General features: G+C 68.8%; 60 protein-coding genes (2 of these 60 running past the window's edge). 34 read left to right on the forward strand and 26 right to left on the reverse strand.

Annotated elements, in window-relative coordinates:
* Nucleotides 1-156 carry the 5' end (the start) of an ABC transporter substrate-binding protein gene (locus NC7_RS18975; protein WP_067984962.1) on the reverse strand. Its footprint begins 1,428 nt before the window's first position, so the window shows 156 of its 1,584 coding nt (coding positions 1-156); its start codon is at nt 154-156; its stop codon lies off the left edge, out of view.
* 81 nt (nt 157-237) lie between these two features.
* On the opposite strand from NC7_RS18975, the gene NC7_RS18980 reads away from it, so the two are divergent.
* Together NC7_RS18980 and NC7_RS18985 are read left to right on the forward strand one after the other, a co-directional pair.
* Nucleotides 238-573, forward strand: a complete 336-nt coding sequence (locus NC7_RS18980) for an ArsR/SmtB family transcription factor (protein WP_067491441.1) — start codon at nt 238-240, stop codon at nt 571-573.
* 26 nt (nt 574-599) lie between these two features.
* Nucleotides 600-1,301 (forward strand): type 1 glutamine amidotransferase domain-containing protein, encoded by a 702-nt coding sequence (locus NC7_RS18985; RefSeq protein WP_307613601.1) that lies wholly within the window; start codon nt 600-602, stop codon nt 1,299-1,301.
* Here the strand turns inward: NC7_RS18985 and NC7_RS18990 are convergent.
* The 3 genes from NC7_RS18990 to NC7_RS19000 form a co-directional block, all read right to left on the reverse strand.
* Nucleotides 1,276-1,713: a hypothetical protein gene (locus tag NC7_RS18990; protein ID WP_067984964.1), complete on the reverse strand. Its 438-nt coding sequence runs from the start codon at nt 1,711-1,713 to the stop codon at nt 1,276-1,278. The two genes, NC7_RS18985 and NC7_RS18990, sit on opposite strands and share 26 nt — an antisense overlap.
* A gap of 62 nt (nt 1,714-1,775) precedes the next feature.
* A complete protein-coding gene (locus NC7_RS18995; RefSeq protein WP_067985135.1) occupies nt 1,776-2,216 on the reverse strand; it encodes a MarR family winged helix-turn-helix transcriptional regulator in 441 nt (146 codons plus the stop codon).
* Between the two features lie 69 nt (nt 2,217-2,285).
* Entirely contained in the window at nt 2,286-2,873 is a 588-nt protein-coding gene (locus tag NC7_RS19000) for a DUF4352 domain-containing protein (protein ID WP_167352439.1), read from the reverse strand.
* A gap of 323 nt (nt 2,874-3,196) precedes the next feature.
* Here NC7_RS19000 and NC7_RS19005 point away from each other — a divergent pair, with 323 nt between their 5' ends.
* The 3 genes from NC7_RS19005 (at nt 3,197) to NC7_RS19015 (ending at nt 7,851) form a co-directional block, all read left to right on the forward strand.
* Nucleotides 3,197-5,131: an N-6 DNA methylase gene (locus tag NC7_RS19005; protein ID WP_067984966.1), complete on the forward strand. Its 1,935-nt coding sequence runs from the start codon at nt 3,197-3,199 to the stop codon at nt 5,129-5,131.
* On the forward strand, nt 5,128-6,705 hold the full coding sequence (locus tag NC7_RS19010) for a serine/threonine-protein kinase (protein ID WP_067984968.1): 1,578 nt from the start codon (nt 5,128-5,130) through the stop codon (nt 6,703-6,705). Before NC7_RS19005 ends, NC7_RS19010 begins: the two co-directional genes overlap by 4 nt.
* A 72-nt stretch (nt 6,706-6,777) precedes the next feature.
* Entirely contained in the window at nt 6,778-7,851 is a 1,074-nt protein-coding gene (locus NC7_RS19015) for a hypothetical protein (protein ID WP_067984970.1), read from the forward strand.
* A 44-nt stretch (nt 7,852-7,895) separates the two neighbouring features.
* Here NC7_RS19015 and NC7_RS19020 read toward each other — a convergent pair whose 3' ends face one another.
* From NC7_RS19020 to aroA, 3 genes are all read right to left on the reverse strand, one after another.
* Complete coding sequence (locus tag NC7_RS19020; protein ID WP_236573484.1) at nt 7,896-8,213, reverse strand: hypothetical protein; 318 nt, start codon at nt 8,211-8,213, stop codon at nt 7,896-7,898.
* Nucleotides 8,214-8,314: 101 nt separating this feature from the next.
* Nucleotides 8,315-9,316 (reverse strand): ribosome small subunit-dependent GTPase A, encoded by a 1,002-nt coding sequence (gene rsgA, locus NC7_RS19025; RefSeq protein ID WP_236573514.1) that lies wholly within the window; start codon nt 9,314-9,316, stop codon nt 8,315-8,317.
* Nucleotides 9,313-10,623, reverse strand: a complete 1,311-nt coding sequence (gene aroA / locus NC7_RS19030; protein ID WP_067985139.1) for a 3-phosphoshikimate 1-carboxyvinyltransferase — start codon at nt 10,621-10,623, stop codon at nt 9,313-9,315. Before aroA ends, rsgA begins: the two co-directional genes overlap by 4 nt.
* A gap of 85 nt (nt 10,624-10,708) precedes the next feature.
* Between aroA and NC7_RS19035 the strand changes: the two genes are divergently transcribed.
* The gene (locus tag NC7_RS19035) at nt 10,709-11,482 is read left to right on the forward strand and encodes an SOS response-associated peptidase (RefSeq protein ID WP_067985141.1); all 774 of its coding nucleotides are present in this window, start codon (nt 10,709-10,711) and stop codon (nt 11,480-11,482) included.
* Between the two features lie 23 nt (nt 11,483-11,505).
* Here the strand turns inward: NC7_RS19035 and NC7_RS19040 are convergent, their stop codons facing one another.
* Together NC7_RS19040 and ybaK are read right to left on the reverse strand one after the other, a co-directional pair.
* Entirely contained in the window at nt 11,506-11,814 is a 309-nt protein-coding gene (locus NC7_RS19040; RefSeq protein ID WP_067984975.1) for a hypothetical protein, read from the reverse strand.
* Between the two features lie 88 nt (nt 11,815-11,902).
* Nucleotides 11,903-12,394 carry a Cys-tRNA(Pro) deacylase gene (gene ybaK / locus NC7_RS19045; protein WP_067984977.1) on the reverse strand — a complete coding sequence of 164 codons (492 nt, stop codon included), beginning with the start codon at nt 12,392-12,394 and terminating at the stop codon, nt 11,903-11,905.
* Between the two features lie 96 nt (nt 12,395-12,490).
* Between ybaK and NC7_RS19050 the strand changes: the two genes are divergently transcribed.
* Both NC7_RS19050 and rsrA read left to right on the forward strand, forming a co-directional pair.
* A complete protein-coding gene (locus tag NC7_RS19050) occupies nt 12,491-13,234 on the forward strand; it encodes a sigma-70 family RNA polymerase sigma factor (RefSeq protein ID WP_084458601.1) in 744 nt (247 codons plus the stop codon).
* Nucleotides 13,235-13,245: 11 nt separating this feature from the next.
* Complete coding sequence (gene rsrA, locus NC7_RS19055) at nt 13,246-13,509, forward strand: mycothiol system anti-sigma-R factor (protein WP_067637392.1); 264 nt, start codon at nt 13,246-13,248, stop codon at nt 13,507-13,509.
* A gap of 56 nt (nt 13,510-13,565) precedes the next feature.
* Here rsrA and NC7_RS30550 read toward each other — a convergent pair whose 3' ends face one another.
* Complete coding sequence (locus tag NC7_RS30550; protein WP_022597109.1) at nt 13,566-13,640, reverse strand: 50S ribosomal protein bL37; 75 nt, start codon at nt 13,638-13,640, stop codon at nt 13,566-13,568.
* A 148-nt stretch (nt 13,641-13,788) separates the two neighbouring features.
* Between NC7_RS30550 and NC7_RS19060 the strand changes: the two genes are divergently transcribed.
* Both NC7_RS19060 and NC7_RS19065 read left to right on the forward strand, forming a co-directional pair.
* Nucleotides 13,789-14,004, forward strand: coding sequence for a biotin/lipoyl-binding carrier protein (locus tag NC7_RS19060; RefSeq protein WP_067984981.1), 216 nt, complete (start codon nt 13,789-13,791; stop codon nt 14,002-14,004).
* A gap of 30 nt (nt 14,005-14,034) precedes the next feature.
* Nucleotides 14,035-15,549, forward strand: coding sequence for a sensor histidine kinase (locus NC7_RS19065; protein WP_067984983.1), 1,515 nt, complete (start codon nt 14,035-14,037; stop codon nt 15,547-15,549).
* 113 nt (nt 15,550-15,662) lie between these two features.
* Here the strand turns inward: NC7_RS19065 and NC7_RS19070 are convergent, their stop codons facing one another.
* Nucleotides 15,663-15,917: a WhiB family transcriptional regulator gene (locus tag NC7_RS19070; RefSeq protein WP_022567051.1), complete on the reverse strand. Its 255-nt coding sequence runs from the start codon at nt 15,915-15,917 to the stop codon at nt 15,663-15,665.
* Between the two features lie 252 nt (nt 15,918-16,169).
* Entirely contained in the window at nt 16,170-17,114 is a 945-nt protein-coding gene (locus NC7_RS19075; RefSeq protein ID WP_067984985.1) for a diacylglycerol/lipid kinase family protein, read from the reverse strand.
* A 140-nt stretch (nt 17,115-17,254) separates the two neighbouring features.
* Between NC7_RS19075 and NC7_RS19080 the strand changes: the two genes are divergently transcribed.
* Complete coding sequence (locus NC7_RS19080) at nt 17,255-17,698, forward strand: hypothetical protein (protein WP_067985143.1); 444 nt, start codon at nt 17,255-17,257, stop codon at nt 17,696-17,698.
* Here NC7_RS19080 and NC7_RS19085 read toward each other — a convergent pair.
* The 5 genes from NC7_RS19085 to NC7_RS19105 form a co-directional block, all read right to left on the reverse strand.
* Complete coding sequence (locus tag NC7_RS19085; RefSeq protein ID WP_067984987.1) at nt 17,695-18,372, reverse strand: endonuclease V; 678 nt, start codon at nt 18,370-18,372, stop codon at nt 17,695-17,697. The genes NC7_RS19080 and NC7_RS19085 overlap by 4 nt on opposite strands.
* A 6-nt stretch (nt 18,373-18,378) precedes the next feature.
* On the reverse strand, nt 18,379-18,819 hold the full coding sequence (locus NC7_RS19090) for a GNAT family N-acetyltransferase (RefSeq protein WP_067985144.1): 441 nt from the start codon (nt 18,817-18,819) through the stop codon (nt 18,379-18,381).
* 35 nt (nt 18,820-18,854) lie between these two features.
* Complete coding sequence (locus NC7_RS19095; RefSeq protein ID WP_067984988.1) at nt 18,855-19,463, reverse strand: acid phosphatase; 609 nt, start codon at nt 19,461-19,463, stop codon at nt 18,855-18,857.
* A 26-nt stretch (nt 19,464-19,489) separates the two neighbouring features.
* Nucleotides 19,490-20,725: an Rv3212 family protein gene (locus NC7_RS19100; protein ID WP_067984990.1), complete on the reverse strand. Its 1,236-nt coding sequence runs from the start codon at nt 20,723-20,725 to the stop codon at nt 19,490-19,492.
* 368 nt (nt 20,726-21,093) lie between these two features.
* A complete protein-coding gene (locus tag NC7_RS19105; protein WP_067984992.1) occupies nt 21,094-22,815 on the reverse strand; it encodes a DEAD/DEAH box helicase in 1,722 nt (573 codons plus the stop codon).
* 432 nt (nt 22,816-23,247) lie between these two features.
* Between NC7_RS19105 and NC7_RS19110 the strand changes: the two genes are divergently transcribed.
* Together NC7_RS19110 and NC7_RS19115 are read left to right on the forward strand one after the other, a co-directional pair.
* Entirely contained in the window at nt 23,248-24,300 is a 1,053-nt protein-coding gene (locus tag NC7_RS19110) for an alpha/beta fold hydrolase (RefSeq protein WP_067984994.1), read from the forward strand.
* A gap of 28 nt (nt 24,301-24,328) precedes the next feature.
* Nucleotides 24,329-25,018: a ferritin-like fold-containing protein gene (locus NC7_RS19115; protein WP_067984996.1), complete on the forward strand. Its 690-nt coding sequence runs from the start codon at nt 24,329-24,331 to the stop codon at nt 25,016-25,018.
* A 219-nt stretch (nt 25,019-25,237) separates the two neighbouring features.
* On the opposite strand, the gene NC7_RS19120 is transcribed toward NC7_RS19115, so the two are convergent.
* On the reverse strand, nt 25,238-26,095 hold the full coding sequence (locus tag NC7_RS19120; RefSeq protein WP_067984998.1) for a helix-turn-helix transcriptional regulator: 858 nt from the start codon (nt 26,093-26,095) through the stop codon (nt 25,238-25,240).
* Nucleotides 26,096-26,195: 100 nt separating this feature from the next.
* Between NC7_RS19120 and NC7_RS19125 the strand changes: the two genes are divergently transcribed.
* Both NC7_RS19125 and NC7_RS19130 read left to right on the forward strand, forming a co-directional pair.
* The gene (locus NC7_RS19125) at nt 26,196-26,729 is read left to right on the forward strand and encodes a YceI family protein (RefSeq protein WP_067985000.1); all 534 of its coding nucleotides are present in this window, start codon (nt 26,196-26,198) and stop codon (nt 26,727-26,729) included.
* Between the two features lie 98 nt (nt 26,730-26,827).
* Nucleotides 26,828-27,055, forward strand: a complete 228-nt coding sequence (locus NC7_RS19130) for a DUF3107 domain-containing protein (protein WP_067985002.1) — start codon at nt 26,828-26,830, stop codon at nt 27,053-27,055.
* A gap of 164 nt (nt 27,056-27,219) precedes the next feature.
* Here the strand turns inward: NC7_RS19130 and fasR are convergent, their stop codons facing one another.
* The gene (gene fasR, locus NC7_RS19135) at nt 27,220-27,885 is read right to left on the reverse strand and encodes an HTH-type transcriptional activator FasR (RefSeq protein WP_067985004.1); all 666 of its coding nucleotides are present in this window, start codon (nt 27,883-27,885) and stop codon (nt 27,220-27,222) included.
* Nucleotides 27,886-28,077: 192 nt separating this feature from the next.
* Here fasR and NC7_RS19140 point away from each other — a divergent pair, with 192 nt between their 5' ends.
* The 5 genes from NC7_RS19140 (at nt 28,078) to NC7_RS19160 (ending at nt 32,972) form a co-directional block, all read left to right on the forward strand.
* Nucleotides 28,078-29,169: a DUF3152 domain-containing protein gene (locus tag NC7_RS19140; RefSeq protein ID WP_067985006.1), complete on the forward strand. Its 1,092-nt coding sequence runs from the start codon at nt 28,078-28,080 to the stop codon at nt 29,167-29,169.
* Nucleotides 29,170-29,368: 199 nt separating this feature from the next.
* The gene (gene moeZ / locus NC7_RS19145; RefSeq protein ID WP_067985008.1) at nt 29,369-30,550 is read left to right on the forward strand and encodes an adenylyltransferase/sulfurtransferase MoeZ; all 1,182 of its coding nucleotides are present in this window, start codon (nt 29,369-29,371) and stop codon (nt 30,548-30,550) included.
* Nucleotides 30,551-30,648: 98 nt separating this feature from the next.
* Nucleotides 30,649-31,500 (forward strand): TIGR02569 family protein, encoded by an 852-nt coding sequence (locus tag NC7_RS19150; RefSeq protein ID WP_067985009.1) that lies wholly within the window; start codon nt 30,649-30,651, stop codon nt 31,498-31,500.
* Nucleotides 31,501-31,600: 100 nt separating this feature from the next.
* Nucleotides 31,601-32,098 (forward strand): GNAT family N-acetyltransferase, encoded by a 498-nt coding sequence (locus NC7_RS19155; RefSeq protein WP_067985011.1) that lies wholly within the window; start codon nt 31,601-31,603, stop codon nt 32,096-32,098.
* Nucleotides 32,099-32,150: 52 nt separating this feature from the next.
* Nucleotides 32,151-32,972 (forward strand): hypothetical protein, encoded by an 822-nt coding sequence (locus NC7_RS19160; protein WP_067985013.1) that lies wholly within the window; start codon nt 32,151-32,153, stop codon nt 32,970-32,972.
* On the opposite strand, the gene NC7_RS19165 is transcribed toward NC7_RS19160, so the two are convergent.
* The 6 genes from NC7_RS19165 to NC7_RS19190 all read right to left on the reverse strand — a co-directional run bounded on the left by NC7_RS19165 (nt 32,973) and on the right by NC7_RS19190 (nt 40,179).
* On the reverse strand, nt 32,973-33,953 hold the full coding sequence (locus tag NC7_RS19165; RefSeq protein ID WP_067985015.1) for an SCO2521 family protein: 981 nt from the start codon (nt 33,951-33,953) through the stop codon (nt 32,973-32,975).
* Nucleotides 33,954-33,955: 2 nt separating this feature from the next.
* Nucleotides 33,956-34,954, reverse strand: a complete 999-nt coding sequence (locus tag NC7_RS19170; RefSeq protein WP_067985017.1) for an SCO2522 family protein — start codon at nt 34,952-34,954, stop codon at nt 33,956-33,958.
* Nucleotides 34,951-35,889 (reverse strand): SCO2523 family variant P-loop protein, encoded by a 939-nt coding sequence (locus tag NC7_RS19175; protein ID WP_236573485.1) that lies wholly within the window; start codon nt 35,887-35,889, stop codon nt 34,951-34,953. The genes NC7_RS19170 and NC7_RS19175 overlap by 4 nt, the downstream gene beginning before the upstream one ends.
* Complete coding sequence (locus NC7_RS19180; RefSeq protein ID WP_157102075.1) at nt 35,886-37,730, reverse strand: SCO2524 family protein; 1,845 nt, start codon at nt 37,728-37,730, stop codon at nt 35,886-35,888. The genes NC7_RS19175 and NC7_RS19180 overlap by 4 nt, the downstream gene beginning before the upstream one ends.
* A 146-nt stretch (nt 37,731-37,876) precedes the next feature.
* Nucleotides 37,877-39,358: an MFS transporter gene (locus tag NC7_RS19185; protein ID WP_067985022.1), complete on the reverse strand. Its 1,482-nt coding sequence runs from the start codon at nt 39,356-39,358 to the stop codon at nt 37,877-37,879.
* Nucleotides 39,359-39,507: 149 nt separating this feature from the next.
* Nucleotides 39,508-40,179 carry a FadR/GntR family transcriptional regulator gene (locus NC7_RS19190; RefSeq protein ID WP_067985023.1) on the reverse strand — a complete coding sequence of 224 codons (672 nt, stop codon included), beginning with the start codon at nt 40,177-40,179 and terminating at the stop codon, nt 39,508-39,510.
* Nucleotides 40,180-40,556: 377 nt separating this feature from the next.
* Here NC7_RS19190 and NC7_RS19195 point away from each other — a divergent pair, with 377 nt between their 5' ends.
* From NC7_RS19195 to NC7_RS19240, 10 genes are all read left to right on the forward strand, one after another.
* A complete protein-coding gene (locus NC7_RS19195; protein ID WP_236573519.1) occupies nt 40,557-41,744 on the forward strand; it encodes an MFS transporter in 1,188 nt (395 codons plus the stop codon).
* Nucleotides 41,745-42,061: 317 nt separating this feature from the next.
* Nucleotides 42,062-43,522 (forward strand): nitrate/nitrite transporter, encoded by a 1,461-nt coding sequence (locus NC7_RS19200; RefSeq protein ID WP_084458604.1) that lies wholly within the window; start codon nt 42,062-42,064, stop codon nt 43,520-43,522.
* 30 nt (nt 43,523-43,552) lie between these two features.
* Nucleotides 43,553-46,099, forward strand: coding sequence for a nitrite reductase large subunit NirB (nirB, locus tag NC7_RS19205; RefSeq protein WP_067985027.1), 2,547 nt, complete (start codon nt 43,553-43,555; stop codon nt 46,097-46,099).
* A gap of 63 nt (nt 46,100-46,162) precedes the next feature.
* A complete protein-coding gene (gene nirD / locus NC7_RS19210; RefSeq protein WP_067985029.1) occupies nt 46,163-46,540 on the forward strand; it encodes a nitrite reductase small subunit NirD in 378 nt (125 codons plus the stop codon).
* Nucleotides 46,537-47,775, forward strand: a complete 1,239-nt coding sequence (locus tag NC7_RS19215; protein ID WP_067985031.1) for a uroporphyrinogen-III synthase — start codon at nt 46,537-46,539, stop codon at nt 47,773-47,775. Before nirD ends, NC7_RS19215 begins: the two co-directional genes overlap by 4 nt.
* Nucleotides 47,772-48,515 (forward strand): sirohydrochlorin chelatase, encoded by a 744-nt coding sequence (locus tag NC7_RS19220; protein WP_444980000.1) that lies wholly within the window; start codon nt 47,772-47,774, stop codon nt 48,513-48,515. The genes NC7_RS19215 and NC7_RS19220 overlap by 4 nt, the downstream gene beginning before the upstream one ends.
* Before the next feature lie 96 nt (nt 48,516-48,611).
* A complete protein-coding gene (locus tag NC7_RS19225) occupies nt 48,612-49,364 on the forward strand; it encodes a hypothetical protein (RefSeq protein WP_067985033.1) in 753 nt (250 codons plus the stop codon).
* A gap of 24 nt (nt 49,365-49,388) precedes the next feature.
* Nucleotides 49,389-49,970 carry a TetR/AcrR family transcriptional regulator gene (locus tag NC7_RS19230; protein WP_067985035.1) on the forward strand — a complete coding sequence of 194 codons (582 nt, stop codon included), beginning with the start codon at nt 49,389-49,391 and terminating at the stop codon, nt 49,968-49,970.
* A gap of 288 nt (nt 49,971-50,258) precedes the next feature.
* Complete coding sequence (locus NC7_RS19235; RefSeq protein ID WP_067985037.1) at nt 50,259-50,534, forward strand: Rossmann-fold NAD(P)-binding domain-containing protein; 276 nt, start codon at nt 50,259-50,261, stop codon at nt 50,532-50,534.
* Nucleotides 50,535-50,612: 78 nt separating this feature from the next.
* Entirely contained in the window at nt 50,613-51,578 is a 966-nt protein-coding gene (locus NC7_RS19240; protein ID WP_067985039.1) for an alpha/beta hydrolase, read from the forward strand.
* Nucleotides 51,579-51,636: 58 nt separating this feature from the next.
* Here NC7_RS19240 and NC7_RS19245 read toward each other — a convergent pair whose 3' ends face one another.
* The gene (locus NC7_RS19245; protein WP_067985041.1) at nt 51,637-52,068 is read right to left on the reverse strand and encodes an Ig-like domain-containing protein; all 432 of its coding nucleotides are present in this window, start codon (nt 52,066-52,068) and stop codon (nt 51,637-51,639) included.
* A gap of 145 nt (nt 52,069-52,213) precedes the next feature.
* On the opposite strand from NC7_RS19245, the gene NC7_RS19250 reads away from it, so the two are divergent.
* From NC7_RS19250 to casG, 4 genes are all read left to right on the forward strand, one after another.
* Nucleotides 52,214-52,546, forward strand: coding sequence for a TfoX/Sxy family protein (locus tag NC7_RS19250; RefSeq protein WP_067985043.1), 333 nt, complete (start codon nt 52,214-52,216; stop codon nt 52,544-52,546).
* A gap of 68 nt (nt 52,547-52,614) precedes the next feature.
* Nucleotides 52,615-52,830 (forward strand): DUF8691 family protein, encoded by a 216-nt coding sequence (locus tag NC7_RS19255; protein ID WP_067491732.1) that lies wholly within the window; start codon nt 52,615-52,617, stop codon nt 52,828-52,830.
* A gap of 154 nt (nt 52,831-52,984) precedes the next feature.
* On the forward strand, nt 52,985-55,543 hold the full coding sequence (locus tag NC7_RS19260) for a winged helix-turn-helix domain-containing protein (protein ID WP_157102076.1): 2,559 nt from the start codon (nt 52,985-52,987) through the stop codon (nt 55,541-55,543).
* A gap of 151 nt (nt 55,544-55,694) precedes the next feature.
* Nucleotides 55,695-56,105: the 5' end (the start) of a steroid-24-oyl-CoA synthetase gene (gene casG, locus NC7_RS19265; protein WP_067985046.1), read on the forward strand. The gene runs 1,242 nt beyond the window's last position; only the first 411 of its 1,653 coding nucleotides appear in the window; its start codon is at nt 55,695-55,697; its stop codon lies off the right edge, out of view.

Raw genomic sequence — 56,105 nt, forward strand, 5'->3', positions numbered from 1 at the left:
CGCCTCACCCGCCGCCCCGTACCCGGCGATCGGGTTGTAGCCGCCCAGCTCGGCGGCATCGGCGAGGACGATCGAATCGGTCGTCGTCGCGGTGGGCGCTCCGCAGGCGGTGAGCACCAGCGCGAACGCGGCCCCCGCGACGGTCCGGCTTCGCATCACGATGTTCCTAGCTGTTTATCTGAACAGATGGACAGATGATAGTCCGGCCACGGCGCGGGGACTAAGCTGAGGTTCGTTATGGGAGAGCCACGGACACTGGACGGATCGCCCGTCGAACTCGGCAGGCGCGCGATCGGCGACGTCGAGATCCGCGCCTGGGCGCAACGATTCGACCTGCTCTCCGACCCCAACCGGCTCGAGATCCTGCTCTGTCTGCACCGCACTCCCGGCATCAGCGTCGGTGAGCTCGCGGCCGCGATCGGACGGACCGAGAACGCGATCTCTCAGGCGCTGCGCGTGCTGCGGCACGAGGGGTGTGTGGTGTCGAGCCGGGAGGGCCGGTCGGTCACCAATCGGCTCGCCGACCCGATCATCCACGAGATTCTGCACACCATCGGCGCCAAGCACACCTGACGTCGAGCGGCCCTGTTCGGGAGGCGATGATGGCGAAGATCCTGTTCGTGATGACCGGTGCCGACCGCTGGAGTCTCACCACCGGCGCCAAGCACTACACCGGTTACTGGGCCGCCGAATTCACCATCGCCTACCTGGCCTTCCGTGAGGCCGGGCACGAGGTGCTCGTGGCGACGCCCGGCGGGGTGGTGCCGCCCGTCGACCTGGGCAGCCTCGCCCCGAATGCCAACGGCGGCAACGACGCGGCCCAGGAGGTCGCCGAAACGATCAGGGGCGCCTCGGTGCTCGAACAACCCGTCGCGCTCGGCGAGATCACCGCCGCCGACGTCGACGCTCTCTACTATCCGGGTGGCTACGGCCCCATGGAAGACCTCGCCGGAAACGTCGACTCCGCCGCACTGCTCGTCGATGCTCGCCGAGCGGGCAAGCCCCTGGCGCTGATCAGCCACGGTCCCGCCGCCCTGCTGGCCACCGGCGACGACTTCGCGGGCTATCGCGTGACCGCCTTCAGCAATACCGAGGAGCAGCTCAACGGGCTGGCCGACCGGGCCCGCTGGCTGCTCGAGGACCGGCTCACCGAACTCGGTGTCGACTATCGCCGCGCCGAACCCTTCGCGTCCCACGTGGAATCGGATCGCGGCGTGTACACCGGTCAGAATCCCGCCTCGACCGCCGAGCTCGTCGCCGTCGTCCTCGACGCGCTCAGCCACCCGGGCGAACGATCATGAGCACGACGACCGCCGTCCACAGCAGGTTGTAGATCCCGGCGAGCATCGACAGCATCCGCAGACGTTTGCCGTCGTCGGGTTCGTCGAGCGCTTGGCGCTGCATGGGATGGATCTGCACCGCGAGCAGGCCACCGGCCACGGCCGTGGTGATCATGGCCGAGGTGATCCAGATTTCGTTCATCCGGCCCTGGATGGTGGCCAGGATGATGCCGACCACCGGCACGATGATCGCCAGTTTCGCGTAGTTGCCCGTGATGCGGTGCAGTGCGACGGCCACCGATCTGCTGCGCACCGAATCGGGTTCGGGTACGCCGACCGGGGCGTAGCGGGGGAAGAGACTCGTCGCGACCGCCGAGCCGCCGACGAAGACGATGCCCGCGAGTACGTGCACAGACAGCAGGAAATGTTCCACTACCGACCTCCAACCTTCAACATGGTTGAAGCGTAGCGCAACCTTCATGGTTGTTGAAAGTACTACGCGGCTCCCGAGAACGCCGCGAGGATCGCGGCGCCAACCCGCCGCTGGATCGGATCGGCGTCGGGCCCGAAGAGTTGGATGTCGACCTGCGACACCACTTCTCGCGCCGCTGCCAGCAGGCGCGCACCGTCCTCGGTGAGTTCGATCGTCGACGCCGAACCTGCCCGCGCTGTCCGATCGCGCACCAGCCCCGCCGCGACCAGCGCCTTCACCGAGGTGTGCACGCTCTGCACACTCGTGCCCGACATCCGGGCCAGCTCGCTGAACGAGGCGCCCGACACCCCGTTGATGTGCCCGAGCAACCCCAGTCGGGCCACGGTCAGATCCAACGGCGCCAATCCCGCCGACAGTGCCGCCTCCACCCGTCGGCACAGCGTGATCACCAGGATGCTCGGGCTCATGGTCGGCGGGCCGGGTCGCGTGTCGTCGGCGGTCATGTCCGGCATTTTCCCGCATGGACACGGCTCGGTGCCCGGCGGTATCCGCCGGGCACCGAGGGTGATCGTCTACTTCAGGGCGACCCGCGCACCGTTGGAGAAGGCCGAGTCGTGGAACTCGACGGCCGCCGCGTTGGTGCCGGTCGGCACGTCGAACACGAGGACCATCGAGATCTTGTTGCCCGGATTGATCTCGGCGACGAGCTCGTCGTTGACATTGATCTCCGCCGCCGTGTCGTTGGCGAACTCACGTCCCTGATCGTCGATCAGCTTCTGATTCGAACCGAAGTACTGCTGGGCGACATCGCCGGTGTTGGTCACGTCGATGTGGACGAGGACGAATTCGCCCTGCGCGGTCTTGCGCAGGTACGGGTTGTCGCCGACCGTGTGGACCGGCGGGTCGACCCGCGTCACCGTGAAGGCGAACTTCCCGTCGCGCACCTCGGTTCCGACCGGTGCGGCCACCGACCTGGCCTGCTCGTTCTCGGCCACCTCTTTGGCGGCGCCACCGATGAGGGCCGCGCACCCGCCGAAGAGGGCCAGGATCGCGAGGAAGAAGCCGCCGAGCACCCACGGCCAGACCTTCCGCTTCTTCGGCGGCTGCGGGTAGTAGGGCTGCTGCGGCGCGCCGGGGTTGGTGTGCTGAGGGTAGGACATGACGGGCTCCTCATCGGGAAAAGGTCAGGTGAGATCGCGCCGGGACGGACTGTCCGGCTGTGTCGTGATGCGGTTGCCGGGCTCGGTGGCGCAGCGTGAACAGGTTGGCGCGCAATGGTTTTCGCGCTGCGGAAGCGGTTCCGTTCGGTTGCCGCTCCGTTGGTGAGGACGCTACACCGGCCTCGCGCGGTTAGCAACAGAAGAACAATGTTTTCATGATTTACGACTTGAGATTGTGTACGACGGAACAGTTAAGTAACCACTCCATGTAAGGTTTGACCTTGACTACCTGGCCCGCACGGCCGGGGGCCGAGAGGAGACCCATGCCCGACTCGACGCCCACCGTGGCCGCCGCCGAGATCTCCCGGTTGGCCGGCGTCACCCGCGCCACCGTGAGCAACTGGCGGCGCCGCCATGCCGACTTCCCCGCACCCGTGCCGGGCGGATCGGAGAAACGGCCGCTGTTCGACCTCGCCGAGGTGCGGCAGTGGCTGCGCGGCCACGGCATCACCGCCGCCGATTCCCCGGTCCAGCGTCTGCGCACCCTCCTGCGCGCGGAGGTCGCGCCCGACGAGGTCGTCGCGCTGATGGCGTTCGTCGGCGATCCACGCGCGAAGGCCACCGACACCGTGCGCGTGGCCATCCGCGAGGCCGTCGACGAGGTCGGCGTCGGCCAGACGCTCGCCGTGCTGTCCGAACGCGGCCTCGACGGGCCGAGCACCGGCGTCTATCCGACCGACCAACTCGTGGCCGCCCTCATGGCCGACCTACTCGCCGCCGCGACCTCGCCCGCGCCGAACTCGGTCCTCGATCCCGCCTGCGGTGGCGGCACCCTGCTGCTCGAGGCCACCCGACTCGGCGCGACACAGCTGAGCGGGCAGGACATCCTCCCCGTGCAGGCCGCGCGTACCGCCGCCGCGCTCGGCACCCTCGCACCACGGGCGAAGGCCGATATCCGCGCCGGTGACGCGCTGCTCGCCGACGCGTTCCCCGACGCCGAATTCGACGCGGTCCTGTCGAACCCGCCGTACTCGCAACGGGATTGGGGCGCCGACGAACTCGCGCTCGATCCACGCTGGGTGTACTCGGTGCCACCGCGCGGCGAATCCGAACTCGCCTGGGCCCAGCACGCCCTCGCCCATCTGCGCCCGGGCGCGACCGCGGTACTTCTCCTACCGCCCGCTGTCGCGGCCCGCTCCTCCGGTCGGCGGATCCGCATGGAACTGTTGCGGGCCGGTGCGCTGCGCGCGGTGATCGCTCTGCCGCCGGGTGCGTCGACCCCACGTCAGGTCGGGCTGCAACTGTGGGTGCTGCGCCGACCCGGCGTCGGAAGTCCCGGCGACACCTTGCTGTTCGCCGACACCACCCGGCTGCCGAATCGCGGAGGCCAGCCGGACTGGCCACAGCTGGCGAGCACCGTGCTCGAATCCTGGCGCGAGTTCGACTCCGGCGACGCGCAGGCCGCGACCGTCCCGGACGTCACCGCCGTGGTGCGGGTGATGGATGTCCTCGACGACGACGTCGATCTGACCCCCGCCCGTCAGGTGCGTGCGGCGGTCGACCCGGGCAACGCCTCGGCGGCCGCCCACCTCGCGATCGGTGTGCTCGGCGAACGCCTCGGGGAGCTGCGATCGGTGGCCGAGACTGTGCGGGAATGGAATTCGGGCTCCGGAACGGACTGGCGCCCCGTGGCCGTCGGCAACCTGATCGCGGGAAAGGCGGTTCGGATCGTCACCGCGACCACCGACCCGGCCCCAGCCGACGAACCGCAGCGACCCGTCCTCACCGGTCACGACCTGCTCGCCGGCCGCGCTCCCTCCGGCGTCACCACCCCGGGCTCGCCGGTGGGGGAGCCGATCGAGGAGGGCGACGTCCTGGTGTCGCGTCTGCGCGACGACCACGGCGCCGCCCAGGGTGCCCGCGTCGCCGAAGGCACCGATCTCGGTGCCGTGCCCGGGCCCGGCGTGCTCGTGTTCCGCACCGATCCCGCGCGGGTCGACCCCTGGTTCTTCGCCGGATTCATCGGCAGCCCCGACAACGCGGCCGCCATGTACGGCACCACGACCATCCGCCTCGATCCCGCCCGGCTGCGCATTCCACTGCTGCCGATCGCGGAGCAACAACGCTTCGGGTCGGCGTTCCGCCGGTTGCATCAGTTGCGGGTCACCGCCCACACCGCCGCCGCCGCCGCGCGCGACGCGGCCGACCTCATCGCCACCGGTCTCACAGCGGGTGCGCTGGAGCCGCCAACCGGGTGATCCCCGTCGGTACCGGTATCGTGCTGGCGTCCGGTACCGGTATCGAGCTGGGGGTAGTGGTGGGCGAGATCGTCGACGGGCGCTACGAGATCACCGGGGTGCTCGGCGCGGGCGGCATGGGTGAGGTGCTGTCGGGCTACGACACCGTGCTCGACCGGCCCGTCGCCGTCAAGCGGATCGCGGTGCGGCAGTTCGCTTCCCGTGCCGATCTCGTCGACGAGTTCGTCGCGCGCTTCCGGCGCGAGGCCCGGGTGACCGCGCGGATCCGGCATCACGGGGTGCCGCAGGTGTTCGACGCCGTGCTCGACGCGCGCGCCGACAGTGTGTACCTGGTGATGGAGCACATCGACGGCGTGACGCTGCGCGACCACCTGGCCGAGATCGGTGAGTTGCCGCTCGGCTGGGCTGTCGCGATCGCCGCGCAGATCGCGACGGTACTGTCGTACGCCCATGTGCTGCCGGTGGTGCACCGGGACCTGAAACCGGCCAATATCGTGATCGCCCGCGACGGCACGGTGAAGGTGATCGACTTCGGGATCGCGGCGCTGCTCGACGGGAGCACCGGCCGGATCACCAGAACGGGATCGGTGCTCGGCACCGCCGCCTACATGCCACCCGAGTTGGTGAACGGGCAGGAGGCGGGCCCACGCGCCGACCTGTACGCACTGGGTTGTGTGCTCCACGAGATGCTCAGTGGGCGACGGGTTTTCGAGGCCCGCTCGGAGTTCGACACCCACAATCGGCACCTGTCCGAGCCGCCGACGCCGCTGCGCGCCCTGCGTCGTGACGTGCCCGCGCCGATCGAAGCGCTCGTCCTCGAGCTGCTGGCCAAGGATCCGACGCAGCGGCCGTCGAGCGCGCGGCTCGTCTACGAGCGGCTGCTGCCGTTCCTGCCCGCACCGGGTGCCCCCGAGGACGCCGCCGCGCGCACCCACCCCGACCCGACGCGGATCTTCCGCCGACCAAATCCGCCCGCCGACCTCCCGATGGACCCCGCTCCACGCGATCCGCCGCCGCGCGATCCGCCCGCCACCGGACTGGCCGAGGCCGCCGCACGGTATCGCGAACTGTTCGCGCTCGGCCGCACCGCGCAGGCAGCCGACGTGCTGCTCGGCATCGTGGACCAGGCCGAACAACGCTTCGGGCCCGACAGCCCGCAGCTCGGCGACCTGCACCGCGATATCGCCACCGCGCTCGAACATTCCGGTGAACAACGCCGCGCGCTGGCGCAGTGGCAGCGGGTCGAGGCGATCGAGGCGGCCACCGGCACCGGGGGCAGACGGGCACGCGTGGCCGCGATCGGCTGTCGCGCCGCCCTCGGCGAACTCACCCCCGCCGCCGCGGTCGACGAGCTGTACCGGATGCTCGGCGAAATACGGTCGGCCGACAACGAATTCGGCGACGAGGCGTTGCTGGTCCGGCTCGCCCTCGCCGAGCAGCTGCCCGCCGCCGGTGACCACGCGCGGGCGGCGCGGTTCGTCGCCCGGTTGCGCGACGACCTCGCCGTGCTGCGGCCACCCGAGGATGCGATGCGCCGCCGGATCGAGGCGCTGGCGGCCGAACTCCGTTGCTGAGGTGCGTGCGGGGTGTTCCCGGCGGAGTAAGCTGCTCGCATCGCTGACAGGGGACGGTGTCGGCCATCGGAAGTGGAGATCGCGGGCGTGCAGTGGGTCGGCAGAATCGGCTGGGTCGTCGGGCTGTTGGCCGGAGCCTTCGGGGTTCTGCTCGGCAGCGTCGGATACTTCACCGGTATCGGCAACGACAGTCCGTTCGAAATCACCCTGGCCGTGGTGTTCTTCGGCGCGGGGTGTGCGCTGGCGGGCGTCTCGATCTGGCAGCTCGTCGTCGGTGACCGCCACAAGCGGCGCACCTACTCCCGGCAGCCCCGGCACACCCCGCCCTCAGGCATCCCGTATGCGGGTGGCACGGGTTCCGCGCACATCGGCCCTCGTGCCGCGGGCCCCGCATATCTCGGGCCTCCGGTAGGTCACACACCCGATGGCACACCGCCTTGGGGTCATCCGATCGGTCCGATGCCACCTGTCACCCCGCCGAAGCCCGTCCCGGATACGGCCTACACCCCGCCCTCGGCCCCGATCGCTGCCACCGTCACCCAGATTCCCGAATGGGTGACCAGCACCCGCGGCATCCACCACTGGCTCCCCACCGGCATCCCCTACGCGAGCGCACCGACCAGCGTCCTCGGTTCCCCGCTCGACCTCGACCGCGACAGCGCCGCGACCATTCCGGTCCGGGTGCGTGACGCGGTCCGCGAGATCATCACCATCGAGGGCCCGATCGAACGCGGCCGCCTGGTCACCCTGGTCGCGCAACGCTTCGGCGTGCCGAAACCCTCCGAGAAGCAACAGATCTGTGTCCTCGGCCAAGTCCCCGAAGCCCTTGTGCGCGCGACCCCGCTCGGCGTCTTCGTCTGGCCGTCCGACCTGGACCCCGCCACCTGGCGCGGCTTCCGCTTCACCACCCCCGGCACGACCCGCCCCATCGACACCATCTGCGGCGAGGAGCTCGCGAACGCGATAACCCATGTCGCCCAGCACAATCGTCCCACCTTCGACGACCTCGTCTGGTCCACGCTCACCCAGTTCGCCCACGAACGCACCGGGATCGCCGAAGACCGCATCGAAGCCGCCCTCACCCTCGCCACCCGCCGCGGCCGCCTCACCACCGACCCCGACGGCCGCTACCGTCCGCTGAACTGATCTGTGAATGCCCCAACGGCTCGACTCCGCCGAGTGGATGTCGGCTAGGCGGGTAAGGCGGGGGCGGTGCGGGTGTGGGTCACCTCGGGGGCGACGGTGACGATGTCGCAGGCGGCGAGCAGGGTGTGCGGGAAGGCGTCACCCAGGTGGGCCAGGCTCGGCATGACCACGGCCGAGGCGGAGGTGGCGGCGACCACCTCGAGCAGGCGGCCGAGCGGATCGGTGGTGCGGTCGCTGAAGGCCACGGTCTTGGTGAAGCGGTAGCCGAGGCGTTCGGCTAGGGAACGGATCTGCGTTTCGTCCCATGACTGGGCGACACCCGAGATGTCGCGGCGCAGATATCCGATCGCCGGTGGCTTCATGGGCATGACCGTACCGGCGCGGAGTGTCGCAGTCGTGAACGCGAGCGAACGCGAGTCGAATTCGCAATCCTACCGAGACCCATTCGCGCGCGAATCGAGTGCTACCACGCCTCATTGGAGATCAGCGCGGTGAGCAACTGCCGGATCGCGGCGACCCGACGCTCCACGCCGGGCAGCTGATCGAGCGCGCACTCGGGATCGGCGGGCGGCCCGAGGTGGGTGCAGCCGCGCGGACAGTCTTCGATGGCGTCGGCGAGATCGGTGAACGAGGCGATCACGTCGTCGGGAGTGATGTGGGCCAGACCGAACGACCGCACACCCGGCGTGTCGATCACCCACCCACCGCCGGGCAACGGCAACGCCACCGACTGGGTGGAGGTGTGCTTGCCCTTACCCACCCCGGACACCTCGCCGACGGCCCGATACGCGTCGGGCACAAGACGATTCACCATCGTCGACTTGCCGACCCCGGAGTGGCCGATGAGCGCGGTGAGCCGGTCGCGCAGGATCTCGACGACCGGCTCGATCGGATCATCGATCCCCGCATACAGGATCTCGAGCTCCAAACCCTCGAAGGCCGAAGCGAATTCGGACTCCGCCACCAGATCACGTTTGGTGAGCACCAGAATCGGTTCCAGCCCACCGGCATACGCGGCCACCATGGCCCGCTCGACGAAACCCGTGCGCGGCGGCGGATCGGCCAGGGCGACGACGATGAACAACTGCTCGGCGTTGGCGACGACGATCCGTTCGAACGGATCGGTGTCGTCGGCGGTGCGCCGCAACACCGTTCGCCGGTCCGCGACCCGCACGATCCGGGCCAGACTGTCGGGCTTGCCGGTGAGATCACCGACCACCCCCACCTGGTCGCCGACGACGATCGGGGTACGGCCCAGTTCGCGCGCCCGCATGGCGACGATGCGCCGGTCGGGATCACCGTCGAGGACGCAGCCCCACCGGCCCCGGTCCACCGCGACGACCATGGCGTCCTCGGCGTCGTTGTGCTGCGGCCGGGTCTTGGTGCGTGGGCGGGAGGCCTTGCCGGGACGAACCCGCACATCGGATTCGTCGTAGCTGGCCGCGGTGCGTCCTCGGCGACTCAGCGCGCCACTCCTTCACCCGATAACGCGGGCGCCAGCATCTGCTCCCACAGTGCGACGAAGGTCGGCAGGGTCTTGGCGGTGGTGCCGATGTCCTCGATCTCGACGCCGGGCACCCGCAGGCCGAGAATCGCACCGGCGGTGGCCATCCGGTGGTCGGCGTAGGAGTGCCACTGCCCGCCGTGCAGCGGGGTCGGCACGATCTCGAGCCCGTCGGCGGTCTCGGTGACCTTGCCGCCGAGCCGGTTGATCTCCGCGGACAGCGCTGCGAGACGGTCGGTTTCGTGTCCGCGCAGATGCGCGATGCCACGCAGCACCGAGGGCGAGTCGGCCAGCGCGGCCAACGCGGCGACGGTGGGGGTGAGCTCGCCGACATCGTGCAGATCGATATCGATACCCGCCAGCCGTTCCGGCCCGCGCACGGTGAGGATCCCGTCGAAGACGCGGGCCTCGGCGCCCATGCGGACCAGGATCTCGCGGATCACGTCACCGGGCTGGGTGGTGCCGCGCGGCCACATCGGCACACTCACCTCGCCACCGGTGACCGCGGCCGCCGCCAGGAACGGCGTCGCGTTGGACAGGTCGGGTTCGATCTCCCAGTCGACGGCGCGGATCGGGCCCGGCGCCACCGTCCAGGTCTGCGCGCCGCGCACGTCGCTCGGCGTGGTGACGGTGACATCCGCGCGGCGCAGCATCTCCACCGTCATCTCGATGTGCGGCATCGAGGGCAGCACACCGCCGCTGTGGTTGACGGTGATGCCCTGCTCGAAACGGGCCGCCGAGAGCAGCAGGCCCGAGACGAACTGCGAGGAGCCGGAGGCGTCGATGGTGACCTCGCCGCCGCGCAGCGCCCCGGTGCCGTGTACCACGAACGGCAGCGCGTCGCCCTCGATGTCGAGGCCGAGGGCGCGCAGCGCGTCGAGGATGGTCGACAGCGGCCGGTGCCTGGCCTGCTCGTCGCCGAAGAAGGCGACATCACCGGTGGCCAGGGCGGCGGCGGGCGGCAGGAATCGCATGATGGTGCCCGCGAGACCGCAGTCGACGGCGGCGCTGTGCAGCGGCGCCGGGGTCACCTCGAGCGTTTCGGCGTCGCCGACGATCTCGGTGCCGAGGGCGCGCAGGGCGCCGATCATCAGATCGGTGTCGCGGCTGCGCAGGGCGCCGGTGAGGGTGGACGGCCCATCGGCCAGTGCGGCGAGGATGAGCGCGCGATTGGTGATGGATTTCGAACCGGGCAGGGTCACGGTCGCGTGGACGGGGACCTCGATGTGGGGCGCTGGCCAGAAACTCACCCGCCCATCCTCTCTCATGTGCGGACCGGACACACGGGTGGCGTAGGAATTCGCGTCGCCGCGTCGGCCGAACTTGTCGGACTCCGGTGCCACCATGGTTCTCATGTGCGGACGATATGCGACTACGACCAACCCCGGTCGCCTGGCGGCCGAGCTCGACGCGGTCGACGAAACCGACCTCGACGACCCCGACGAGACGGTGAGCTACAACGTGGCCCCGACCAGCCAGGTGCTCACCGTGGTCGAACGCCACGAGCACGAGCATCCCGACGACGATCCGCGCCTGCGGATCCGCCGGATGCGCTGGGGGTTGATCCCGCACTGGACCAAGGCGGCCGAGCCGGGTGTTCCGGCCAAGGGTAAACCGCTGTTCAACGCGCGGGCCGACAAGATCGTCACGGCACCGTCGTTCCGTGACTCGGCCAAGTCCAAGCGGTGCCTCGTCCCGATGGACGGCTGGTACGAGTGGCTCGTCGAGCCCGCGCCGACCGGCAAGGGCAAGGCGGTCAAGAAACCGTTCTTCATGTCCCACGCCGACGGCTCGCGGATCTATATGGCCGGGCTGTGGTCGGTGTGGCGGGATCGCGGCACACCGGACGCGCAGCCGCTGATGTCGTGCACCATTCTCACCACCGACGCCGTCGGCGATCTCGCCCGCGTCCACGACCGCATGCCGTTGCCGATGCCGCGTACGTACTGGGACGCCTGGCTCGACCCGGATCACCCGGCCCCGGCCGAATTACTCGGTGGCCCGGCGGCCGACGAGGTGTCGAACATCGTCGTGCGCCCGGTGTCCACGCTGGTGAACAATGTGCGCAACAACGGCCCCGAACTGCTGGTTCCCGACGAAGAGGCCGGGCAGACCACACTGCTGTGATCGTGCCCGGCCGCCTGGGGAACTCAGAGCGGGCAGGGCACCGAATCGGTGGCGATGTTCAGACCGCACTTGATGGCGCCGGTCACCAGGTCGATGATCTCGGTGGCCAGTCCGCCGCCGAGGTTCTCCGTCTTCTCGGCCTGTTCGTTCTGCTCGGCCCCCGGCGCGTTCTTCGGGCTGGTGCCCTGACCGTTGAGCGGATAGTCGCCGGGATCGGTCGGCGCCGACGGGGCTACCGGCGGGATCGCGGCCGCGGGCACGGCGGCCTCCACGGCACCGAAGCCGAGCAGCAGGGCAAGGGACAGGGTGGCGATCGTCGAACGAGTGGACATTTCTCGCATCACATCCTCGGGTCAAATCGGTCGTACCGGGCGCGGAATGCGTCGGTAGTGGATTCGGAACGAGACTGTGATCGGATTGCTACGCGGTGATCGGTGCCGTGACCGCGCCCGCCGCGCGCACCAGATCGGCGGGGGCGAGTTCGATCTCCAGGCCGCGTCGACCTGCGCTGCACAGCACCCGGTCCCACGCCAGTGCCGAGGCGTCGACGACGGTAGCCAGCTTTTTGCGCTGACCGAGCGGGGAGACCCCACCGAGGACGTACCCGGTGGTGCGTTCGGCCTTGGTCCTGTCGGCCATGCTCGCCTTCGCCGCGCCGAGCGCGGCCGCCGCGGCCTTGAGCGACAACTTGGCCGGAACCGGAAGGACCGCGACGGCCAGCGCGCCGGTGGAGAGCTCGATCACCAAGGTCTTGAACACCTGCGCCGCCACCACGCCCAGCGCGTAACCGAGCGCGTCGACGGCTTCGGCGCCGTAGGACTCCGCTCGCTGGTCGTGGGCATAGGAGTGGACCTCGTGCGCGATGTTCGCAACGGTGAGAACCCTGATCGCGGGCGTCGACGCGGCAGCCATGTGCACACCCTAAAACCGGCCGATCGGGAACACCGGCGGGGGAGTGCCTGTTGCACAGCAGTGACACACCCCCCCGAGACCCTGTGAGGAGAGATAGTGACACTGCTGCTCGAGGAGCGTCCCCTCGCGTCGGGGGACCTGCGATTGCCCACCGACACCGTGCTGCCGGTAGATTCGGTGGCTACGGCGATCGAAGGGATTGGTGTGACGAGCGACGATGACGTGGTGCCTGCCGAGGCGTCCGGCGCGCAAGTCGACGAAGCCGAGCTGGCGGCCCGGTTCGAGCGCGACGCGCTCCCGATGCTCGACCAGCTCTACGGCGCCGCGCTGCGCATGACCAGGAACCCGGCCGACGCCGAGGACCTGGTGCAGGAGACCTACGTCAAGGCGTTCCAGGGATTCAAGTCCTTCAAAGAGGGCACCAATCTGCGCGCCTGGCTGTACCGGATCCTGACCAACACCTACATCAACTCCTACCGCAAGAAGCAGCGCCAGCCCGCGCAGTACCCGACCGACGAGATCACCGACTGGCAGCTGGCGGCCACCGCCGAGCACACCTCGACCGGTCTGCGTTCGGCCGAGGTGGAGGCCCTCGACGCCTTGCCCGACGACGAGATCAAGGCCGCGCTGCAGGAGTTGCCGGAGGAGTTCCGGATGGCGGTGTACTACGCCGATGTCGAAGGGTTCCCGTACAAGGAAATCGCCGACATCATGGGCACTCCGATCGGTACCGTGATGTCGCGGCTGCACCGCGGCCGCAAGCAACTCAAAGGTCTGCTCGCCGGGGTGGCGCGCGACCGTGGATTCGACCGTGGGGAACGCCAGGAGGTAGTGAAGTGAGCGACCCCGATATGGAGATGGACTGCACCGCCGTACTCGCGGATGTGTGGCTCATGCTCGACGGCGAATGCGACGAGGCCACGCGCGCGCGGTTGCAGGAACACATGGACCACTGCAGTCCCTGCATCGAGGCGTACGGCATCGAGGAGAAGATCAAGGGTCTGCTCAACCGCAAGTGCGGTGGTGAGCACGCGCCCGAGGGTCTGCGGGAACGGCTGAAGGTGGAGATCCACCGCTGCATCACCGTCACCAGGGTCGAGTCGACCGAGGGCTGACGGCAGCAAAAAAGGGGCACCCGGCGGGTGCCCCTTTTTCGTGTCCCGAGCCTGGTTCAGGCGTTGGGCCGCTTGCCGTGGTTGGCCGCGTTGCCCTTACGGCTGCGCTTCTTACGTCCGCGCTTACCCATAGGTAGCTCCCTTCTCTGGGTCCTCCCCGCCGCAGCGCGGAGCACAATCTGATCGAGAGCCATTGTTTCACGTGTGGTTGGCTGTAGCTTCGGCGGATACGGCCACGGCCGCTCGTGCGGTGGCCGACACGACTACGAACGGGGTGTCATGGTGGAAGAAGTGCGCGCGGAGATGGTCTCCACCGTGCTCGCTGTCGAGGTGGCGGTGGGCGACCACGTCCACGTGGATCAGACTCTCGTGCTGCTCGAGTCCATGAAGATGGAGATCCCGGTGCTCACCGAGGTCGACGGCGAGGTCACCTCCGTCGACGTCGCTCCCGGCCAGGTCCTGCAGGCGGGCGACCTGATCGCCACCATCGCGTAAGACGCACGAGAAACGAAGCGGTAACCCAGCGTGGCAACTCTGAGCGAGCTCCTGGCCGAACACACCGACCTTCCCGGCACCGCCGTGGACCATCTGCAACGCGTGGTCGGCGATTGGCAGTTGCTCGCCGATCTGTCGTTCTCGGATCTGCTGTTGTGGGTGGGCGCGGGCCCGGTCGCCGACGGCGCCGACGTGGTGTGCGTGGCCCAGATCCGGCCGACCACCGCGCCCACGGTGCACCTCGACGACAAAGTGGGGACCACCGCCTCTCGCACCGATTTCCCCCAGGTATTCGACGCCCTGCTCACCGGCGCGGCGGTCCGCACCGACACCGAGGTGCGGGTGAGCGACGCCGCAGACGTCAGCCCGGTGCACGCGGTGCGGGAGGCCATCCCGGTGCGCTGCGGTGAGGACGTGATCGCCGTGCTGAGCCGCGACAATGATCTGCAACGTTCCCGGGTGCGATCGACGCTGGAGACGGCCTATGTGTCGGCCGCCGACGATCTGTGCCAGATGATCGCCGACGGCAGTTTCCCCACCCCCGAGGACCGCGCGGCCACCCACTCCAGCCCGCGCGCGGGTGACGGCTTCATCCGGCTCGACACCCAGGGTCAGGTGGTCTACGCCAGCCCGAACGCGCTGTCGGCCTACCACCGGATGGGATTGCAGGCCGATCTGGTCGGCCAGGATCTCGCGGTGACCACCCGTTCGCTCATCACCGACCCCTTCGACGCGCAAGAGGTGGTCGCCGACATCCAGGCCGCGCTCGCGGGCCGCACGGGCCGCCGGATGGAGGTCGAGGCGCGGGGCGCGACCGTGTTGTTGCGCACCCTGGTGATGCGCCCCGGCGGGCAGCTGGCCGGTCCGGCGGTGCTGGTGCGCGATGTCACCGAGGTGAAGCGCCGCGACCGCGCGCTGCTCAGCAAGGACGCGACCATCCGGGAGATCCATCACCGGGTGAAGAACAATCTGCAGACCGTCGCCGCGCTGCTGCGGCTCCAGGCGCGTCGTACCGAGAACCCGGAAGCCCAAGTGGCGCTGACGGAGTCGGTGCGCCGCGTCACCTCGATCGCCTCGGTGCACGAGATGCTGTCGATGTCGGTGGACGAGGAGGTCGACCTCGACGAGGTCGTCGACCGGCTGCTGCCGATCATGGCCGATGTGGCCACCGTGCACACCGCCCGGATCAAGGTGCGGCGCGCGGGTTCGCTCGGGGTGTTCTCGGCCGAGCGCGCCACCCCGCTGGTGATGGTGCTCACCGAGCTGGTGCAGAACGCCATCGAGCACGCCTTCGACGCGGGGCAGAACGGTACCGTGACGATTCGGTCGGAGCGGTCGGCGCGCTGGCTCGACGTCATCATCAGCGACGACGGCCGCGGTCTGCCCACCGGTTTCAGCCTGGAGAGTTCCGACCGCCTCGGGCTGCAGATCGTGCGGACCCTGGTGACCTCGGAACTGGGTGGTTCGATCGGGTTGCACCCCGGTGCCGATGTCGGCACCGACGCGGTGTTGCGTGTTCCGCTCGGCCGTCGATCGGCTCGTTAGGAATCGTCGAAACCGTTGCGGGGCAACAATAAACCCGGCACCCATGGGTGCCGGGTTCTCACATGCGTTACCGGACCGGGGCTGCTGGCCCGGTAACGCCCGCCTTGTTCTACCTAGACGGAGGTACGCGTACGGGTGCGCGCGTTGCGCCGCTTGAGCGCGCGACGCTCGTCTTCGCTCATTCCGCCCCACACACCGGCATCCTGCCCGGACTTCAGGGCCCACGACAGGCAATCGGCAGTGACGGGGCAGCGGGCGCAGACCAGCTTGGCATCGGCAATCTGCGCGAGCGCAGGACCGCTGTTACCCACCGGGAAGAACAGCTCGGGGTCCTCATCGCGACAGATGGCCTTGTGGCGCCAGTCCATTCCTCTGCTCCTTTGCGCGGGCGCCACAAAGGGCACCTCTGGTTAGTGGATCGTTCACTTGTGCGACTCGAATGTTTCCGCACGGTTGCTTGTGAATGCTTTCACGATCACCGTAGATGTCAATAGGTCTGCGGCGCACCGTGGGGGAGATCACGCTCTAGGCTGCCCACATGGGGCACCTGCCCGGTCCTTTGTACTCGCGTCCGCGGGTTTTCGCAGCGCAACCCGGAGATTTTTTCGAGAGTTCCTTGCTCAGACCGGCTTCGGAGCCACCACATCGAGCACACTCGGTACCGATGTGAAATGCACCATCTTGCGTTTTCCGATGAAGTCGCCATCGATTTGCAGGCCGATCTCATCGGGTGCGTCGACGCGAACCGAATCGACATCGTCAACCCGAAACAGCGCATCCGCCTTAGGGTTTCCATTCTCGCTCAGCAACTGCCGCGCGAGCAACAGGGTGCGCGTCACACTCATCGACCCCATCGCGAACACGCCGAGCCCCGATTCGAAGGTGGTTCCCGGATTCGTGCGAACCGGACGGTCCTCGAGATAGGTCCACGGGCTCGAATTCGTGACGAAGGCGTAATACACCGACTCCACCGGATCGTGTCCAGGAACGGTAACGGTGACGCCCGGTTCCTGCCCGCGCGCGCGGAAGAACTGCCGAACCGTCGTACGCAGATAGCGCGCCGGAGTGGCCTTGCGACCTTTGGCCCGCGCCGCGTCGATCGACTCGCACACATCCGCGTCGAGGCCGACTCCGGCACTGAATGTGAACCACCGGTCATCGGCGAGACCGAGCCCGATCCGGCGGTCGGCGTCGCGACCGAGCAGATCGATGAGCTGGTTGGTAGCTGTGACCGGATCGGGGGAGATGCCGAGCGCGCGGGCGAAGACGTTGGCCGAGCCGCCGGGGATCACGCCGAGCCGGGGCCGCCACACCTGGTCGTCCGCCACCTGGGGCAGCGGGAGGAAACCGTTGATGGTCTCGTTGACCGTCCCATCGCCACCGTGCACGACGATCAGGTCCATCTCCTGGGTCGATGCCCACTGCGCCAGTTCGGCCGCGTGGCCGCGATGCTGGGTGTGCGCAACGGTCAGCTGTGTCCGGCTCTCCAGGGCATGCGCCAGGAGGTCCCGGGTGGCCGGTGTGGTCGAGGTGGCATTCGGATTAACGATGAGCAGCGTCCGCACTGTGTCTATTTTGCCGCGCCTGCGGCGCGGCGGGTTCGCGGCCCTGGGAGGGACCGGCGGGCCGGGCCGCGAACGCCCCTCCCTAGGGGTCGGGGGTGCGGGGCGGGGGTCGTACGCTGGGCGCCGTGACGGAGCGCGACATGACCACAGGCGACCAGCCCGACCACGACGCCGAGCGCGAGAGCGGCATCCCGACGACCGTTCGGGTGGCCGGTGCGATCGTCACCCTCGAGGGACTGGCCGGTGTCGGCACCGCGATCGTGCTGATCGTGCGGGCGCTGACCGGTCACGATCAGTCGGTGGCCAGCGGCGTCGGCACCGCGATGTGGTTCATCGCGCTGTTCGGCGGGGTGCTCGCGGCCGGGATCGCGCTGCTGCGCGGCAAGCGCTGGGGGCGGGCCATCGCGGTCATCGCGCAGATCCTGTTGCTGCCGGTCGCCTGGTCGTTGCTGACCGACTCGCATCAGCCGCTGTACGGCACCCTGCTCGCCGTCGTCGCGGTCGGTGGTCTGGCCGCGCTGTTCGCGCCCGCGTCGAGCCGGTGGATGGCGCAGGACTACGGCGAGCTGCCCGAGGAGCGCTAGCCGGTTCGCGCGCGTAGCGCCGCGCGGCACAGTCGGTCGGCGGCGCGGGTGGTTTCCGGTTGCCGGAAATTCTTCGTGAGCGCGAGTACCTGGGCGCAGGCGGTGTCGAGGTCGATGAGATGACCGACGGAAACGAACAATGGTTTCACGCCGTCCCTGGTGCGCAGTGCGCGGCCGACGATCTCGCCGTCGATCGTCACCGCGCTGGTGTCACCGCGTCGCGGCCCGGGTTCGGCGTATTCACCCCACACCGATTTGGCGACACCGATCGTCGGAATTCCGGTCAGCAACCCGACGTGACAGGCGAGGCCGAATCGCCGCGGATGTGCGCGTCCTTGCGCGTCACAGACCAGTAGATCCGGTGTGCGCGTGAGTTTTTCGAGTGCGGCGACGGTGGCGGGCAGTTCCCGGAAAGCGAGCAGACCCGGCACATAGGGAAATGTCGAAACGCTATATGCCACCGCTGTTTCCACGGTTTCCAGGGTCGGCGCGTCGAGAATTACCGCCGCGGTGGCGACGGTGCCGTCCTCGGCGTATGCGGAATCGATTCCGGCCACCATCGAAAATTGCGGTGGCACAGGGTTTTCGGTGCGAATCAAGGGTCGCAGCCGGTCCTGCAGGGCGACAGCGTCCTCGGGGGTGCTCGGCCAGTCGTGCGGTAACGCTATACGCATCCGATGTCACCGCGCCCGCGCGGCGAGCGCGGACAGTTCCCTTCCCGCGAGCCGGTACCCGATCCATTCGTCCTGCGCGGTGGCGCCGAGGGATCGGTAGAACTCGATCGACGGCGTGTTCCAGGTGAGCACCGACCACGACACCCGGCTGTAGCCGTGGGTGACCGCCTCGGCGGCCAGCGCCGCGACCAGGGCCCGACCGAGGCCCGTGCCACGCGCCTCCGGGCGCACGTAGAGGTCCTCGAGGTAGATGCCGTGCACGCCGTCCCAGGTCGAGTAGTTCAGGAACCAGATCGCGCACCCGACCACCTGCCCCTCGTGCTCGGCGACGTGCGCGAACAGGGCGGGCGCGGGCCCGAACAGTGCTGTGCTCAACTGTGCCTCGGTGAGCGTGCACTCCTGCGGGGCCTTCTCGTACTCGGCCAGATCGTGCACGAGCCCGACCATCGCCGGCACATCGGTCACGGTGGCGCGACGCACGCTCAACGGAGGTCTCCTTCGGTGCGGTGGGTCAGGTTGTGAGCCCAGATCGTATGTGCCCCATGGTCGTAACCGGCAACGCTCACCGCGCCGGTCGACATCGCGAACCGGCGACCCTCGCGCACCGCGAACTCGGCCCAGCGGGCGATCAGCACGCGTGAGAAGTGGCCGTGCCCCACCAGCACCACGTCCCGGTCGGCCAGTGCCGGTTCGGCCCGGTCAAGCACATGGTCGGCGCGGGCACCGACCTGCTCGGCTGTCTCGCCGCCCGGCACCGGATGAGTCCACACGGTCCAGCCGGGGACGGTCTCGCGGATCTCGGCGGTGGTGATGCCCTCGTAGTCGCCGTAATCCCATTCGACCAGTTCGTCGTCGACGTGGATGTCGGCGAGCCCGGCCAGTTCGGCGGTCTGCCTGGCCCGAGCGCGCGGGCTGGTGAACACCAGCGGGTCGCGCAGGTCGAGCGACTTCAGGACCAGCCCGGCCGCGCGGGCCTGGGCCTCGCCGCGCTCGGTCAGCGGCAGATCGGTGTGGCTGGTGTGCTTCCGTTGCGCGGACCACGTGGTTTCACCGTGGCGGAGCAGGACCAAACGGGCGTCGGATGCGGACATGGTTCCATCATGACAGCCCGACGGTGTCAGCCGAGTGCGTAGAGCCTGCCGCCGCGTCGTTCGAAGACGGTGTCACCGAGGACCGCCGTGGAGATGGGGTCACCGCCGTAGTCGCTGCGGCGCACCGCGATCCGGGCGACGGTCGTTCCGGTGGCGAAATCCACCGCGAGCATCCCGTCGGCCACCGGAACCAACAGTTTGCCCGCCATCGACGCCGGAGTGCCGAGTACGTCACGCACGGTCCAGGTCGGCTGTAATGTGGCGGCGCTCAACGCGATCAGGTTCTTCCCGGTGAACACATAGATCGCCGAGCCAAGCCGGGTGACGGTGGTGCGGTCGGTCCACGGCTCGGCCAGTGCGGCCGAGGACACCTCGTTGCCGGTGCCGTCGTGCACGGCGATGCGGGCCGGTTGAGCGAGGCCGGTCGCGGTGGCCGGAGTGGGCGGGTAGTAGACGGCGATCTTGGCGTCGGACACCGCGATCACCCGCACCTCGGGGGAATCGGCGCCAGGGGCGGTGAGCACCCGCGAACCGTGTTCCTCGGGCGCGGTGGCTTCCTTCGGTGACGGGGCGAGCACGGTGAGCCGGGCACTCGGATCGGCCGGGCACTTCTCGATCACCGCGAGCCGCGACGAACTCGACGCGGCCGACCGGAGCTCACATCCGTTGCGCGGCTGGGTGTTCGGGTTCACGGGGGCGTCCACATAGCCGTATTCGAGAGTGCGGACCAGATCCGACCGCCACATCTCCAACCGGTCGGGACCGAGCGCGAGCAGATAGGTGCCGTCCCCGGACAGTCGGACCGCGTCGTCCATGTAACTGCTGCGAGCGATACTGCGGGCGCCGGTATCCGCGTCGAGCATCGTGGTCTGGCTGCAGCCACGTTGGTCACGGTAGGTCGCGATCACCGAGCCCCACTGCGCCTCCACCCCGCACAGCGGCATGTCCCGCCGATACCACCACCGCTGCTCGCCGGTGGCCGGATCGCGCCCGCTCACCGTGCCGTCGTCACCGGTGACGACCACATTGCCCACCACGAGCGCCCGCGAACTCGCCGCGTCCGCCGCGTGCCACCGCTCGCGCAGCGTCCCCGGCAACTGCGTCGCGGCGACGACGGTCGGCGCGGGGGAGTCGGCGGTGATCGAATCGGTGCCCGTAGCGTCCGCCCGTGCCCAGACGACGGCCGCCGCGACCACACATACAACGGCGATCGCTACGGCGACAATGATGTCGGCGCGGGTACGCCGCTCCGGGGCAAGCACGCCAGCGACCCTAGCAGTTCCGCCTCCCCGGGAATTTCGGCCAGACTCAGGTGCGGTGAGGTTTGCGTCGGCGGCCAGACGAGGTGATGGGCCACCTCAGCCCGTCCCCGGTGAGTTACCCACCCGCCTCCCCGCGTCTATGGCCAGACTCAGGCGCAAGGCTGGTTGGGGACGCGGCAAGCTCTTGTGAGGTGGGTGGGTCAGCTCGTCCACGGTGAGTTACCCATGTACTCGCCTGCTGCTTCGGGGCGGGATCGTGAGAGCTCTGCCTGCGGCGAGGTGAGGTGGTGGGCAATGAATGCCGGGTGAGTACGCGAACGGCCCGCCATCGGGTGATGGCGGGCCGTTTCGGGCGGTGCTGGGTGCGGTCAGGCGTCGACGGTTACCTGCGTGTCGGCGCTGGTGTCAGCGGGCTTGCGGCGACGGCGGCGGCGAGCGGGCTTGGGCTCGGTGTCGGTGGAATCGCTCGCCTCGGCGGGTGCCGAATCGGCCGGGGCCGGATCAGGGGCGGGCGAATCGGTGACAGCCGAATCCGTGGTGGCCGCGTCGGCGCCCTCGGCGGGCTTGCGGCGACGACGGCGGCGCCGGGCGGGCTTGTCGCCGTCGGTGGTGTCGACGGCCGCCGACTCCTCGGTGCCGGTTTCCGAGGAGGTGGTCTCGGTCGTCTCGGCGGTTTCGGCCTTGCCGCCTCGGGTCCGGCGACGGGTGCGGGTGGTCTTGGGGCGCTCGGTGCGCTCGACCACCACCGCGTCCTCATCGCGCTGCGGCTTCGGCTGACGGATCACACCGGTGACCCCCTCGGGGATGCCGAGGTCGGAGTACAGGTGCGGCGACCGCGAATACGTCTCGGCGGGATCGGCCATGTTCAGGCCGAGCGCCTTGTCGATCGACTCCCAGCGGTGCAGCTCGTCCCAGTCGATCAGGGTGATCGCCACGCCGGTGCGGCCCGCGCGGCCGGTGCGCCCGATGCGGTGGACGTAGGTCTTCTCGTCCTCGGGGCACTGGTAGTTGATGACGTGGGTGACATCGTCGATGTCGATGCCTCGGGCGGCGACATCGGTGGCGACGAGCACGTCGATGGTGCCGTTGCGGAACTTGTTGAGCGCCTTTTCGCGGGCCACCTGGTTCAGGTCGCCGTGCACGGCGCCGACCTTGAAGCCGCGCTCGGCCAGATCGTCGGCCACCTTCTGCGCGGTGCGCTTGGTACGGGTGAAGATCATCGTCGCGCCGCGGGACTCCGCCTGCAGCACGCGCGCGACCAGTTCGGCCTTGTCCATCGCGTGTGCGCGGTAGACGAACTGCTTGGTGCGATCGTGCACCGCGGAATCGTCGGCCAGCTCGGCGCGGATGTGCGTTGGCTTGGTCAGGAAGGTGCGGGCGAGGGTGATGATCGGCCCGGGCATGGTCGCCGAGAACAGCATCGTCTGACGCTTCTCGGGAACCATCGTGAGGATGCGCTCGATATCGGGCAGGAAGCCGAGGTCGAGCATCTCGTCGGCCTCGTCGAGCACGAGCACGCCGATCTTGCCGAGGATCAGGTGGTTCTGGTTGGCCAGGTCGAGCAGACGGCCCGGGGTGCCGACGACCACGTCGACGCCCTTCTTCAGATCGGCGATCTGGGAGTCGTAGGGACGACCACCGTAGATGGCGGCGACCTTCAGCGGGCCCTGGTGGTTGGTCAGGTACTTGCTCGCGTTCTCCAGGTCCTTGGACACCTGGATACACAGCTCACGCGTCGGCACGATGATCAGCGCGCGGGGCGTGCCGTCGAGCGGGGTGGTTCCGGTGTCGGCGGTGGCGACACGGTGCAGCAGCGGCACACCGAAACCGAAGGTTTTACCCATACCGGTGCGGGCCTGGCCGATGAGATCCTCCCCGGCCAGCGCCAGCGGCAGGGTGAGTTCCTGAATCGCGAAGGTGCGTTCGATACCGATCTCGCCGAGCGCGCGCACAATTTCTTCGCGCACTCCCAATTCGGCGAAACTCGGGGGCGTGTGGGTGTCGTCCAGCTCGGCCGTCAGTAGGGTGTCGGCCACACCGGGTTCCTGTTCGACAGTGATCTTGCTCAGGGTTCGTGCCTTCCTCGTCATCGCATCTCGCACGCACGAGGTGGGGCGGGCCGGTCGGCCCGCGACGACCACATATCCGCCTGTGATACTCCCCGGGCCAGCGCCGATCGCGTCTGCGTCATCGGCGCGGCGCATCGGTGATACGGATTCGGTGCGCGCACATTTTCCTGGTCAACGCCGCCGGATGGCGCTGTGCGCCGGTGGTGTGACGCGCCCACGAAGTGTGCCGGGGCTACGAAACTAGCGTTGTCCACAGTGATTGTAGCGTGATATTCTGCGCAATCCGAATTTCGCGCCGTTCGGGCGTTGCGCGGAAATCGAAATCGCCGCCGGTGCAGGGGTGCATACGTGGTGCGTCACAGCGCAATTCATCGTTTCCGGTTTTCGCGCGTGCCGCGGATGTAATAGAGGTCACTGTAACCGCTGGTACCGGGATGTGAGACATTTCTTGTCGTGAGCATCACCGACACCGTCACCACCGCCGCGCGCAATGCCTGGGCCCTGAGCTTCGGCGACGGCATCGAGGCGCCCGACCCCGCGCCCTCGACCGTGCTGTGGGACGAACCGCATCGCTTGCTGCGCCGCTACGACGCCGGAAACGTCTCGGCCACAACCGATTCCGCTGTGCTGTTGATTCCGCCGCTGGCGGCGCCCGCCACCTGCTACGACCTGCGCGCGGACCAGAGCCTGGCCCGGCACCTGGTGTCCACCGGCCGCCCCACCTACCTCGTCGACTACGGCGAGATCGGCTTCGCCGACCGGCGGATGGGTTTCGAGGACTGGGTGCTCGACATCCTGCCCGAGGCGATCCGCCGCGTCAGCGCCGATCGCGGCGGCGCGCCCGTCGACCTGATCGGCTGGTCCATCGGCGGCATCTTCGCCCTGCTCACCGCCGCGGCGAATGCCGAGCTGCCGATCCGCTCGGTCACCGGAGTCGGCCCGCCGCTGGACTACGACAAGATGCTCGGCATGCCGCAGGTGCGGGCGGTCGCCCGGCTTACCGGCGGCAAGGCGGTCACCGGGGTGGTGCGCGCCGTCGGCGGCATCCCCGCGCCGCTGACCAAGCTCGCCTACCGGGTCGCCGCCTTCGACCGGGAACTGGCGCGGCCGATGTTCATCGCCAGCAATATCGCCCGCACCGAGACACTGGCCAGGATGGAATCCATCGACCGGTTCCAGGCCGCCATGCCCGGCTACCCCGGCCGCTTCTACGGACAGCTCTGGGGCCGGTTCATCCTGGCCAACGACATCGGCAAGGGCCGGGTGCACCTGAGCGAGCGCACCATCGACCTCGCCGACGTGCGAGTGCCGGTGCTGCTGTTCGGTGGCACCGCCGACGTGATCACGCCCAAGGCCGCCGTCGAACGCGGTCTGCGCACCCTCACCGGGTCGCCCTCGGTGACCTACGAGGTCGTGCCCGGCAGTCACCTCGGCATGCTCACCGGACCGCAGGCGCACGACACCACCTGGGTGCACCTGGACAAATTCCTGGCCGAACGCGACTGAACCCCGAGCGCGACTACGATTGGCGGTCATGGGAGCCCACACCTCTGCCGCGCCGGAAGCCTTCTCGACCACACCGCTGTCCGCCGATCACCCAGGGGTGACCGAACTGTTCGCGGTCCTCGCCTACGGCGAGCTGTCCGCGTTCTACCGACTCGCCGAGGAAGCCAAGCTCGCGCCGTCGCTGCGCGGGCGGGTGGCGGTGGCCAAGATGGCCGCCGCCGAGCTGGCGCACTTCGAGGCACTAGAGGCGGCGCTGGCCACCCGCGGCGTCGACGCCGAACAGGCGATGGACCAGTACCAGGGCGCCCTCGACTCCTACCACGCCTCCACCGACCCCTCGACGTGGCTCGAGTCGATGGTGAAGTTCTACGTCGGTGACGGTCTGGCCGCCGACTTCTACACCGAGATCGCCGGTGCGCTCCCCGCCGAGGTCGCCGACGTGGTGCGCGACGTGCTGGCCGAGACCGGGCATTCGCAGTTCGTGGTCGAGGAGGTCCGCAACGCCGTGACCGCCAGCCGGTCCGAACGTGACCGGCTCACCCTCTGGGGCCGCAGACTGCTCGGTGAGGCCATCACCCAGGCGCAGTACGTGATGGCCCAGCGCGACGAGCTGGCCGAACTGGTGCTGGCCGCCACGGGCGACCTCAACGGCATCGTCTCGCTGTTCGACCGCATGCAGGAACGCCACGCCGCCCGCATGGCCCAACTAGGGCTGTAGCCGCCTCTCCGGGTCTTTGGCCGGACTCGAGTGCGGGGCGACCTGGGAACGCGGCAAGCTTGGGGGACTGGCTGGGTTGGCTCGTACCGGCGAGTTACCCATGTGCTTGCCTTTCTCACCGGGACTCAGGCTGGATTCAGGTGCGGGGAGGTCTGGGTCGGTGGGCGGGGCAGTGGTGGTCGTAGCCCGTGCTGGTGACCCGGGTTCTCGCGTGATCTGTCAGCCGTTGGCTGCCTGCTGGTGCACCAGGCGCAATTCCGGTGCGCGGGCGGCGGTTTCGCGGGGGAGCCAGATGACGATCTGCTGGTCGTTGTCGGCCGAGAGGGTTTGCACGGTGAAAGTGAGTGTGCCTCGGTTCGGGTGTTCGAGGCCGAGGAGGGTCGGCAGGTTCTCGGCGAGTCGGTGCGGTTGCCAGCGGCGGGCGAATTCCGGTTCCGCGCTGAGGAATTCGATGGTCGAGGTGATGCTCTCGTCCTCGGGGCGGCGCAGTCTGGTGCGGGCCAGCTGATCGGCGAGCAGGTCGGCGTATTGCGGCCAGTCGGTGACGGTGGTGCGCGCCAGCGGGTGCCGGAACGCCCACACCGCCAGGTTCACCTGCTCGGGGTCGTCGAGCAGGCCGAGCGGGGCGACGAGGTCTTCCCACGAGTCGTTCCAGGCGAGCACATTCGCGCGCGGACCGAGGACGAACGCCGGGGTCGGGGTGAGGGCGTCGAGCACGGCGGTGAGCGCGGGCGTCACCTGATCGAGCTCCGGGTCGAAAGCCGTACTCGGGCACCGGGCTTCCTTGCTGGTGGTCAGTGCCAGCCAGCCGAAGTGCGCACGTTCGGTGTCGTTGAAGCGCAACGCGGTGGCCAGGGCGTCGACCACCGCCGGAGAGGGGTTGGTGTCGCGGCCCTGTTCCAGACGCGCCAGGTAGTCCGCGCTCACTCCGGCCAGCACCGCGACCTCCTCGCGGCGCAGGCCCGGTGTGCGGCGGCGCCCACCACCGGGCAGGCCCACGTCCTCGGGCCGCAGTTCCGCGCGGCGGGCGATGAGCAGTTCGGCGAAGGTCGAGCGGGCTGGTGGCTGGTCGGGCATGACACCATCCTTCCTGGTCCCGGCCTCGCCAGCCTGGCCCTGCCAGGTCCAGGATAACGGCGGTCTGGTTAACGGACCACGGTCCGGTCAGGCTGGGGGCATGACTTCTTCGACACAGACACAGCAGCTGAAGGCCGGATCCTGGGCGCTGGACCGCAGCCATTCGTCGGTCTCGTTCACCATTCGCCACCTCGGCATCGCCAAGGTGCGCGGCGGCTTCACCCGTTTCGAGACCGAGTTCGTTGTCGACGAATCCGGTGCCGCCATCATCGGCGCCACCATCGACCTCGACTCCTTCGACACCGGCAACGCCGACCGCGACGCCCACGTGCGCAATGCCGACTTCCTCGACGTCGCCAACCGTCCCACCCTCACCTTCCGCGCCACCGAGCCGGTCCGCGTCGCGGAGACCTTCACCGTCACCGGTGAGGCCACCCTCGGCACCGTCACCAAGCCGGTCACCCTCGAGGTGGAATGGGGCGGCGTCGGCGACTTCCCCGACGGTTCGCGCCACGCGGGCTTCTCCGCGACCGGTGCCATCAAGCGCACCGATTTCGGTGTCGGCGGGCCCATGCCGGGCATGCTGTCGGACACGGTGAAGATCGAACTCGACATCGAACTCGTCGAACCCTGACCGTTCGCTCACAGCGCAGGCAGGTGTGTCACCGGGGCCGAGCGGCTGCATTAACCTGGGAGACGACAACACAGGACTCTTACGTTCGGAGGTTGGCCGTGGAGGTCAAGATCGGTATTTCGGATAGCCCTCGGGAGCTCGTCATCAACAGCTCGCAGAGCCCTGACGAGATCGAGGCGCTGGTGACCGATGCCCTCAGCGGCTCCGGTGGCGTCGTCAAGCTCACCGACGACAAGAACCGGATGTTCCTGATCCAGGCCGCGAAGGTCGCCTATGTGGAGATCGGCTCCCCGGCCGTCGGCCGCGTCGGCTTCGCCACGGTGTAACCCGCGAAACACAAAGGCCCGCCTTCACGAAGGCGGGCCTTTCCGCGTCACGCAAGTGACAACTGATCTCGCAAGTACATGGGTAACTCACCGGGCACGGGCTGACCCAGCCACCTCCAGAGAGCTTGCCGCCTCCGGAACTCCCCACGCACCCAGGTCTGGCCTTATGACCCGGAGAGGCGGAACGGCACGTGCTTCAGGCCACCCCAGGCCAGGGCCACGGTGGTGTCGACGGCCTCGTCCTTGGGAACCGGCCGGTCGGCCTCCAGCCAGTACCGCGCGGAGAACTGGCTCGCGCCGACCAGGCCGACGGCCAGGATACGGGCCCGGTACGGATCGAGCCCCGAGTCGTGCGCGACCAGGTCGAACACCGCGTCGACGCAGGCCTCGGTGGCCTGTTCCACCCGGCGCTGCACCTGCGGCTCGCTGGTGAGGTCGGATTCGAAGACCAGGCGGAAGCCCTGCATCTCGTTGTCGACGAAGTCGAAGTAGGCGGCGACGGCGGCGCGCACGCGCTGCTTGTTGTCGGTGGTGGAGCGCAGCGCCTGGCGCACACTCGACACCAGGATGTCGACGTAGTTCTGCAGCACCGCCAGATACAGTTCCAGCTTGCTCGCGAAGTGCTGGTAGAGCACCGGCTTGCTGACACCGGCCACCTGCGAGATCTCGTCCATGCCCGCGGCGTGGTAGCCGCGCTGGACGAACACCTCGCTCGCCGCGAGCAGCAGTTGCTGCCGTCGCTCGTCGCGAGGCAGGCGGGTACCGCGCTTTGCCGGGACCGTCTCCGGCACCGATCGGCGCGAGGTCATGCGGTCCACGAGGTCAGTCATCTCGGCTCTCTTTGTCGACTACACCAGGCCAGGCGAATGTTCGGCCGATGTCCCACGAACGATACTCGCACAGTGTTCCCCCGGAGTATCGCCTACGGAAATGTAGTACCAGGCGGGACGGTTCGCCGGGCCGTAACCGGCGGATCTTCTCCGGCCACCGCGTCATCGATTTGGCCACTGTGAGAATCTGGTGTGGTGACCGACCGCCCGGAACGACCATCCGGCGGCGGGCGCGATGTCGCTCGCCCCACGCAAACCACCGAGTCCGGTGCAGTGACTTCGGAGTCAGAAGGGCGGGACCTGCAGGTCTACGACCCCCTCGGGCTGTATCAACCGGCCGACCGATCGCGCCAGCCCCTGCGCGCGCGCTGGGATCCCACCGAGGCGGACACCGGCAGGCCACGCAGCCCGCAGCGTGACGCCAAGAAGCAGAGCGCCATGGGTCGCTTCGTCTCCATCTACGGCTGGCGCGCCTACGCGCTGCCGGTGTTGCTGGCGGTGACGGTCTTCGTGATCGTCGACGCCCTGCGCACCGGGCCGAGGCCCGTACCGGTCGATCCAGGGTTCGGTGCGTTGAGTCCCGGCGTCGCGCAGTCCGGCATCATCGGCGCACCGCCCGGCGACGGGAAGTTCCCCGCCGATCTGCCGCTCGGCGCGCTGCCCGAGGGCGGCGTGTTCGTCGAGCGCGGCGCGGGCACCTGGCATGTGGTGCCGGGCGCGGGCCCGCAGGTCGGGGCCGGCACCGAACGCGTGTTCCGCTACACCGTCGAGGTGGAGGACGGCATCGACACCTCGGCCTATGGTGGCGACGTGGCCGTGGCCAAGATGGTGGAGACCACCCTGGCCAACCCCAAGAGCTGGACCAAGGACCCCAAGTTCGGTTTCCAGCGCATCGACGTCGGCGAACCCGACTTCCGGCTCTCGCTCACCTCCCGCGAAAGCACCCGCGCCGCATGTGGGTTCGAGATCCCCATCGACTCGTCGTGCTACAACGCGGGCATCGACCGGGTGGTGCTGTCGGAGGCGCGCTGGGTGCGCGGCGCGCTCGCCTTCGACGGCGACATCGGTTCCTACCGGCAGTACCTCGTCAACCACGAGGTCGGCCACGCCATCGGCTACCACGGCCACCAGCCGTGCGAGACCGAGGGCGGCCTGGCGCCGATCATGATGCAGCAGACGTTCGGCACCAAGAACAACGACATCGCCCAGCTCGACCCGCACGGTGTGGTCCCGCCCGACGGCAAGACCTGCCGCTTCAACCCCTGGCCGTACCCGCGCGGCTGACAGCTGCGCCGGTGCGAGAGCATGGGCGGGAAGAACAGTGCGGCGGGCAGTGTTGTAGGTACACACGGCCACCGGTTTGCGGCCGCCTTGATCTGGACCGACCAGAGGGTGCGACGAAGGACTGCCCGCCGGGAGGGAAGATCAAGGGAACAGGCCGCAAACCCGCGGCGCCAGCCGCCAAGAACACAGGAGTTCCAACGTGTCTTTCAACGGGTCCCTACCGCCGCTCGTCGAGCCCGCGGCGGAACTGACCAAGGACGAGGTCGCGCGGTACAGCCGCCACCTGATCATCCCCGATCTCGGTGTCGACGGTCAGAAACGGTTGAAGAACGCCAAGGTGCTCGTGATCGGCGCGGGCGGTCTCGGTTCGCCCGCCCTGCTGTATCTGGCCGCCGCGGGCGTCGGCACGCTCGGGATCGTCGAGTTCGACGAGGTCGACATGTCGAACCTGCAGCGCCAGGTCATCCACGGCGAGTCCGATATCGGCCGGTCCAAGGCCGACAGCGCCCGCGATTCGATCCTCGAGATCAATTCGGGAATCGACGTGCGGCTGCACAAGATCCGCCTCGAACCCGACAACGCCGTCGAGCTGTTCGGCGAGTACGACCTGATCGTCGACGGCACCGACAACTTCGCCACCCGCTACCTGGTCAACGACGCCGCCGTGCTGGCGGGCAAGCCCTACGTGTGGGGCTCGATCTACCGCTTCGAGGGCCAGGTGTCGGTGTTCTGGGAGGACGCACCCGACGGGCGTGGCATCAACTACCGCGACCTGTACCCGGAGGCCCCGCCGCCGGGCATGGTCCCGTCCTGCGCCGAGGGCGGCGTGCTCGGGGTGCTGTGCGCGTCGATCGGTTCGGTGATGGTGACCGAGGCGATCAAGCTCATCACCGGCATCGGTGAGACGCTGCTCGGCCGTCTGATGGTCTACGACGCACTGGACATGAACTACCGCACCATCAAGCTGCGCCGCGATCCGGAACGTGCGCCGATCACCGAACTGATCGACTACGAGGCGTTCTGCGGTGTGGTGTCGGAGGAGGGCCAGGCCGCCGCCGCCGGGTCGACCGTCACCGCCGCCGAGCTGAAGGACCTGCTCGACGCCGACAAGGTCGAACTCATCGACGTGCGCGAGCCGGTGGAGTGGGACATCGTGCACATCGACGGTGCGACGTTGATCCCCAAGGACCGCATCCTCTCCGGTGAGGCGCTCTCGGAACTGCCGCAGAACAAGCCGATCGTGCTGCACTGCAAGACCGGGATCCGCTCGGCCGAGGCGCTGGCGGCGCTCAAGCGCGCCGGTTTCGCCGACGCCACGCACCTGCAGGGTGGCGTGGTTGCCTGGGCCAAGCAGGTCGATCCGTCGCTGCCCGTGTACTGATCCGCCGTTGATTGCGGGGAGGTCGCAATGGGGTCGCGTGCCAGCGTGCCTTCGGGCTGTTGACGCGTCCTCAGGGTTACGGTACGGCCGTGACGTCAGTGACTTCAGTCGAACCACCCGAGCATGTGCGGGCCACATTCGGTCTTCGAGAAGTGACGCCGGTCTCCCTCGGTGACTGGGACGGTGGCTGGCGGCTCGGCGATGTGGTGCTGAGCCCGGTGGCCGATCACGCCCGCGCGGCGTGGTCGGCCAAGGTGCGCGAAACCCTCGCCGTCGACGGTGTGCGCGTCGCGCGTCCGGTGCGTGCCACCGACGGCCGCTACGTGGTGTCGGGCTGGCGTGCCGACACCTTCATCGACGGCGCCCCCGAACCCCGCCACGACGAGGTGGTGTCGGTGTCGCTGCGATTACACAAGGCGACAGCACAATTGGAGCGCCCGCGTTTCCTGGTGCAGCCACCCGTCGCGCCGTGGGTGGATGTGGACGTGTTCGTCGCCGCCGACCGGGCCGCCTGGGAATCGGTGCCGCTGCGCACCCTGCGCGCGGGCGGCGTCCCCCTCACCGCGACCCCCGACGGCCAGCGCAGCCTCGAATTGATCGGCCAGCTGGCCACCTTGCGCAAACCGGTCCGCAGCCCCGACCAACTCGTGCACGGCGACCTGTTCGGCACGGTCCTGTTCTCCGGCACCCACGCCCCCGGCCTCACCGACATCACCCCGTACTGGCGCCCCGCCGCCTGGGCGGCAGGCGTGGTCGTGGTGGACGCGCTGGCCTGGGGTGGCGGTGACGACGGCCTCCTGGAACGCTGGTCCACGCTGCCCGAATGGCCGCAAATGTTGTTGCGCGCCTTGATCTTCCGCCTCGCCGTGCATGCCTTGCACCCCCGCTCCACCCCCGAGGCCTTCCCGGGCCTCGCGCGCACCGCGGACATGGTCCGTCTGGTGCTCTGAGGCGGCTGAGTACACTTCCCCTCGTTTCGATGTGAGCGAGCGGGGCCGGGCGTCTAGGCTTGATATCAGGGTGTTCTTGTGCGCGAACGCAAGGGAGCAGATGACCACCATCGAGGAGACAGTTCGCTATCGGGAGCCGACACCGAGCGACCTGCCCGACATTCAGCTCATCGACGGGGCCGCCTTTCCGGCCGACCGTTACCCCTTCTTCGTCCTACGGCAGCTGCTGCAGGCCGACAGTTCCCGCAGCGTCGTCGCCGTCGAGCCCGGCAATGACGACGAAGTGGTCGGTTACGCGCTGACCATCATGGGCGAGGGGTCGCGGGCCTGGCTGCTGAGTCTCGCGGTCTCACCCGATCGCCGCGGGTGCGGTTACGGGCGGGGGCTGCTGGCGCGCACCATCGCCCTGTGTCAGGAAAAAGGCGACGCGGACGAGATCTGGTTGACCGTCGACCCGAAGAACGTCACCGCCTACAGCCTGTTCGAGGACGTCGGGTTCGTGCTGCGCGTGCACGACGAAACGTATTTCGGCGAGGGCCAGCCACGCGATGTGCTGGTCTACAAGCTGCGTAGGATCTCTGCTGCCGACCACAGGTGAGAACCGTTACTCTGGAACTTGATTCGGGGTGGCGGGACGCGGGGAGCACGAGATGGCGATGGGCGGGGGGTCGCGGTCAGGGCACGACCCGGTCGGTGAGCTCATCGAGGACCGCGCACACGACTACGCCATCAGGCTCGACTCGGCAGCCGAGGCCGACAGCCTGGACGACTTCGACCGGGTCGTCGCCGGGTTCCTCGACGATCCCGAACTGCTTGTCGTCCAACCCGACAGCAGACTGCGCTTCGGCGATGTCTACGACCGTGCCTGCGAACCCGGCCCGGACGACGAACTCTGGCGCGCCCGCAAGCCGCTGATCGCCGGGTTGATCGCGGCCGACATCGAGTTCCGCGGCCCGTTGCGATTGAGTCCCACCCAGAATGCTCTGCTCGCAACACAATTCGAGAAACTCGGCGCGGCGCTGAGTCGCCACGAGCTGCCCGCGCACGCGGTGCGCGCGTGGACCGCGGCGATGGAGCTCTATCGCCACGCGCACAACTCCGACGCCGAGGACCGGTGCGGGTTCGCCTTGGCGCGGGCGCGCCGGGCGACGCTGCCGCCGGGGTGGGCCCGGGGTGCGAGCCTCGCGGCGGATCTGTTGTGCGGCTACGGATATCGGCCGTTCCGGTTGCTGGCTTGGGTGGTGGTGCAGATCGCGGTGTTCGTCGGTCTCGCCCTGCTGCTGGCCGGCACGAAATCACCGACAGATGTCGTCTATCTGGCGGTGCTGACGTTCCTGAACCCGCTGGATCCGAACAATGTGGCCGGGATGGAACCGCAGGCCAAGCTGCTGTTCGCCACCGAGGCATGCCTTGGCGCGGTCTCGATGTCGGTGTTCTTCGCCCTGCTGGTACGGCGGTGGTTCCGGCTCTGATCAGCGTCCCGGCGCGTTGGTACCGCGCACGGCGTGATAGGTGGCGACGTCGATGCGGCGCTGGATCTGTTCGACGCGGGCGGTCCACTGTTTGGACAGCCCCGCCACCGTTTGCAGATCCCGCCAGGGTGCGCGCATCGCGGTGGGCACTTGAGCACCGGGCATCCACAGGTGGGTCAGGTGCTCGAGCACCGGAGCGAGCGCGGCCACCTGACGCCCCTCGTCGAGCCCCTCTGCCGCCCGCACCCGTGCATCGATCACCGTGAGCAGCCAGTCGTGGACGGCGACATCCTCGCAGAACCGAAGGGCCGCAGGCAGATCCGTGGATTCCTTGACTGTCACCCGCAAAGTCCTGAACTCTTCGTCCTCGATCCGCATCGATACCGCGGGACCGGTGGTGCCACCGACAATCGCGTTCCAGCGCAGCCGCGTCGTCGGCGCCCGCAGGGGCCGATGCCCATCCAGGACGGGGGAGGCGCGCAGGTTGTCCAGCTGCCGTGCGCAGATCGACCCGACATCGATGGTGGTGGCGCCGGGCGGGGCGAAATAGCCTGCCGCGAGTTGCTTTCCGGCGGCCGTGCTGTCGGGTAGTTCGCCGACGAGCTCGGTGACCCCGATCCGTGCGATGTAATGCGCCCACGGCATGCGCTTCTTCTGCTGCGCCCGCACCACCGTGGTGTGCGAGGACACCTGCGCTATCCGTCCGCCGGTCAGGATCGCGGTCGACGCGACGGTGCCGACCACCCGCGCGGTCGTGTTCGCGTTCGGACCCCACCCGAGATGACAGTCGACACCGGTGGCGTGGCGTGGCGAAAAGGCAAGGGGGCAGGGACGTTCGCGGCGCACCACCGTCGCGCCCGCAACGGTGGCCAGCAACTCGACGGTGCCGCGGTCGTCCAGGGTCAGCGAATGGGGCAGCAGGCAGGTGCGGATCTCGCCGAGTACCACGAGCGGGGTGGGGCGGCGCGGTGGCGCGGGCACGGTCAGGATCCGTCCAGCAGCAGATGCCCCACTCGCTCGACGACCTTGGCCGGGATCGGCACGCGCTCGGCCAGCCCCTGGGCCGCCACCTGGGCGGCGACATCGTCGTCGGGAGCGAGGTGGTCGAGGATGACGCGCACCGCCGACTCGATGAGCAGATAGCGCTTGGGCAACATCGACAGCGTCCGATAGGCCGTGAACGGCGCTGCATCCGCGTTCAGCCGCATCACCGGCGGCAGGTCCTGCCAGCGCTCGGGCCACTCCCGATCGGGCGTCCACAACTGTGGATCGACCACGGGCGCACCGTGATAGCGCAGCATGCCGAGCCGAAGCAATTGCCAGACCGCGGCCAGGAACGGACACGACCAGCGCCTGCCCGCCTCGTCACGGTCGTGCCACAACTCGACATCGAGGAAGATCGAGTGCTCGCCGCGGCCGTACTCCTGCGGTGGCCGATATGGTTGCGGATGCATGGCCGCGCGGGCGGAGCCGTTCTGTTCCCGGCGGCCGTTGCACAGCCAGCCGAATTCGGTGGTCGGCGGTCGGCCGCCGGTGGCGACCTCTTCGTCCTCGGGCTGGGCGATGAGCCGTGCCGAAACCATCTCGGCCACCGGGACGGGTTCGCCGACGGCCACCCCGTCGGCGAACCTCGGCGCCCGATGACAGGCCGATTCGCGGGCCAGGTAGTCGATCCGCAAGCCTGCCTCGTCGGCGGCGCCCAACAGCCGGTCCAGTACCTTTGCCGGGGTGAAACGCGGCTGGAAGTAGTCGTCGGTGAGATAGCAGGTACTCACCCGTGTCTGCGGCCCGAATTCCACCCGCGCGGACTCGATGAACGCGGCGACCAGCGGCACCGCGCGCCGGAACTGCGCGCGGACCAGGTCGGTGTCGTCGACGATCTCCTCGTGCCGGAAATGGCAGACCTCGATCGAGAGGTGGGCCATCGGCAGCGGCGTGATATCGGCTTCCTCCGAAGCCTCCCGGTAGATCGGTGAACTCATCGGCCTGTGTCCCAAGTCGTCGAATCCGTCAGTCGCCGAGCGAGATTCGTGTAGGCAGCGACGGTGGCGGGGTTGGCCAGGCGGGCGCCGACATCGGCGTCGAGGATCAGCTGTTCGCGCCATTGCAGCATGGGTTCGATCGGGGTCTGGCCGAGCATCATCGCGGCACCGATGCCGTTGGCCGTGGCGAGTTCGCGCAGCGAGTTGGCCTGTTCCTTCAGCCAGGTCGCCTGGGCCGGGTCGGCCACGCGGGTGGAGTCCGATTCGGCGACCGCGGTGCGCACGCAGCGCATCGAGGCCAGCAGATCCGCTTTCGCGTGGCCCCACGCCGTCGCGGTTTCGAGCAGTCCGTGTGCACCGTGCACCAGGCCACCCGCGGCCAGCACGTGCTGACGGGTCCAGCGATGGAACACCAGCCAGCGATGGGTGTGGTTGCGCAGCACCGTCGATGCGGTGGCGCGCAGCGCGATTTCGAGGGCGACCGAGCGGCCGGCGCTGAGGTCGACGATCACCACGGCGAATTCGTTCAGCAGGTTGGCGAGCAGGAGGGCGCCCAGCCGCACACTGGCGTCGTTACAACCGAATTCGCCGCCGCCGATATCGCCGGGCAGCAACGTCAGGCTGCCCGCCCGGGGCGGGTTGCGGCGCAACTGCGGACGATCGGTGTCGCGGCCGACGTTGATCCGGGTCGGCTCGCGGGTCTGGCCGAGCAGATAGGAATGCAGGCCGTGGCCCTCGGTGACACCGCGTTCGACGCCACCGATCTCGAACAGCGCGCCCGCGGTCGGGGAACCGAAATCGAAATCGACATAGGCCACGTCCAGGCCGCGCAACCACAGGCGGTAGGCGATATTGCAGCTGGTGACCGAGCGCCCCGTGCCGCCCTTGTCGGAGGTCGCGAAGACCAGGATCGATGCCGGGTCGTTAGCGCTCATCGGGTGGCGTCCTCCCTGGCATAGGCGAGGGCGGCGAGTCGGAGCAGGACGCTGTATGCCAGGGCCTCGGCGGTGCTCGGTTGCTTGTCCATGAGCGCGTTGGCCTGGGTGAGCGACTCCTCGATCGCGGCGAGCTCGGTGTATCTCGGGGAGTCGACGTCGTCGCCGACCTGCAGGGTTTCCTTGATGAAAAGGTGATCGGCCTCGCTGATCTTGATCAGCGCGGCAGCACGCATGCTCGGTGCGGCCAACGGCGGACGGTCGAAGGTGTTGTGCGCGACGACGAGGCATTCCATCACGCGCTCGGTCAGGAACCATGAGGGTGCCGGGTCGGTCGTATCACCGTTGCCGCCCAGGTTGTCCCACAGACCGGCCGAACAACCGGTCGCGATCGCCCTGGCCTCCAGGTGCACAAGCGCGGATTCGGCCAGATCGAGCAGTGCCACACGGGTGGGTACCTCGCGCGCCAGGCGGGCCGCCTGCAAGCTGCGCTTGAGCAGCAGGGTGGTGTAGTCGTTGACGTGATAGCCGAGCACCGGGCCGCCGTCGACGTCCTCGGATCCCTTGAGCGTCAACAGGAGTCCGGGATGGTGCAGTTGGTCGGCCGGATCGTCGGGGGTCGGGCGGCTGGTGATGCGGCCGCGTTCGGCCAGCTGACGCAGCACCGCCGCGGTACGGTCGAGATCTGATGTGGATTCCTTCTCCAGCAGGTCCTGGATGAGGAACGCGGTCACGGCCAGGCTGTAGTAGTCGGACTGCTTGCCGTCGGAAGTGCGCCACGGCAGGTCCTCGAGCGGCCAGCGTCCCCGGCCGAACCGCGAGATCGTCGACCAGTACTTCTGCGCCAGTTCCGCGCGGCGCTTGAGCGACTCGACCAGCTCGACCTGGTGCGGCTCGAACAGGTCGGGCTCCGAAGTGCGTTGGGAGTACAGGTCTTTGATGCCGTCGAGGGCGACGAGGGTGAAGTAGAGATAGGGCTGGGTGACCGCGTATCCGGGCTGGGTGGCGATCCGGGCGGTGACGTCCGCGCGGGGGCCGACATCGCGGCCGATGCCCCAGGTCCAGCCGCATTCGAAGGCACGGTTGTCGTCGCGCAGGTCGATGCCTTCGGGGTGACCGGAGCGAACATCGGTCTCGGCCTGCACTCGGATGGGTCCGAGCGCGGCGGAGAAGTCGGCGATGATCTCCTTGGCCGGGGCACCGGTCTGGTTCACCAGGTCGAGAATCTGCTGACCGGGCGGGGAGGAGAACGGCGGGGTGTCCATCACGAAACTACGGATCAGGCCGACCATCGCGCACGTCAGCCTGGTACTCACCTGGGGAATCAGCGCCTTCACACGCTCGTTGAGCCGCCGGGCCTCACGTCGTACCTCGTGTTCGAGATAGCGTTCGATACCGCGCAGAAAACGTAGCGAGGCGATGCACAGGCTCAGCGACATCGAATACGAGTCGACGACCTCGAGTTCGCATTGCGCGGCCGTCGGTTCGCCGAAGCCCGCATCGCGAAAGTAGCTCCCGCCGGGGAAGATCGGTTCGCCCTCGGCGTCGGTGTAGGTAGCGAAGAACTCCTCGAGCTTGGCCACCAGCGCGGCGCCGACCCGGATGTCCTCGCCGAGCACCGCCGTCACCGAGGCGACATCGACGGCGGTGGCGATACTGTCCGGATCGAGGGCGAAGTTCGCCAGCTCGCTCGACGGATACAGCAGGCACATCAACTGTTCGGCGTCGCTCACCGAGTTGCGGCCGTCGCGCCCGCCCCAGACCCATGCCCCCTCGCGGAACGAGGTCCGTAGGTGGGCACGCCACAGATCCAGCAGTTGTTGGCGCGGTCGTATTCTCATCGATGTCCCCCAGTGCAGCCAGGCAACGCCAGTATGCCGACTCGGTCATCGGGTTGTCATCGGTTGTGCCGTAATAGGTTTCGCTCACGGCCGAAGGCCACGCCCGGGGCGGGTCCCGGGCGTGGCCTCCGTGGTCGGGTGGGTGGTCAGACGTTGGCGTAGGCCAGGGACGGGACCTTGTCGGTGGCGAAGGAGGTGCGCAGGTAGCACCACCAGGTGACACCCGCCATGACGACGAAGGCGACGGCGTAGCCCCAGAAGGCGGGGGCCATGGAACCGAAGTTGATGTTGGACAGGCGAAGTGCCTGCTGCAGGATGAATCCGCCGAAGGCTCCGACGGCACCGATCACGCCGATCGCGGCGCCCGCCTGACGGCGTGCCGATGCCTGTGCCTCGGTGAGCTCCATGCCGTGTTCGGCAGCGTACTTCTTGGCGGTGGCGCCGAAGATCGACGGGATCATCCGGTAGGTCGAGCCGTTGCCGACGCCGGTGAGCACGAACAGCAGCAGGAATGCGGCGAGGTAGAGCGGGAAGCTCTTCATCGACAGCGCGGTCATGATCAACGCGACCGCGACAGCCATTCCGGTGAAGACGATCACCGTGATGCGCGCGCCGCCGACCTTGTCGGAGATCCACCCGCCGACCGGGCGGCTGAACGACCCGACGAGGGCGCCGAGGAAGGCGAGGTTACCGACTGTGCTGATCCAGCCGATCTGGGTCAAATGCGGGAAGTTGGCCTTGATCAGGGTCGGGAAGGCGAACGAGAATCCGATGAACGAACCGAAGGTGCCGATGTAGAGGAACGACATGATCCAGGTGTGCGGATTGGTCAGCGCCAGCTTGTAGGACTTGCCGTCGGCCTTGGCCGAGGTGATCGAGTCCATGTAGCGCAGCGCCCCGAACGCGGCGACCAGGATGAACGGCACCCAGACCAGGATGGCGAGGGTGAGACCGAACCGGTAGCCCGCGGCGTCTTTGGCCAGCAGGTGCGTGCCGAGCGTGATCAGCAGCGGCGCGGCCAATTGTGTCTGTGCCACACCGAGATTGCCGCCCGCGGCGTTGATGCCGAGCGCGGCGCCCTTCTTGCCCTCGGGGAAGAAGAACGAGATATTGGCCATCGAGGACGAGAAGTTGCCGCCGCCGACACCGGCGAGCGCGGCCAGCAGCAGGAACACCCACATGGGGGTGCCCGGCTGGTTGATGAAATACGCCAGGCCGAGCGTCGGGAACAGCAGCATGCCCGCGCTGAAGGCGGTGAACGCCCGACCGCCGAACTTGGGGACGGCGAAGGTGTAGGGGATGCGCAGGGTGGCGCCGACCAGAGTGGGCACCGAGGTCAGCAGCAGGGCGTTGGCGACGGCGGTCGGGTTGCCCTTGCCGAGGCCCTCCAGGAACGTGAAGCCCGCGGCGCCCATGGCGGTGACGATGGAACCGAACAGGACCCAGACGCTGAAGCCGAGGTTCTCGGCGAACACCGAGAACCACAGGTTCTTCTTGGCGGTCTTCTCACCGCCCGATTCCCAGAACGTCGGATTGTCGGGTTCCCACTGGGTGAGCCAGCGGCCCTTCTTCTCATATTCGAACGACGCGGTGTCTGTCGTCTGGCCGGTGGCGGCGATCGCGGTCATCGGCTTCCTCTCGATCGGGCACATGATGCGGTGTCGAGACAACGGTAGGAGCCGGTTGTTGCGTGACAATGGCCTCAGGTGACATTCGAGCCAACTCGGGCTCACCGAGGCGTCGGCGCCGAGGTGACAGCTCGGTTACCCGGCGAAACTCAGCGGTCCGGGTATTCGGCGATGAGCGAACCGAGGAAGCAGCGCGCGGCCTGCATCGCGCGATCGGCGTCGCCGTCGATGACGGCCTGCACCAGTTCGATGTGCTCGCTGTCGTAGGCGTCGTCGGATTTGGCGGTGCGCGCGTGGATCACCTGCTCGATCACCGGCAGCAGCGAGTCGTAGAACTCCAGATACACGGCGTTGTGGCTGGCGACGACGATCGCGCGGTGCAATTCCACGTCGGCGGCGATGGCCACCGGGTCGGGTCTGGTCCAGTCGCGGTCGTTGCGTTCGGCGAGCAGGCGGCGCAGGTTGGCGATGTCGGTGTCGTCGCGGCGACGTGCGGCCAAGCCGGCGGCGGTGGTGTCGAGCGCCTGGCGCAATTCGAGGATGTCGCGTTCCTCGGCGTCGGCGAAGTACTTGCCGAGCGTGCCACCGACCTCGGAAGTGGCGATCACATAGGTGCCCGACCCCTGGCGCCGTTCGAGCATGCCCGCGTGGACCAGGGCCTGCACGGCTTCACGCACGGTATTGCGGCCGGTGCCGGTGAGTTCGGTGAGCTCGGGCTCGGTGGGGATGCGGCCGCCGACCGGCCAACGGCCCGACCGGATTTCGGCGCGCAGTTGTTCGGTCACCTGGGCGATGAGGCTGGAGCGCCGGACGGGTTGCACGTGAGCCAGCGTAGCTGTTCCGCCTCCCCGGGCATGGTGGCCAGACTCAGGCGCGGGGGTGGGGTGGCGATGCGGCAAGCCTTGGGGAGCAGGGTGGGTCAGCCCGGCTACCCATGTGCTCACGGTTGGATATCGCTCACATTTGGTGGCGGTTGTCATCGGGTCATCCTATGATTTCGTCTGTGACTCCTCCGCCCTCCTCCGAAACCTTGACCCGGCTCACCCCTGTGGATGGGCAGGTCGATGGTCGATGGGATGCGGTCGACGGTGGGAGCGCGCTTCCGAATCCGCCTGCCGAGGTCGATCGGGCGGAGTCCGACCAGCTCACCCGGCGGTCGCTGATCGAGGGTCGGCTGCTGGTTCTCGCGGCCATCATCATGTCCGCGCTCACCCTGCGCGCCGCCGTCACCGCGTTCAGCCCGCTGGCCGAGCAGATCGGTGACGACATCGGGTACGGCACCGCGATCGTCGGAGTTTTCGGCATGCTGCCGGCCGCCATGTTCGGTGTCGCCGGGCTGGTCACACCCTTCGCGGTGCGGCGGTTCGGGCTGGAGCGCACGGTTCTGCTGGCGATGCTGCTGGCCGGATTCGGCTCGCTCGCCCGCGTGTTCTCCTCCGGCACCGGCGAGCTGCTCGCCTTGTCCGGGGTGGCGCTGCTCGGCATGGGTATCGGCAATGTGGTGATTCCGCCGCTGGTCAAGCGGTATTTCGCCGATCGGCTGGCGTCGATCTCCTCGCTCTACATCGTGATGGTGCAGCTGAGCACGGTGATCCCCGCGTTCGTCGCGGTGCCGTTGGCCGAGGAACATGGCTGGCGCATCTCGATGGGCGTGTGGGCGCTCGTCGGCTTCGCCGCGGCGGTGCCGTGGCTGGTGGTCCTGCGCGACCGGCGTGGCCGCGACAAAGCCGACACCACCGCCCTGCCGCCCGAGACACCGACGGCCGCGGGCGCGGTGTGGCGTTCCCCGGTGGCCTGGGGGATGGCGGGCATGTTCGGCATGACCTCGCTCACCACCTACGCCATGTTCACCTGGCTGCCGACCATCCTGGCCGACGCGGGCGCCAGCGCGGCCTTCGGCGGCAACATGGTCGCACTGTTCGCGCTGATCGGTCTGATCCCCGCGCTCGGTGCGCCGACCGTCGTCTCGCGCATGCGCAACCCGTTCCCGGTCGTCGTCGCGTGCATGGTGCTGTTCGTCATCGCGTTCGCGGGCCTGCTGATCGCGCCGATGAGTGCGCCGCTGCTGTGGGTGGTGCTGCTCGGCCTCGGCCCGAGCACCTTCCCGATGGCGCTCACGCTCATCAACCTGCGCACCCGCACACCGCAGGGCTCGGCGGCGCTGTCCGGTTTCACCCAGGGCGTCGGTTACGTGGTCGCCTGTGTCGGCCCGCTGGTGTTCGGCATCCTGCACACCGCGACCGGTGGCTGGCTCGCGCCGTTCGGTCTGCTGCTCGTCGCCCTCGGCGTACTTCTCGCGGGCGCCTGGCAGGCCTGCAAACCGCGCATGCTCGAAGACTGCCCGCCTCTCCGCGTTTTCGGCCGGACTCATTCGCGGGGAGACTGAAACCGGCGTCCGGCGGTAGCGCTGCCGGTGGGTGCGCCCGTTCCCGGTGAGTTACCCATGTTCTCACCGTCCGAGTTGCCGACTTGTGCGCGCTGAGGAATGCTGTGTACATCACACCCTCACTCGGGTTTGCGCTGAATTCTCGCCGCCTTCTTACGCGCGGAAATCGTTGTGTCACATGCCCGAAACAAAAGGGCTGATCTCACCCCTGTGACCGGGGCAGCGTGAGAAACCGTTGATTCAGGCGCAATTTCCCGCAGCATTTCGGCAATACCCATTTCCTACCGTTGGGCCATCGCACTTTTGGGAGGCCCAACTTGAGCACGCTGAAGCGTAACCACGACATCGAGCACTGGGATGCCGAAGATGTCGCGGCCTGGGAGGCCGGTGGCAAGGACGTTGCCAAGCGCAACTTGATCTGGTCGGTGATCGCCGAGCACGTCGGGTTCTCGGTGTGGTCGATCTGGTCGGTGATGGTGCTGTTCATGCCGACCGACAAGTTCGGCATCGATGCGGCGGGCAAGTTCTTCCTCGTCGCCATGCCGACGCTGGTCGGCGGATTCCTGCGGATCCCCTACACCGTGGCCACCGCCCGCTTCGGCGGCCGCAACTGGACGATCTTCAGCGCGCTGCTGCTGCTGGTGCCGCTGGTGCTGACCCTGTACTTCGTCACCCAGCCGGACACCTCGTACACGACCTTCTTGATCGTGGCCGCGTTCGCCGGTGTCGGTGGTGGCAACTTCGCCTCGTCGATGACCAATATCAACGCCTTCTACCCACAGCGACTCAAGGGCTGGGCGCTCGGCATGAACGCCGGTGGCGGCAATATCGGCGTCCCGGTGATCCAGCTGCTCGGTCTGCTGGTGCTGGTCATCCTCGGCGGCGACTACGCCTACCTCGTCTGCGCGATCTACCTGGTCCTCGTCGGTCTGACCGCGGTCGGAGCCGCCCTGTACATGGACAACCTGCGCAACCAGCAGGCCGACCTGTCCTACATGGTCAAGGCGCTGCGGGTGCCGCAGTCCTACGCCATCGCCTTCCTCTACATCGGCACGTTCGGTTCGTTCATCGGCTACAGCTTCGCCTTCGGCCAGATCCTGCAGATCAGCTTCAAAGCCGGTGGCGACACCGCCACCCAGGCCGCGATCCACGCCGCCTCGATCGCGTTCATCGGCCCGCTGCTCGGTTCGCTGTCGCGCCCCTACGGCGGCAAGCTGGCCGACCGCATCGGCGGCAGCAGGGTTGCGCTCGGCACGTTCGGCGCCATGATGGCCGCCGCGCTGATCGTGATCGCCGCCTCGACGATGGCCGACCGCAACAACGGGGTCGCCTCCGGCGCCACCATGACCTTCCTGGTCATCGGCTTCATCGCCCTGTTCGTCCTGTCCGGTTTCGGCAACGGTGCCGTCACCAAGATCATCCCGTCGGTGTTCGAGGCCAAGTCCAAGAGCCTGCCGGGCTCGCGGGCCGAGCAGGCCGCCTGGTCGCAGAACGCCGGCGGCGCCCTGATCGGCTTCGTCGGCGCGATCGGCACCCTGGGTGGTGTCGGCATCAACATGGTGCTGCGCAGCTCCTATGCCAGCACCGCCTCGGCCACCACCGCGTTCTGGGTGTTCCTCGCCTTCTACGTGGTCTGCGCGGTCGTCACCTGGGCGGTGTTCCTGCGCCGTCCCCGCTCCACGTCCCTGGTCTCCGACTCCGATGTCGTGGTCGAAGCCGAAAGCCTGGTCCTCGAGGCCGAATCCACCGCTTCGTCGGCCAAGTCGTCGGCTCGCTGACAACCGACCACTACCAAGGAGGTCACTCTCATGAACAGCACTCGCAAGACAGTGGTCGTGGTCGGCCACGGCATGGTCGGACACCGCTTCGTCGAGGCCCTTCGCTCGCGCGACGACGCCGGACAGTGGCGCGTGGTCGTGCTCTCGGAGGAGAAGCTGCCCGCCTACGACCGCGTCGGCCTGTCCTACTACGTCGGCAACTGGAACCCCGACGACCTGGCGCTACCGGGCAACATGTACGCGGGCGACGAGCTGGTGGAGCTGCGGCTGGGCCAGCGCGGCGAGTCCATCGACCGCGCGGCCAAGACCGTCACCACCTCCACCGGTGACGTCATCGCCTACGACGCGCTGGTGATGGCCACCGGTTCCTACGCCTTCGTGCCGCCGGTGCCCGGTCACGAACTGCCCGAGTGCTTCGTCTACCGCACCATCGAGGATCTCGACGGCATCCGCGCCGCGGCCGAGAAGGCCGGTCCCGGCGCGCACGGTGTGGTGATCGGCGGTGGTCTGCTCGGTCTGGAGGCGGCCAACGCGTTGCGCCTGATGGGCATGACCCCGCACGTCATCGAGTACAACGACCGCCTGATGCCCGCCCAGGTCGACGCCGGTGGTGGCGCCATCTTGGAGAAGTTGGTCTCCGACATCGGCCTGAACGTGCACACCGGGGTCGGCACCGCCAAGATCGAGTCGATCGAGGAGGAGACCGGCGGGGTCAAGCTGCACCTGTCCGACGAGTCGGAGATCCACGCCTCGCTGGTGGTGTTCTCCGCCGGTATCCGCCCGCACGACTCCGTCGCCAAGGAAGCCGGACTCGAAATCGGCCCGCGCGGCGGCATTCTCACCGATCTCGGCCTGCAGTCCTCGGACCCCGACATCTACGCCATCGGTGAATGCGCCGCGGTCGAGGGTGTCTGCTACGGCCTGGTCGCGCCTGGTTACACCACCGCCGAGATCGTCGCCGACCGCCTGCTCGGCGGGGCGGGCGAGTTCCCCGGCGCGGACATGTCGACCAAGCTGAAGCTGATGGGCGTCGACGTGGCCTCCTTCGGTGACGCGCACGCCACCACCGAGGGCGCGCTGTCGGTGGTGCTGCACGACGCCGCCAAGGGCACCTACGCCAAGCTCGTCGTCTCCGACAACGCCGAGATCCTGCTCGGCGGCATCCTGGTCGGTGACGCCTCGGCCTATGCCGCGCTGCGCCCGCTGGTCGGGCGCCCGCTGCCCGCCGATCCGGCCTCGCTGATCTCCCCGGCCGGTGCCGAACTCGGCGCCGACGCGCTGCCCGACGACGCGCAGATCTGCTCCTGCAACAACGTGAGCAAGGGCGCCATCTGCGGCGCCATCGCCGAGGGTGCCTGCGATATCGCCTCGGTGAAGGGCTGCACCAACGCGGGCACCTCCTGCGGTGGCTGTGTGCCGATGATCAAGAAGCTGCTCGAGCAGTCCGGTGTGGCACTGTCGAAGGCGCTGTGCGAGCACTTCGAGCAGTCGCGCGCCGAACTGTTCGACATCGTGAATGTCACTGGCATTCGGACGTTTTCGGAGCTCATCGCCAAGCACGGCAAGGGCTCGGGCTGCGACATCTGCAAGCCGACCGTTGCCTCCATCCTCGCCTCCACGTCGAGCGACCACATCCTCGAGGGCGAGCAGGCCGCGCTGCAGGACACCAACGACCACTTCCTGGCCAACCTGCAGAAGAACGGCACCTACTCGGTCGTCCCGCGCATGCCCGGCGGTGAAGTCACCGCCGAACAGCTGATCGTGATCGGTGAGGTCGCCAAGGAATTCGACCTGTACGTGAAGGTCACCGGTGGTCAGCGCATCGACCTGTTCGGCGCGCGTGTGGAGCAGTTGCCGCTGATCTGGAAGCGCCTGGTCGACGCGGGCATGGAGTCCGGGCACGCCTACGGCAAGTCGCTGCGCACCGTGAAGAGCTGCGTCGGGTCGACCTGGTGCCGCTACGGGCAGCAGGACTCGGTCGGCATGGCCGTGCTGCTCGAGAAGCGCTACCGGGGCCTGCGCTCGCCGCACAAGCTGAAGCTGGCCGTGTCGGGTTGCGCGCGCGAGTGCGCCGAGGCCCGCGGCAAGGACGTCGGTGTGATCGCCACCGAGAACGGCTGGAACCTCTACGTCGGCGGCAACGGCGGTCTGGTCCCCAAGCACGCCGTGCTGCTGGCCGGTGACCTCGATGACGAGACGCTGATCCGCTACATCGACCGCTACCTGATGTTCTACATCCGCACCGCCGACCGGCTCCAGCGCACCGCGCCCTGGCAGGAGGCCCTCGAAGGCGGCATGGACTACCTCAAGGCCGTGGTGTGCGACGACAGCCTCGGCATCGCCGCCGACCTCGAGGCCGCCATGGCCAAGCACGTCGACGGTTACAAGGACGAGTGGGCGGCGGTGCTCGAGGACGAGAACAAACTCTCGCGCTTCGTCTCCTTCGTCAACGCCCCTGACGAAGCCGATCCCACGATCGCCTTCGACGAGAGCGGGGAACGCAAGGTACCAGTGCTTCTCGGACTGCCCGGCATGCCCGTCGGTGTTGGCTCCGACACAGCAGCAGCCGGGAAATAAGCGCTTAACCCTGTGGAAACAGGGCGCCTGTACCAATAGGTAAGGCGTTCGGAGGAGGAACCGATGACCGTTATCGACACACCCACCATCACCACCGAGACCACGACCTGGACGCAGGCGTGCCGACTCGACTTCCTTATTCCGGGACGCGGCGTTGCGGTCCTGCTCGGCGGCGGCAAGCAGGCCGCCCTGTTCCTACTCACCGACGGCACGCTGGCCGCCGTGGGCAATGTCGACCCCTTCGGGCGGGCCGCGGTCATGTCGCGCGGCATCGTCGGTGACCGCGGCGGGGTGCCCGTGGTGGCCTCGCCGCTGCTCAAGCAGGCCTTCTCGCTGATCGACGGCCGCTGCCTCGACGATGAAACCCAGTCGCTGCCGGTGTATGCCGTGCGACTCGACGCAGGCATCGTCTCGGTGTCGAACGAACCGGTGACTTCATGAATTCCGTGCCCGAAGCGGGACCCTGTCTCGCCGGTTTCACCATCGGTATCACCGCTGCTCGTCGCGCCGAGGAATTCGGCACCCTGCTCACCCGCCGGGGCGCCACCGTGGTGACCGCACCGGCCATCCGCATCATCCCGCTCGCCGACGACACCGAACTCGAGCGGGTCACCGAACAGCTCATCGCCGACCCACCCGCCATCACCGTGGCGACCACCGGCATCGGTTTCCGTGGCTGGATGGAAGCCGCCGAGGGGTGGGGGCTGGCCGAATCGCTGCGTGACACCCTCGCCGCCACCCGCATGCTCGCCCGTGGCCCCAAGGCCAAGGGCGCCATTCGGGCCGCGGAGCTGCGCGAGGAATGGTCGCCCGCCTCCGAATCATCGGCCGAGGTGCTCGATCACCTGCTCGCCGAGGGTGTGGAGGGCGTGCGCATCGCGGTGCAGTTGCACGGCGCCACCACCGAGTGGGAGCCGGCCCCCGACTTCTGCGAGGTGCTGCGCTGCGCGGGCGCCGATGTGGTCCCGGTGCCGGTGTACCGGTGGGAACCGCCCGCCGATCGCGGCCCGATGGACTCGATGATCGACGCGATCATCTCCGGCAACCTCGACTGCGTCACCTTCACCAGCGCGCCAGCCGTTGCCTCACTTCTCATGCGTGCCAAGGAGACCGGGCTGCTCGAGTCGGTGCTGCACGCACTGCGCGGACGGGTGCTCGCCGCCTGTGTCGGCCCGATCACCGCCGCGCCACTGGAAGAACTCGGTGTGCCGACCACCATGCCCGGTCGGGCGCGGCTCGGTGCGCTCGCCCGCCACGTGGCCGAGGAACTGCCGCGCCGGGCCAGCCGGATCTACGCCGCCGGGCATCTCATCAGCGTGCGCGGCGGGTGTGTCGTCGTCGACGGTGAGGTGCGTCAGCTCGCGCCCGCGCCGATGGCGTTGATGCGGTCGCTGGCGCGCCAGCCCGGTCGGGTGGTCTCGCGCGAGGATCTGCTGGCCGCGTTGCCCGGCGGTGGCGACGACACCCACGCGGTGGAGACCGCGATCGCGCGCCTGCGCGCGGGACTCGGGACACCGAAAGCCATTCAGACCGTGGTGAAGCGGGGTTACCGCCTCGCCCTCGACGCCGCCGACTGCTCCGACGCGCCGTCGCGCCCGCCGGTGCAACCGCCGCACGCAGCCGGTATCGGCACGCCCGCGCGGTCGGCGCGGGCCCAGACGATCGGGGTGTGGTGAGCGCGTCGCGGCCGGGTGAACCGGCTCTCGTGCTCGTCGCGCACGGCACCCGCAGTGCGCGCGGTGTGGAGATGATCGCCGCCCTGGCCGACGCGGTCGGCGCGGAACTGGGCCGCGGAATGGACACCACCGGCCCGAACCCGTTGCTGCGCACCGCGTTCGTCGACGTACTCGGCCCGACACCGTCGGAGGTCCTGCGTGACCTCGACGGCCCCGCCGTGCTGGTCCCGGCGTTTCTGGCCTCGGGATACCATGTGTACCAGGACGTTCCGCGCGAGGTGGCCGAGAGCGGCCACACCGCCGTCGCGGTCACCCCTGCCATGGGTCCCGACCCCGCGCTGGCCAGGATCATGGCGATGCGTGTGCGGGCGGCCGGGTGGCGACCCGGCGACGCGGTGGTCTTCGCGGCCGCCGGTTCCTCGGATTCGCGTGCGCGCCAGGATGTTCGGCGCGCGGCCGGAATGCTGGCCGAACAGCTGGCCGCACCGGTACGCATCGCCTACGTGGCGACGGGCGCGCCTCGAGTGCCGGAAGTCGTCGCCGCCCTGCGTGAATCGGGTTCGCGGCGGGTGTTCATCGCCTCGTATCTGTTGGCGCACGGTCTGTTCCAGCAGCGCCTGCACGACGCGGGCGCCGACGGTGTCGCCGAACCGATCGGCGTCCATCCGGCGGTCGTGCGTCTCATCGCCGCCCGCTACCGCACCGCCGCCGACGAATTGGTGCGCGCGAACGTCCGTTAGGCCGACAGCAGCGGGTCGGGGGGCCGCTTCGGATACGAAAATGGGTGTCGACCGCGATAGGGTGGTGTGATTTTCCGTAGAAGGGGGTACCCGTCCATGTCCGGTCCGGACGCCGACAAGCAGTACGCGCAGCCGAACGACGTGACGGCCTACCCGATCGATGACGCGGCCCAGCCGTCGGCGATCCCGCAACCGCCGAACGTCCCCCAGCCGCCGATCTCCGCCGCAGGTCAGCCGCCGATCGGCGGACAGCCGTTCGCGCCGCCGCCCTTCGCCGTTGCCGGACAGCCCTACGCCCCGGGACCGCAGCCCGCAGGGCAGGCATATCCGCCCTATACCGGGTACACGCCCGTCGAGGCCGAGCCGCGAGCGGTTCCGGAGAACATCCGGATGGCGTTCGTCGTGATGCTGGTCGGCGCCGCGGTGGCCTTCCTCGCCGGTGCGTACGCGCTCACCGACATCGATACGGTTCGCGCGAACATGCTCGACTCCTCGGGTGGTGCCTTCCGCGGGTCGAGTCTCGATGTCCTCGTCTACGCGACGGTCGGCGCGACCGTCGTCGGCGCGCTGGTCAACGTCGGGCTCTGGATATGGATGGCGTTCTCCTGCCGGGCGGGTAAGAACTGGGCGCGCATCACCTCCACGGTGTTCTTCGGGATCAACGTGCTCTCGACGCTCTACGCGGTGGTCGCGCTGGTGGCGGACCTCGGCGTCACCGCGGGCGCGGCGGCGTTCAATGTCGCGGGATTCGTCATCGGGCTCGGCGCGATCGTGCTGCTGTGGCACCCCGGGTCGGCGCCCTTCTTCGCCCCTGCCCGCCCGCAGTACCCGCTCGCGGGACCGCGCTGACCAGCGGCGCGGTAGGCTCGAACAGTGGCGCGCACCAAGGAATTCGACCCCGACGTGGTACTGGGTCGCGCACTCGACCTGTTCTGGCAACGCGGGTACGAGTCGACCTCGATGGCCGACCTCACCGAGTACCTCGGTATCGCCCGGGGTTCCATCTACGCCACGTTCGGCAACAAACACGACCTGTTCATGCGGGCACTGCACCGGCACCTCGAGATCGTCGACGAACGGGTCACCGCGCAGCTGTCGGTCCCCGGCCCGGCTCTGCCCGCGGTGCGGGCCCTGATCGATCAGTTCGTGCGCGATTCGTGCGTCGAGGGACGGTTCCTCGGCTGCCTGGTCACCACGTCGGCGGTGGAGCTGGCCGCCCGCGACCAGGAGGTCGCCCGGGCCGTCGAATCCAGTTGGGCGCGTACCGAAACCGCGCTGACCGGCGCCCTCATCCGGGCCAGGGCGCAGGCCGAACTCGCCGCCGACAGCGACCCGCGTGCCCTGGCCCGTTTCCTGCTCGTCTTCCTCCAGGGCGTGTGGGTCCTCGAACGCACACCCAACGCCGCCCCCCGCCTACGGGACGCGAACCGGATCGTCAGCGCCCTGCTGAGTTGACCCCTTTCACCGCACCGCGGCGAAGTTGGCGCGGTAGGTACTCGGCGGGACACCGAGCTGGCGGGTCATGTGCTGGCGCAGCGACTCCGCCGTCCCCATCCCGCTGTGCCGGGCGACCCGTTCGATCGGCAGGGTCGTCGATTCGAGCAGTTCGCGGGGTTTCCGGCAGGGCCGGGTCGAACGCTTTCACCGGCGCGACGGCGACCACCGCGATCGTCTTCATGGCCCGATCCCTGGGATAGCTGGCATTTCGGCCACCAGTGCGCCTACGGTCCCGTCGACGGCATCGTGGACGAGACCGCCCCGCTCACGGCCACCGGTGCCAAAGGCCGTGTCCGTGCCCGGGTGTGGACCGACGCGCTCGACGCGCACCGCGCGGGCCGGGTCCGCGTCACCGAGGTGCGCGCGGGCCAGTTCGTCGGTACGGGCGCCGCCTCGCTGTTCTCCCTGCTCGTGCAACCCGAGGTACTGGCGGGCGAACCCGCGCGTATCCCGCAGGGGCTCGACCTCGCACACGCGTTCACCGCGATCGACGCCGCCCGGGTCCCGGCCGAAACGCCCTAGCCCACCCATAGGGGACGACACGGACACATTCGCCGTCAATGCGGGGGATCGATGGATCGATGCGGCACACTCGTGCGCATGCGTCGGCTCTTGTGCTGTCTGCTCGTCCTGCTCGGCTGCGGTGTGGTCGTCGCACCCGCGGCGTCGGCTGATTCATCGATTCTCGAGGTCCGGCCGCTCGGCGGCAGACAGTTCGAGGTCGTCGTCCACTCGGCGGCGATGAACCGGCCGATCACTCTCTGGATGTCGCATCCCGGTCCCGGCGCGCCCGCGCTGTATCTGCTCAACGCCGTCGACGGCGGGGAGAGCGGCGGGCCGTGGATGCGGCGCACCGATGTGGTCGACTTCTTCGCCGACAAGCCGGTGAACGTGATCGTCCCGATCGGCGGCCGGGCCAGCATGTACACCGACTGGCAGCGTGACGATCCGGTCCTCGGCCGCAACAAGTGGACCACCTTCCTCACCAACGAGCTGCCCCCGCTGCTCGACGACCGCTTCGGCATGACCGGTGCCAACGGCATCGCCGGTCTGTCGATGTCGGCCACCTCGGCGCTGAACCTGGCCATCGCCGCACCGGGTCGCTATCGCGCGGTCGGCGCCTTCAGCGGGTGCACCCAGACCGCGAATCCGCTGGCCCAGACCCTGGTCCGATCCCAGCTCGCCACCTTCGGTGCCAACGCCGACAACATGTGGGGCGGTCCAGGCGACCCGGCCTGGGTCGCCAACGATCCGGTGCTGCACGCGGATCGGTTGCGTGGCACCTCGGTGTACTTGTCCTCGGGCACCGGCGCACCCGGCCCGCACGAGGCGCTCAACGATCCGAGCATCGCGGGCAATGTCGGTGTGCTGCTCGACCGGATCCTGGTCGGCGGCACCATGGAAGCCGTCGTCGGCAGCTGCTCGGGACCGCTGGTCGGGCGCCTGGGCCAGCTCGGTATCCCCGCCGACGTGCGCTTCCGTGCCGCGGGTACGCACGCCTGGCCGTACTGGCAGGACGACGTGCACGACTCCTGGCCGATGTTCGCCGCCGCTCTGGGCGTCTGAGGTCCGACACGACAACGGCCGCCACGTCATCACGTGGCGGCCGTCCTGCTGCCGGGGACTAGCCCGCAGAACCGGTCAACAGCCCACCGAGGTCGGCCGAGCCGGTGCTGGGGCCGCCGTCGGGCGGGGTAGTCGGCTTCTCGGAGACCTGCACGGTGACAGTCTTGGAGCTGATCAGTTCCTGCACCGCCTTGATCTCGTGGGCGCCGGGCGTGGACGGGGTCCAGGTGATGGTCGCCTTGCCGTCCTTGACCGCCACGGGCTCGCCGATCTGCGTTCCGTTGTCGCTGAAGGTCACCTTGAACAGGAACGAGGTGGCGGTGACATCGGCCGTCACGGTGTAGGGCGTGCCCACGTAGTGGGTGGTGCCGCTCACCGCGATGCTCTGGACGAGCGCCGAGGCCTGCGGTGCCGTGAGCACGGCGGCCGCCGCGATCGCGGTGAACGCGGTGAGGCCGAAGCCGGTACGCCGTGCCTGGTTGGTCTGCATGGTGTTCTCCTGTGTCGAGCGGTGGTGAGCGCGAGATTAGCCAGTCGCTCCGGTCGCGGTCCGCAAAACAGAAAAAGAGATGTTTAAAATTTTCGGCGCCGGGAAGTCGCCCGAATCTGTCGGTACCCCGGCGCATACTCGGCCCATGGCATACGACGAGGAACTCGCCGAGCGGATCCGGGAGATCGTCTACCCTCGCGCCGATCTCGCCGAGAAGAAGATGTTCGGCGGTCTCGCGTTTCTGATCGGCGGCAACATGGCCGTCGCCGCCAGCGGCCGAGGGGGACTGCTGGTCCGAGTCGATCCGGCCGAGGGCGACGCCCTGCTCGACGGCACCTCGGTGCACCCGATGGTGATGGGTGGCCGTGAACTCAGCGGCTGGTTACGGGTCACCGCCGAAGCGGTCGCGGACGACGCCTCGCTGCGGGACTGGGTCACCCGAGGAGTGACCTTCGCCGAAACCCTGCCCAGCAAATAATCGGCCACCGTCGATTTCACCCGCCTCGGATGAGGCGGAAGGCACGGGGGAACTGCGAGGCTTGCGGCATGTCCGGGCCACTGCGCTACCAATTCGTCCTCGAGGGCGAACTGTCCGATCGGGTGCTCGCGGCGTTTCCCGAGCTCATTCCCAGCGACCATGCCGCGGCCGGGACCACGACACTGTTCGGCACGGTCGCCGACAGCACCGCTGTGCGAGGGATTCTCGCGCGCATCGACACCCTCGGCCTCACCCTGCTCGAGATGTCACGCCTGCCCGACTGAGGCGGCACGGCGGGGACGCAAAGACCCTGCGTCGATCTGATAACGAGCACGTCGAGATGTCCGTCACCAGCAAACTCGTGGCGCCCGCGTGGCCTACCGTCGAACTCGGCACGATGTCGGGGGCAGGTGAGAACTCGAGTTCAGGAGGCTCGTGATGGCACGCTCCGCGATAGCTGTGGCCGGTCGTGGGACCCAGGACCGTGTTCCCGAACTGTCTTTCGCGCCGATCCGCTGCGATGCCGCGACCGCCGCCTTCGACCGGGCCCGCACCGCGCCGGGACACGTCGTGCTGATGTGCGGACCGGCGGGCAGCGGAAAGACCGTCGCCATGGTCGACTGGGTGACCACCGCCCGCCCGGCACCCCGCCTGGCCTGGCTCACGGTCAGCGCGGGCCCCGGCGCCGACCTGCTCGCCGCCGTCGCCCGGGCGCTCGATCCGACGGTGGCCACCGTCCCGGACGGTGTCCTTCGCACGCCCGCCGACCGGGCCGCCGACCTCGTCGCGGCACTCGCCGACACCGAGGAGACGGTCCTCGTCGTCGACGATGTCCACCTGCTCACCGATCCGCTGCAACTGGCGGGCCTGGAGTACCTGCTCACCCGCCTGCCACCGAAGATCACGGCGCTGCTCGCCGGGCGCTTCGAACCACCTCTTCGCTGGCACGTTCTAGACCTGGCGGGCAGACTCACCCGGCTCGGCGCGAACGAACTGGCCATGCCGCCGGACCGTGTCGCCCAACTGCTCGCCCAACACGACTGCCGCCTCGAGGACACCGACCTCACCGCCCTGCACGAGCTCACCCGGGGCTGGGCCGCCCTGGTCCGGATCGCCGCCATCTCGCTCGGAACCGACGACAAGGCCACCGCCCTGACCGCGCTGGCCACCCCGACCCACGCGGTCGCCGACTTCCTCGTCGCCGAGCTGATCGAGTCGTTGCCACCGCGCACGGTCGAATTCCTGCTCACCACCGCCGTTCCCACCCGGTTCTGTCTGCCGATGGCCGAGGAACTGCTCGGTCCGGCCGCGCCGCGCATCCTCGACGAACTGCTGCGCGCCAGCTTCCCGCTGCACACCGCCGCCACCGACGGACAACTCTGGTACACCTACCACCCGCTCCTGCGCGCGTACCTGCTCGCCGAGACCGCGCACACCAGGGCACACCGCCTGCCCGGTTTGCACCGCCACCTCGCCGAATGGTTCACCGGCGCGGCCCTGCCCGGCGGTGCCCTCGACCATGTCCTCGCCGAACCGGGTGCGCCGGGGCTGTCGTCGTTCCTGTGGGAATGGGGTGTGCGCATGGTGCTCGACGGCAGCGGGCATCTGCTGCTGCACGCGCTCGACCAGGTACCCGGCCTGTCGGACGACACCTTCGTCGGGTTGTTGCGTGCCGCCGTCGCGGTGGAGGACGGTGAGATCGCCGCGGCCGAGGTGTATCTGGAGGCGGCCCACGTGGGTTCGTGGCCGGGGTCGGCGCTGGTTCCGGCCGAGTGGATCACCGCGCTCGACCACGCGGTGAGCGCGGGCGTGGCCGTGCTGGCCGGTGATTCGGCGTCCATGCGGTGGCCGCTGCCGCCGGTGACCGGGCACACCGATCTCGACTGCTACGTGGCACTGCACTGCGGTGCGGCCGAGGTGTTCGGTGGCCGGATCGTCAGCGGCACAGCGGCTCTGCGGCACGCGGTCGTCTACGCCGAGGAAGCCGGACTCGGCCGGGTGGCGGTCCGCGCCCGCACGGCGGTCGCCGCCGCATCGGGGATCACGGGCCGGGTCGGTGAGCTGCGGGTGCTTGCCGCCCAGGCGCTCGAGTGCGCCGACCGCTACGGGCTCGCCGGTTCGTCCGAGGCCGCCATGGCCCGCGTGACCGCCGCCTACGGCGCGCATCGACAGGGGTGCGCCTACGGCAAGCCGCTGCCCGACCTGTCCGCCGACGACGTGACCACCCCCGCGCTGCTGCGCCAGGCCCGCATCGTCATCGGCGTGCTCACCTTCGACGACACCGTGGACCGCGCCGCCGCGGCCACCGCGCTGAGCAGGCGCCTGCACCACCTGCTCGACGACGCTCCGGCCCTGCTCGGTGCCGGAAACCTGGTCACCGAGGTGATGTGGCTGCTGCTGCGGGTGCACGCCAAGGTGGAGGCCCGCGGCCTCGTCGACCACGCGACCCGGGTGCTCGGACAGACCGTCGACACCCAGTTGGCCGAGGCCGCGCTCGCCCTGCAGACCCAGCGTCCCGCCGCCGTCCTTCCGCTGCTGACGCCGCTGGCGGGCGAGGTCACCGACGCCCAGGCCGTGGCGGCGTGGCTGCTCATCGCGGTCGCCGCCGATCATCTGGACCGGCCGCGCAAGGTCGAGGACGCCGTCGAGCAGGCCCTCGCGCACGCGCGCGGAGAACACCTGATCCGCCCGTTCCTCGATGTGCCCGGTGCCGCCGACCTGCTCGACCGGCTCGGTTCGCACGTCGGTCGCTACGACGCCTTCGTCGAACATGTGCGCGCGCAGCGGGGCGCCGCGGCCGACGCGCCACGGCTCACCGACACCGAACTCGTTGTGCTACGGCGTCTTCCGTCGGGACTCACCGCCACCAGCATCGCCGCCGATCTTGGGGTTTCGGTGAACACGGTGAAGACGCACCTGCGCGGCATCTATCAGAAGCTCGGGGTGAACGCGCGGGGCGCGGCCATCGCCCAGGCGCGCTGCGTCGGTCTGCTCTGAGCTCGCCGGAGGCCGGTGTTCATTCGCCGATGCGGTCCGGGGGGAGCCGCTATCGTGTGGTTCGAGTCACGTCGCCGAACGTGGGTCGACGAGGAGTCGCGCACGAATTTCTCCGCCCGCGCCGGAACGGACCGGCCCGAGGGAGGAATTAATGACCGACGCCGTCGACCCCCAGGTGTTCGTCGCCCAGGTGGCCGCGGGCCTCACCGCGCCCGGCGCGCCGTTCGAGATGACGGTCGAGGAGGTGCTCGGTGCGCCCGTTCCGGTGTTCCGGCATCGGCGGCGCAGCCTGCGTGAGCTGCTCGAACTCTCCCTGAACTGGGGCGAGCGCGACTATCTGGTCACCGAGGACCGCCGCATCAGCTTCGCCGAGCACGCCGCGGCGGTCGGTGCGCTGGCGACCGCGCTCGCCGAACGCTATGGCGTGGGCAAGGGCGACCGGGTCGCGATCCTGGCCGCCAACGGCCCCGACTGGGTGGTCACCTTCTGGGCCGCACAGTGTCTCGGCGCCGTCCCGGTCGGCTACAACGCCTGGTGGGCGCCACCGGAGATCGCCTACGCG

The sequence above is a fragment of the Nocardia caishijiensis NBRC 108228 genome (genome assembly GCF_001612825.1).
GTDB classification, from domain to species: domain Bacteria; phylum Actinomycetota; class Actinomycetes; order Mycobacteriales; family Mycobacteriaceae; genus Nocardia; species Nocardia caishijiensis.

Coding starts and splice junctions, on each gene's coding strand:
- NC7_RS18980 (WP_067491441.1), top strand. CDS start 238: ATGGGAGAGCCACGGACACTGGACGGATCGCCCGTCGAACTCGGCAGG.
- NC7_RS18985 (WP_307613601.1), top strand. CDS start 600: ATGATGGCGAAGATCCTGTTCGTGATGACCGGTGCCGACCGCTGGAGT.
- NC7_RS18995 (WP_067985135.1), bottom strand. CDS start 2,216: ATGACCGCCGACGACACGCGACCCGGCCCGCCGACCATGAGCCCGAGC.
- NC7_RS19000 (WP_167352439.1), bottom strand. CDS start 2,873: ATGTCCTACCCTCAGCACACCAACCCCGGCGCGCCGCAGCAGCCCTAC.
- NC7_RS19005 (WP_067984966.1), top strand. CDS start 3,197: ATGCCCGACTCGACGCCCACCGTGGCCGCCGCCGAGATCTCCCGGTTG.
- NC7_RS19020 (WP_236573484.1), bottom strand. CDS start 8,213: ATGAAGCCACCGGCGATCGGATATCTGCGCCGCGACATCTCGGGTGTC.
- aroA (WP_067985139.1), bottom strand. CDS start 10,623: ATGAGAGAGGATGGGCGGGTGAGTTTCTGGCCAGCGCCCCACATCGAG.
- NC7_RS19035 (WP_067985141.1), top strand. CDS start 10,709: ATGTGCGGACGATATGCGACTACGACCAACCCCGGTCGCCTGGCGGCC.
- NC7_RS19040 (WP_067984975.1), bottom strand. CDS start 11,814: ATGTCCACTCGTTCGACGATCGCCACCCTGTCCCTTGCCCTGCTGCTC.
- ybaK (WP_067984977.1), bottom strand. CDS start 12,394: ATGGCTGCCGCGTCGACGCCCGCGATCAGGGTTCTCACCGTTGCGAAC.
- rsrA (WP_067637392.1), top strand. CDS start 13,246: ATGGAGATGGACTGCACCGCCGTACTCGCGGATGTGTGGCTCATGCTC.
- NC7_RS19060 (WP_067984981.1), top strand. CDS start 13,789: ATGGTGGAAGAAGTGCGCGCGGAGATGGTCTCCACCGTGCTCGCTGTC.
- NC7_RS19070 (WP_022567051.1), bottom strand. CDS start 15,917: ATGGACTGGCGCCACAAGGCCATCTGTCGCGATGAGGACCCCGAGCTG.
- NC7_RS19080 (WP_067985143.1), top strand. CDS start 17,255: ATGACCACAGGCGACCAGCCCGACCACGACGCCGAGCGCGAGAGCGGC.
- NC7_RS19085 (WP_067984987.1), bottom strand. CDS start 18,372: ATGCGTATAGCGTTACCGCACGACTGGCCGAGCACCCCCGAGGACGCT.
- NC7_RS19090 (WP_067985144.1), bottom strand. CDS start 18,819: ATGGTCGGGCTCGTGCACGATCTGGCCGAGTACGAGAAGGCCCCGCAG.
- NC7_RS19095 (WP_067984988.1), bottom strand. CDS start 19,463: ATGTCCGCATCCGACGCCCGTTTGGTCCTGCTCCGCCACGGTGAAACC.
- NC7_RS19105 (WP_067984992.1), bottom strand. CDS start 22,815: ATGACGAGGAAGGCACGAACCCTGAGCAAGATCACTGTCGAACAGGAA.
- NC7_RS19115 (WP_067984996.1), top strand. CDS start 24,329: ATGGGAGCCCACACCTCTGCCGCGCCGGAAGCCTTCTCGACCACACCG.
- NC7_RS19120 (WP_067984998.1), bottom strand. CDS start 26,095: ATGCCCGACCAGCCACCAGCCCGCTCGACCTTCGCCGAACTGCTCATC.
- NC7_RS19125 (WP_067985000.1), top strand. CDS start 26,196: ATGACTTCTTCGACACAGACACAGCAGCTGAAGGCCGGATCCTGGGCG.
- fasR (WP_067985004.1), bottom strand. CDS start 27,885: ATGACTGACCTCGTGGACCGCATGACCTCGCGCCGATCGGTGCCGGAG.
- NC7_RS19155 (WP_067985011.1), top strand. CDS start 31,601: ATGACCACCATCGAGGAGACAGTTCGCTATCGGGAGCCGACACCGAGC.
- NC7_RS19160 (WP_067985013.1), top strand. CDS start 32,151: ATGGCGATGGGCGGGGGGTCGCGGTCAGGGCACGACCCGGTCGGTGAG.
- NC7_RS19170 (WP_067985017.1), bottom strand. CDS start 34,954: ATGAGTTCACCGATCTACCGGGAGGCTTCGGAGGAAGCCGATATCACG.
- NC7_RS19175 (WP_236573485.1), bottom strand. CDS start 35,889: ATGAGCGCTAACGACCCGGCATCGATCCTGGTCTTCGCGACCTCCGAC.
- NC7_RS19180 (WP_157102075.1), bottom strand. CDS start 37,730: ATGAGAATACGACCGCGCCAACAACTGCTGGATCTGTGGCGTGCCCAC.
- NC7_RS19185 (WP_067985022.1), bottom strand. CDS start 39,358: ATGACCGCGATCGCCGCCACCGGCCAGACGACAGACACCGCGTCGTTC.
- NC7_RS19195 (WP_236573519.1), top strand. CDS start 40,557: ATGTCCGCGCTCACCCTGCGCGCCGCCGTCACCGCGTTCAGCCCGCTG.
- nirB (WP_067985027.1), top strand. CDS start 43,553: ATGAACAGCACTCGCAAGACAGTGGTCGTGGTCGGCCACGGCATGGTC.
- nirD (WP_067985029.1), top strand. CDS start 46,163: ATGACCGTTATCGACACACCCACCATCACCACCGAGACCACGACCTGG.
- NC7_RS19215 (WP_067985031.1), top strand. CDS start 46,537: ATGAATTCCGTGCCCGAAGCGGGACCCTGTCTCGCCGGTTTCACCATC.
- NC7_RS19225 (WP_067985033.1), top strand. CDS start 48,612: ATGTCCGGTCCGGACGCCGACAAGCAGTACGCGCAGCCGAACGACGTG.
- NC7_RS19240 (WP_067985039.1), top strand. CDS start 50,613: ATGCGTCGGCTCTTGTGCTGTCTGCTCGTCCTGCTCGGCTGCGGTGTG.
- NC7_RS19245 (WP_067985041.1), bottom strand. CDS start 52,068: ATGCAGACCAACCAGGCACGGCGTACCGGCTTCGGCCTCACCGCGTTC.
- NC7_RS19250 (WP_067985043.1), top strand. CDS start 52,214: ATGGCATACGACGAGGAACTCGCCGAGCGGATCCGGGAGATCGTCTAC.
- NC7_RS19255 (WP_067491732.1), top strand. CDS start 52,615: ATGTCCGGGCCACTGCGCTACCAATTCGTCCTCGAGGGCGAACTGTCC.
- NC7_RS19260 (WP_157102076.1), top strand. CDS start 52,985: ATGGCACGCTCCGCGATAGCTGTGGCCGGTCGTGGGACCCAGGACCGT.